This is a genomic window from Mesorhizobium sp., from assembly GCF_005063415.1.
Taxonomy (GTDB): Bacteria; Pseudomonadota; Alphaproteobacteria; order Rhizobiales; family Rhizobiaceae; genus Mesorhizobium.
This window is the reverse complement of record NZ_SUEG01000010.1, coordinates 9,132-53,492: the sequence shown is the minus strand read 5'-3', so window position 1 is coordinate 53,492 and position 44,361 is coordinate 9,132. Positions and strand designations below refer to the sequence as shown.

The 44,361-nt window shown below is 62.0% G+C and carries 40 protein-coding genes and 1 pseudogene; 22 read left to right on the top strand and 19 right to left on the bottom strand.

All coding sequences use genetic code 11. The annotated features are described in order from the left end of the window. Window positions 1-203, bottom strand: a pseudogene (locus E5W70_RS05215) (MFS transporter); the annotation flags it as partial. Window positions 204-411: 208 nt separating this feature from the next. Between E5W70_RS05215 and E5W70_RS05210 the strand changes: the two are divergent. The 4 genes from E5W70_RS05210 (at window position 412) to E5W70_RS05195 (ending at window position 7,748) form a co-directional block, all read left to right on the top strand. After that, window positions 412-1,989, top strand: a complete 1,578-nt coding sequence (locus E5W70_RS05210; RefSeq protein ID WP_292654791.1) for a trimethylamine methyltransferase family protein — start codon at window positions 412-414, stop codon at window positions 1,987-1,989. Window positions 1,990-2,157: 168 nt separating this feature from the next. Next, window positions 2,158-4,743, top strand: a complete 2,586-nt coding sequence (locus E5W70_RS05205) for an FAD-dependent oxidoreductase (protein WP_292654789.1) — start codon at window positions 2,158-2,160, stop codon at window positions 4,741-4,743. Between the two features lie 88 nt (window positions 4,744-4,831). Next, a complete protein-coding gene (locus E5W70_RS05200) occupies window positions 4,832-6,409 on the top strand; it encodes a glycosyltransferase family 39 protein (protein WP_292654787.1) in 1,578 nt (525 codons plus the stop codon). 25 nt (window positions 6,410-6,434) lie between these two features. Then, entirely contained in the window at window positions 6,435-7,748 is a 1,314-nt protein-coding gene (locus E5W70_RS05195) for a Xaa-Pro peptidase family protein (RefSeq protein ID WP_292654850.1), read from the top strand. 134 nt (window positions 7,749-7,882) lie between these two features. On the opposite strand, the gene E5W70_RS05190 is transcribed toward E5W70_RS05195, so the two are convergent. Next, the gene (locus E5W70_RS05190; RefSeq protein ID WP_292654784.1) at window positions 7,883-8,683 is read right to left on the bottom strand and encodes a PhnD/SsuA/transferrin family substrate-binding protein; all 801 of its coding nucleotides are present in this window, start codon (window positions 8,681-8,683) and stop codon (window positions 7,883-7,885) included. Window positions 8,684-8,765: 82 nt separating this feature from the next. Continuing rightward, the gene (locus E5W70_RS05185; protein WP_292654782.1) at window positions 8,766-9,776 is read right to left on the bottom strand and encodes a fatty acid desaturase; all 1,011 of its coding nucleotides are present in this window, start codon (window positions 9,774-9,776) and stop codon (window positions 8,766-8,768) included. Window positions 9,777-10,004: 228 nt separating this feature from the next. On the opposite strand from E5W70_RS05185, the gene E5W70_RS05180 reads away from it, so the two are divergent. Then, entirely contained in the window at window positions 10,005-10,847 is an 843-nt protein-coding gene (locus E5W70_RS05180; RefSeq protein ID WP_292654779.1) for a helix-turn-helix transcriptional regulator, read from the top strand. Window positions 10,848-10,935: 88 nt separating this feature from the next. Continuing rightward, complete coding sequence (gene bmt, locus E5W70_RS05175; RefSeq protein WP_292654777.1) at window positions 10,936-11,952, top strand: betaine--homocysteine S-methyltransferase; 1,017 nt, start codon at window positions 10,936-10,938, stop codon at window positions 11,950-11,952. Window positions 11,953-12,102: 150 nt separating this feature from the next. Here bmt and E5W70_RS05170 read toward each other — a convergent pair whose 3' ends face one another. The 5 genes from E5W70_RS05170 to E5W70_RS05150 all read right to left on the bottom strand — a co-directional run bounded on the left by E5W70_RS05170 (window position 12,103) and on the right by E5W70_RS05150 (window position 18,067). Then, window positions 12,103-14,223 carry a VWA domain-containing protein gene (locus E5W70_RS05170; RefSeq protein ID WP_292654774.1) on the bottom strand — a complete coding sequence of 707 codons (2,121 nt, stop codon included), beginning with the start codon at window positions 14,221-14,223 and terminating at the stop codon, window positions 12,103-12,105. Between the two features lie 2 nt (window positions 14,224-14,225). Next, on the bottom strand, window positions 14,226-14,786 hold the full coding sequence (locus E5W70_RS05165; RefSeq protein ID WP_292654771.1) for an RNA polymerase sigma factor: 561 nt from the start codon (window positions 14,784-14,786) through the stop codon (window positions 14,226-14,228). A gap of 68 nt (window positions 14,787-14,854) precedes the next feature. Then, window positions 14,855-15,610, bottom strand: coding sequence for a dienelactone hydrolase family protein (locus E5W70_RS05160; protein WP_292654768.1), 756 nt, complete (start codon window positions 15,608-15,610; stop codon window positions 14,855-14,857). A gap of 104 nt (window positions 15,611-15,714) precedes the next feature. Then, window positions 15,715-16,386, bottom strand: a complete 672-nt coding sequence (locus tag E5W70_RS05155) for a hypothetical protein (RefSeq protein ID WP_292654765.1) — start codon at window positions 16,384-16,386, stop codon at window positions 15,715-15,717. A 106-nt stretch (window positions 16,387-16,492) separates the two neighbouring features. Further along, a complete protein-coding gene (locus E5W70_RS05150) occupies window positions 16,493-18,067 on the bottom strand; it encodes a trimethylamine methyltransferase family protein (RefSeq protein WP_292654762.1) in 1,575 nt (524 codons plus the stop codon). Between the two features lie 308 nt (window positions 18,068-18,375). On the opposite strand from E5W70_RS05150, the gene E5W70_RS05145 reads away from it, so the two are divergent. After that, window positions 18,376-19,074: a B12-binding domain-containing protein gene (locus E5W70_RS05145; RefSeq protein WP_023676506.1), complete on the top strand. Its 699-nt coding sequence runs from the start codon at window positions 18,376-18,378 to the stop codon at window positions 19,072-19,074. An 83-nt stretch (window positions 19,075-19,157) separates the two neighbouring features. Here E5W70_RS05145 and E5W70_RS05140 read toward each other — a convergent pair whose 3' ends face one another. Continuing rightward, on the bottom strand, window positions 19,158-19,298 hold the full coding sequence (locus E5W70_RS05140) for an EncA/B family entericidin (RefSeq protein WP_292654758.1): 141 nt from the start codon (window positions 19,296-19,298) through the stop codon (window positions 19,158-19,160). A gap of 64 nt (window positions 19,299-19,362) precedes the next feature. On the opposite strand from E5W70_RS05140, the gene E5W70_RS05135 reads away from it, so the two are divergent. Then, window positions 19,363-19,992, top strand: a complete 630-nt coding sequence (locus E5W70_RS05135) for a DUF1638 domain-containing protein (RefSeq protein ID WP_292654756.1) — start codon at window positions 19,363-19,365, stop codon at window positions 19,990-19,992. A 59-nt stretch (window positions 19,993-20,051) separates the two neighbouring features. Here E5W70_RS05135 and E5W70_RS05130 read toward each other — a convergent pair whose 3' ends face one another. Continuing rightward, entirely contained in the window at window positions 20,052-20,567 is a 516-nt protein-coding gene (locus E5W70_RS05130) for a hypothetical protein (RefSeq protein WP_292654753.1), read from the bottom strand. After that, window positions 20,568-21,515, bottom strand: a complete 948-nt coding sequence (locus E5W70_RS05125; protein ID WP_292654751.1) for an NAD(P)-dependent oxidoreductase — start codon at window positions 21,513-21,515, stop codon at window positions 20,568-20,570. A gap of 122 nt (window positions 21,516-21,637) precedes the next feature. Between E5W70_RS05125 and E5W70_RS05120 the strand changes: the two genes are divergently transcribed. From E5W70_RS05120 to E5W70_RS05075, 10 genes are all read left to right on the top strand, one after another. Beyond that, window positions 21,638-22,213: a DUF4893 domain-containing protein gene (locus tag E5W70_RS05120; RefSeq protein WP_292654748.1), complete on the top strand. Its 576-nt coding sequence runs from the start codon at window positions 21,638-21,640 to the stop codon at window positions 22,211-22,213. Between the two features lie 74 nt (window positions 22,214-22,287). Then, on the top strand, window positions 22,288-23,070 hold the full coding sequence (locus E5W70_RS05115) for a formyl transferase (protein ID WP_292654745.1): 783 nt from the start codon (window positions 22,288-22,290) through the stop codon (window positions 23,068-23,070). A 43-nt stretch (window positions 23,071-23,113) separates the two neighbouring features. Further along, window positions 23,114-24,025: a fatty acid desaturase gene (locus tag E5W70_RS05110; RefSeq protein ID WP_292654742.1), complete on the top strand. Its 912-nt coding sequence runs from the start codon at window positions 23,114-23,116 to the stop codon at window positions 24,023-24,025. Between the two features lie 236 nt (window positions 24,026-24,261). Further along, window positions 24,262-24,564: a virulence factor gene (locus E5W70_RS05105; RefSeq protein ID WP_292654739.1), complete on the top strand. Its 303-nt coding sequence runs from the start codon at window positions 24,262-24,264 to the stop codon at window positions 24,562-24,564. Beyond that, window positions 24,557-25,180 (top strand): methylenetetrahydrofolate reductase C-terminal domain-containing protein, encoded by a 624-nt coding sequence (locus E5W70_RS05100; protein ID WP_292654737.1) that lies wholly within the window; start codon window positions 24,557-24,559, stop codon window positions 25,178-25,180. Before E5W70_RS05105 ends, E5W70_RS05100 begins: the two co-directional genes overlap by 8 nt. Further along, the gene (locus E5W70_RS05095; RefSeq protein ID WP_292654734.1) at window positions 25,177-26,268 is read left to right on the top strand and encodes a methylenetetrahydrofolate reductase; all 1,092 of its coding nucleotides are present in this window, start codon (window positions 25,177-25,179) and stop codon (window positions 26,266-26,268) included. Before E5W70_RS05100 ends, E5W70_RS05095 begins: the two co-directional genes overlap by 4 nt. 80 nt (window positions 26,269-26,348) lie before the next feature. Next, on the top strand, window positions 26,349-27,323 hold the full coding sequence (locus tag E5W70_RS05090) for a methyltetrahydrofolate cobalamin methyltransferase (protein WP_292654731.1): 975 nt from the start codon (window positions 26,349-26,351) through the stop codon (window positions 27,321-27,323). Window positions 27,324-27,436: 113 nt separating this feature from the next. After that, window positions 27,437-29,506, top strand: a complete 2,070-nt coding sequence (locus E5W70_RS05085) for an ASKHA domain-containing protein (protein ID WP_292654728.1) — start codon at window positions 27,437-27,439, stop codon at window positions 29,504-29,506. A gap of 188 nt (window positions 29,507-29,694) precedes the next feature. Next, window positions 29,695-29,877, top strand: coding sequence for a hypothetical protein (locus tag E5W70_RS05080; RefSeq protein ID WP_292654725.1), 183 nt, complete (start codon window positions 29,695-29,697; stop codon window positions 29,875-29,877). 268 nt (window positions 29,878-30,145) lie between these two features. Beyond that, entirely contained in the window at window positions 30,146-31,129 is a 984-nt protein-coding gene (locus tag E5W70_RS05075) for an alpha/beta hydrolase (protein ID WP_292654722.1), read from the top strand. A 6-nt stretch (window positions 31,130-31,135) separates the two neighbouring features. Here E5W70_RS05075 and E5W70_RS05070 read toward each other — a convergent pair whose 3' ends face one another. Beyond that, a complete protein-coding gene (locus tag E5W70_RS05070) occupies window positions 31,136-32,035 on the bottom strand; it encodes a LysR substrate-binding domain-containing protein (protein ID WP_023676521.1) in 900 nt (299 codons plus the stop codon). A gap of 230 nt (window positions 32,036-32,265) precedes the next feature. Between E5W70_RS05070 and E5W70_RS05065 the strand changes: the two genes are divergently transcribed. The 3 genes from E5W70_RS05065 to E5W70_RS05055 all read left to right on the top strand — a co-directional run bounded on the left by E5W70_RS05065 (window position 32,266) and on the right by E5W70_RS05055 (window position 34,209). Continuing rightward, a complete protein-coding gene (locus E5W70_RS05065; protein ID WP_292654847.1) occupies window positions 32,266-32,451 on the top strand; it encodes a hypothetical protein in 186 nt (61 codons plus the stop codon). Window positions 32,452-32,786: 335 nt separating this feature from the next. Further along, complete coding sequence (locus tag E5W70_RS05060; protein ID WP_013894968.1) at window positions 32,787-32,921, top strand: hypothetical protein; 135 nt, start codon at window positions 32,787-32,789, stop codon at window positions 32,919-32,921. A 349-nt stretch (window positions 32,922-33,270) separates the two neighbouring features. After that, on the top strand, window positions 33,271-34,209 hold the full coding sequence (locus tag E5W70_RS05055) for a GlxA family transcriptional regulator (RefSeq protein ID WP_366509664.1): 939 nt from the start codon (window positions 33,271-33,273) through the stop codon (window positions 34,207-34,209). 31 nt (window positions 34,210-34,240) lie between these two features. Here E5W70_RS05055 and E5W70_RS05050 read toward each other — a convergent pair whose 3' ends face one another. From E5W70_RS05050 to E5W70_RS05020, 7 genes are all read right to left on the bottom strand, one after another. Beyond that, window positions 34,241-35,026 carry an ABC transporter ATP-binding protein gene (locus tag E5W70_RS05050; RefSeq protein WP_292654715.1) on the bottom strand — a complete coding sequence of 262 codons (786 nt, stop codon included), beginning with the start codon at window positions 35,024-35,026 and terminating at the stop codon, window positions 34,241-34,243. Continuing rightward, window positions 35,023-35,799 (bottom strand): ABC transporter permease, encoded by a 777-nt coding sequence (locus tag E5W70_RS05045; protein WP_292654712.1) that lies wholly within the window; start codon window positions 35,797-35,799, stop codon window positions 35,023-35,025. Before E5W70_RS05045 ends, E5W70_RS05050 begins: the two co-directional genes overlap by 4 nt. 72 nt (window positions 35,800-35,871) lie before the next feature. Beyond that, window positions 35,872-36,822: an ABC transporter substrate-binding protein gene (locus E5W70_RS05040; RefSeq protein ID WP_292654709.1), complete on the bottom strand. Its 951-nt coding sequence runs from the start codon at window positions 36,820-36,822 to the stop codon at window positions 35,872-35,874. Window positions 36,823-36,937: 115 nt separating this feature from the next. Further along, entirely contained in the window at window positions 36,938-37,786 is an 849-nt protein-coding gene (locus E5W70_RS05035) for a DUF1194 domain-containing protein (RefSeq protein WP_292654706.1), read from the bottom strand. A gap of 96 nt (window positions 37,787-37,882) precedes the next feature. Then, on the bottom strand, window positions 37,883-40,444 hold the full coding sequence (locus E5W70_RS05030) for an FAD-dependent oxidoreductase (protein WP_292654704.1): 2,562 nt from the start codon (window positions 40,442-40,444) through the stop codon (window positions 37,883-37,885). 267 nt (window positions 40,445-40,711) lie between these two features. Next, a complete protein-coding gene (locus E5W70_RS05025) occupies window positions 40,712-40,975 on the bottom strand; it encodes a hypothetical protein (RefSeq protein WP_292654701.1) in 264 nt (87 codons plus the stop codon). A 155-nt stretch (window positions 40,976-41,130) separates the two neighbouring features. Beyond that, complete coding sequence (locus E5W70_RS05020; protein ID WP_292654699.1) at window positions 41,131-43,620, bottom strand: mechanosensitive ion channel family protein; 2,490 nt, start codon at window positions 43,618-43,620, stop codon at window positions 41,131-41,133. Window positions 43,621-43,843: 223 nt separating this feature from the next. On the opposite strand from E5W70_RS05020, the gene E5W70_RS05015 reads away from it, so the two are divergent. After that, the coding region (locus E5W70_RS05015) for an FAD-dependent oxidoreductase (protein WP_292654696.1) at window positions 43,844-44,361 on the top strand (518 nt) is incomplete at its 3' end.

The window sequence follows — 44,361 nt, the reverse complement described above, 5'->3', positions numbered from 1 at the left end:
GGCGACGAGACGATGAAGCCGATCGGCGTCATTGCCGCCGACAGGCCGATCATGGCCGGCGAGACGCCCTGGCGCTGCAGGATGAAGCTCAACAGCGGATAGCTCAGCCCTTGCGCGATGGCGAACACCGAGACGGTGGCGATCACGCCGGTGATCGCCGCCCATTGCACTATCTCGCCGCTGCTCTGTTCCGCCCGGTCCATGATGCAGGACTAGCGTTTCGCTTTCATCGCGGTAAGCACCGGCAACGAAAACCGCTTGCGCCAGCCGGAAGAGATAAGAGCCTGACGATCCCGCCGGCTGCCCCCAGGGCATGTCGCTTCCCTCGTCCTAGTGGTCGCCGCCTCCGCAATGGCCGGCCAGCCGGCAGTCCATTATGCCGCTGCATTGCCGCAGCGTACGAGGATTATCATGACCGCCGCCCTTCAGCCCGCCGAACCGGCATTGGCAAACGATCGCGCCCGTCGCGGCGGCCGCGCGGGAAAGCGTGCCGGCGGATCGGCGGCGTTCGAACAGCCGCCGTTTCGGCAGTTGAAGAACCCGCTGGCGCCGACGCGGCTGGTTTCCGACGACGAGCTGGAATCCATCCACCTCGCCTCTCTGCGCGTGCTGCGGGAAATCGGCGTCGACGTGCTGCATGACGAAGCCCGGCGCATTATGAAGGCGCATGGCGCCGATGTCCGCGAAGGCAGCGAGCGGGTGCGCTTCGACAGCGACATGATCCTGGAACTGGTTGCGCACTGCCCGCCGGAATTCACCATCCACGCCCGCAACCCGGCGCACGATGTGCGCTTCGGCGGCGATAATCTGATCATCTCGATGATGGCGTCGGCACCCAATTGCTCCGACGTCGACCGCGGCCGTCGGCCGGGCAACCAGCAGGATTACCGCAACTTCCTCAAGCTTGCGCAGATGCACAACATATTGAATTGCACGGGCGGTTATCCGGTCGAGCCGATCGACATCCACCCGTCCGTCCGCCACCTCGAATGCATCCGTGACCTCGCCACGCTGACCGACAAGATGTTCCACATCTATTCGCTCGGCAAGGAACGCAATGTCGACGGCATAGAGATCACCAGGATCGCACGCGGCATCAGTCATGAGCAGCTGCTCGCAGAGCCGTCGGTGTTCACCATCATTAACACCAATTCGCCGCTCAAGCTCGACGTGCCGATGATGGAAGGCATTATCCAGATGTCGAGCAAGGGTCAGGTGGTCATCGTGACGCCGTTCACCCTGTCCGGCGCCATGGCGCCGGTGACGATTGCCGGCGCGTTGGTGCAACAAAATGCCGAGGCGCTGTCCGGTATCGCCTTCGCGCAGATGGTGCGCAAGGGCGCGCCGGTCGGCTACGGGGGCTTCACCTCGAATGTCGACATGAAGTCCGGCGCGCCGGCCTTCGGCACGCCGGAATATATGAAGGCGCAGCTGGTGGGCGGACAGCTCGCCCGCCGCTACAACATCCCCTACCGCACCTCCAACACCTGCGCCGCCAACACGGTCGACGCGCAGGCCGCCTATGAAAGCGTGTTCTCGCTGTGGGGCGCCATCCAGGGCGGCGGCAATCTGATGATGCATGCCGCCGGCTGGCTCGAAGGCGGCCTGCGCTGCTCCTATGAGAAGACCATCCTCGATATAGACCTGTTGCAGATGGTCGCCGAGTTCCTGACGCCGCTGGATCTTTCCGAGGAAGCGCTCGGTTTCGACGCCATCCAGTCGGTCGGCCCCGGCGGCCATTTCTTCGGCACCCAGCACACGCAGGACCGCTACAAGACCGCCTTTTATGCGCCTATCATTTCCGACTGGCGCAATTTCGAGAGTTGGGCGGAGGCCGGATCGCCGACGGCGCTCGAAAAGGCCAATCGCGTCTGGAAGGAACGGCTGGCGTCCTATGAAGAGCCCTACATGGATCCGGCAATCCGCGAGGAGCTCAACGCTTTCGTCGACAAGCGCCGGGCCGAAGGCGGCGCGCCGACCGATTTTTGATCATCTGATGAGTAGTCGACCCCCACTCCGTCGAGCTTCGCTCGACACCGCTCCCCCGATCGACGGGGTAGAGCAAGGGCGTGAGATTATTCCAGCCGGCGCCCTTCTCCGCTTTGTTTTCGCGCCCCGCTCACTCGATTCAATCTCTTCAAAAACGGAACTATCTTCATGAAATCTCATGCAAAAGCGGTTGTTATCGGCGGCGGCGTCGTTGGCTGCTCGGTGCTCTATCATCTGGCCAAGGCCGGCTGGACCGACATCATGCTGATCGAGCGTTCGGAGCTCACTTCCGGCTCGTCCTGGCATGCGGCGGGCGGCTTCCATACGCTGAACGGCGATCCCAACGTCGCCAAGCTGCAGGCCTATACGGTGCAGCTCTACAAAGAGATCGAGGAGATTTCCGGCCAATCCTGCTCGTTGCACCTGACCGGCGGCGTGATGATGGCCGACACGCCCGAGCGCATGGACTTCCTTCGGCTCGCCCACGCCAAGGGCCGCTATCTCGGCATGGACACAGAACTGATCACGCCGTCCGAAGCCAAGGCAATGTTCCCGCTGATGGACGAGACGAATTTCGTCGGTGCCATGTGGGATCCAGTCGAGGGCCATCTCGACCCTTCCGGCACCACCCATGCCTATGCCAAGGCCGCCAGGAAGCTAGGCGCCGAGATCGTACTGCGCAACCGCGTCGTGGAACTGACGCAGGAGGTCGACGGCACGTGGAACGTCGTCACTGAGCAAGGCACAGTCAAAGCCGAGCATGTGGTCAACTGCGGCGGCCTGTGGGCGCGCGAGATCGGCCGCATGGTCGGGGTCGAACTGCCGGTGCTGGCCATGGAGCACATGTACCTTTTGACCGAGCCGATGCCGGAGGTCGAGGAATTCAACAAGTCGACCGGCCGCGAGATGATCGGCGTGCTCGACTTCAAGGGCGAGATTTATACCCGCCAGGAGCGCAACGGCATCCTCCTCGGCACTTATGAAAAGGCCTGCAAGCCGTGGTCGCCGGTCAACACGCCGTGGGATTTCGGCCACGAACTGCTGCAGCCCGACATCGACCGCATCGCGCCATCGCTCGAGATCGGCTTCAAGCATTTTCCCGGCATCGAGAAAGCCGGCATCAAGCAGATCATCAACGGCCCCTTCACCTTCGCGCTGGACGGCAACCCGCTGGTCGGCCCGGTGCAGGGCCTGACCAATTTCTGGTGCGCCTGCGCCGTCATGGCCGGCTTCAGCCAGGGCGGCGGCGTCGGCCTGGCGCTGTCCAACTGGATGGTCCATGGCGACCCCGGCTTCGACGTCTGGGGCATGGACGTTGCGCGCTTCGGCGAATGGGCAACGCTGCGTTATACCAACGCAAAGGTGCGCGAAAATTATTCGCGCCGGTTCTCCATCCGCTTTCCCAACGAGGAATTGCCGGCGGCAAGACCAGCGCAGACGACTCCGCTTTACGACACGATGATCGCCAATAATGCCGTCATGGGCGATAGCTGGGGCCTCGAGACCCCGCTCTGGTTCGCGCCGAAAGGCTCGGAGCCGAAGGACATAGTGTCCTTCCACCGCTCCAATGATTTCGGTCCGATCGGCGAGGAGGTGCGCGCCACCCGCGAGAGGGTCGGCGTCACCGAGATCGCCAACTTCGCCAAATACGAAGTCTCCGGACCAGGGGCTGAGGACTTCCTCAACCGGCTGATGACCAATCGCATGCCAAAGACCGGCCGCATCGTGCTGACGCCGATGCTGAACGAGTTCGGCAGACTGATCGGCGACTTCACCATCGCCAAGGCGGGCCCAAGGGCTGGGGAAGACCGCTTCATGATCTGGGGTTCTTCGGCAGCGCAAAAATACCACATGCGCTGGTTCGAGAAGCATCTGCCAAAGGATGGAAGCATCCGCATCCACCGCTTCGACCAGACGCTGGTCGGTCTCTCCATCGCAGGGCCGAAATCCCGCGACCTGCTGCAGAAGCTGGTCGATGTCGACATCTCGACCAAGGCCTTCCGCTTCATGGATTTCCGCGAAATGGCGGTCGGCGGCGCGCCCTGCATGGTCAACCGCATCACCTACACCGGCGACCTCGGCTATGAAATCTGGATGGCGCCCGCCTACCAGCGCCTGGTCTACAAGGCGATCAAGGAGGCTGGCGAAGCGTTCGGCATCGTCGATTTCGGCATGCGCGCTTTGCTTTCGATGCGGCTTGAGAAGAACTTCCCGACCTGGTTCCGCGAGTTACGGCCGATCTACGGACCCTTCGAAGGCTCGATGGACCGCTTCATCAAGCTCGAGAAGAACGACTTCATCGGCCGGGAAGCAGCAGCCAGGGAACAGGCAGAAGGGCCGAAACTGCGCCGTGTCTCCTTCATCGTCGATGCCGCGGATGCAGACGTCATGGGCGATGAGCCGATCTGGGCCAAGGTCGGCGGCAAGGATTACGGCACCGTGGAAAAGCCGCATGGCTATGGCGCGCCGCGCTTCGATGCGGGTGGTAACGAAGTGCGCGGCTCGAACGCCGCCGAAGGCGCGTCTGCCGTGCGCGGCATTGTCGACGGCGACTGGCGCGTGGTCGGCTGGGTCACCTCCGGCGGCTATGCGCATTATGTCGAGAAGTCGATGGCGCAAGGCTATGTACCGGCAGCGCTTGCCGAGAACGAGAGCGCCGGGCTGTTCGAAGTCGAAATCCTTGGACACCGGCGGCCGGCACGCATCAATGTCGAGCCGCCCTTCGACCCGAGCGGCGAAAAGATGAGGACGTAGGCGCAGCCAGCCGGTCGCATTGTGCGGAGCATACTCTTCATGCTAGCGCAGCCGGCAACACTCTGCTGGCAAGGGCGATGAGATTTCATTGAAGTACAATCTGAGATGGGCCGACTGGCTGGCCGAGGGACGGATCGGCCCGTTCCCGGCGGCGATCGTCATGGTCGCGGCTTACTTTGCCTTACAGACCATCATACTGTCGCTGTTGAGCTCTTGGGCGGGAACCGGCGTCGGCATCGATGATGCGGAGCAGCTGATCTATGTTCCGTATCTCTGGGCTGGATATGGCGGCTCGCAACCACCCCTGTACACCTGGATCAACTGGCTGGCCGCGCATGTTTTCGGCACCAGTATCTTCACGCTGAAGCTCGTCAAATACTCCGTGCTGTTCCTTGCCGCCTGTAGCGTGTTCGCCGCCATGCGGCGGTTCGGCTACACCAAAGCGACAGCGGCGGCGGCCATGTTCGGCCTGTTTACGATCCCGCAGATCGTCTGGGAATCGCAGCGCGCCTTGTCGCATTCCGTCGCCGTCGTCGGCTTCTGCTCGCTGCTCCTGCTCGCCATGGCCTATCTTCTCGAGCGGCGAAGCATGATCGCCTATGCGGCGTTTGGCCTGGCCACGGCGGCGGCAATTCTTGCCAAATATAATGATGTCTTCCTCGTGGTGGCCCTTGTTGCGGCCGTGCTGTCGCTGCGCGAATGGCGCAGCGCGATCCTTGATCCGAAGTTCGCCATCAGCATAGCGGTCGCGGTATTGGTGCTGGCGCCAACCACCTATTGGAGCCTCATGCATCCCGCCGATTTATTGTCGAGAGGCGAGAAGTTCGGAATTGACTCGCAACAAGAGCGCATGGCGGCGGCCTTTGTCGGCGCCGGCAAGTTTGTCATGGGGACCTTCAATTTCGCGGTCTTGCCGGTGCTCGTTTCCGCCCTGGCCTTCTGGCTGGCGAAGTTCCGTTTCTCCGAGCGACATCCGAAAGGTTCGGCCAGGGAAATTCTGTTGTGGCGTACCTTGGCGCTCGGCTTGGTCATGCTGGCAATACTTGTACTGGCTACCGGCGTGACGGTGGTCAAGGACCGCTGGCTGCTGCCCGTCCTGTTCCTGTTGCCGCTGGCCATCGTCGCCACCATGGAACGGCTGGCGCCGCGCGGCAGGAATGCGCAGCTCCTGGTGATCTCGGCTGGAGCGATCATCGCCGTGCTGCTCGCCCCCGCCACCTGGTACGTCCAGATAAACGGGACCAGTGGACTGTCGCGCATGATCCGCGTGGATTACCCCGCCCTCTATCGCCAATTGACTGCGGACGGACCGGTCAAAACCGCAATATCTGATGGTGCATGGGTCGGAAATCTGCGGTTGGTCGACCAAAAACTGGTCGCACTTGACCAGGAAGTGCCTAATTTCGAAACGCTGATGCAGGAGCCGGCCGTACTCGTCTGGCTTGACCGCGACGATCCGCGGCCGGTCATTTTGGAGCAGCTCAAAGCGGCCGGCTATGAGCCGGACGGCCAGCCACGGCAAATGATGGTTCCGCTGTTGCGTGGCACCGACAAGTCCGCCCGGCCTGGCGCCTATGTAAGATTGAAGAGAATGGCGGTGGGAGGAGCCACGGCGCCCAAGGAAGGCGTTAGCGGAGGAGCCGAGGGTGGACAGGAACCCGACTGACCGGCCCCGTCATCACCGCAAGATCATGCCGTTCGAACCGGACGGCTCGAACGATGTGCTGCGCAAGAAATCGCGGCTGAAGGCCGCTGAACTCAACCAGCATGCGCTGGGCTATGGAGCGCTGGCGGAAGCCGAATGGCAGGCGGCGGGCATTGCTGCTCCTGACCTGCCCGCCATGCGCCGATACCGGCTCGAGCGCATCCGCGCCGAGCTGAAGCGCCGCGACTATGCGGGAGCCCTACTCTACGATCCGGTCAATATCCGCTACGCGACTGACGCGACCAACATGCAGCTCTGGGTCGCACACAATCGGACCAGGCATTGTTTCGTCGCCACCGATGGGCCGGTGGTGCTGTTCGACTATTTCTCGTGCGAGCACCTTTCCGATCATTCCGGCGTCGTCGACGAGGTGCGGCCGGCGGTGTCGTGGGCTTACCTCTACAGCGGCGAGCTGACCGGTCAAAAAGTCCGCCGCTGGGCAGCCGGCATCGCCGAGCTGGTATTGGAACATGGCGGCGGCAATCGCCGTATCGCCGTCGATCACATCAATCCCGAGGGCATCGAAGAGCTCGCCCGTCTCGGCATCTCGACCGGCAATGGCGAGGCGGTGTTGGAAAATGCGCGGCTGATCAAATCGCCCGACGAGATCCTTGCCATGCGCCGGGCGATCGTCGCTTGCGAGGCAGCGATGGGTGAGATGGAGCAGGCGCTGAGGCCGGGGATTTCCGAGAACGAATTGTGGGCCGAACTCCACCGCGGAAACATCGCGCGCGGCGGCGAATGGATCGAAACCCGGCTCTTGTCGTCGGGTCCGCGCACCAATCCCTGGTTCCAGGAGTGTTCGTCGCGGACGATCGAGGCCGGCGATCTCGTCGCCTTCGACACCGACCTGATCGGTCCTTACGGCTTCTGCGCCGACCTTTCGCGCACCTGGCTTTGCGGTGACGCGCCGCCGTCGCAGGAGCAGCGCGGCCTGTTCCGGATCGCAGCCGACCAGATCGCCCACAACACGGAGCTGATGCGGCCGGGCATATCGTTCCGCGACCTCGTCGAGGGCTCGTCAGTGCCACCGGGAGACTGCTTCCCGGCCCGTTACGGGGTGCTCTATCACGGCGTCGGCCTTGCCGACGAATACCCGACTTTGCCGCATGCTAGCGACTGGACCGACGACACACCGGACGGCGTTCTCGAACCGGGCATGGTGCTGTGCGTCGAGAGCTATATCGGCCGGCTTGGCGGCTACGAAGGCGTCAAGATCGAGGAACAGATCCTGATCACCGAGACCGGCAACGAGAAGCTTTCGACCTACCCGCTCGACAATCGGCTGCTTGGCGGCTGAGCGAAGCTAATGCATGTCGCGCAAAAGCATGCCCTCGGGCTTGACCCGAGGGTGTGCAGCGGTTTTGCGATAACGACATGCATGAAACAAGAATCTAAAGCGCGTCACATGAGGCCGACCGAACGCGATGCGCTTTACGTGAGCGCCGCGATCGTCTCGCGCATCGCAGCGACGATCGTTTCCGGCGTTGTCTTGGCCGTGATGAACGGCAAGCCTTTGCGCCGCCTTGTCCAGCCGACGACCGTCACCTTCTGCGCCGCTGGCTCGAAACGCTGCGCCAGCGCCCAGCTCTCGCAATCGATCGCCGCCACGTCCGCCCTGCCCTCGGCAACGGCAACGATCGAAGCACGGTGCCCACAGCTTTCGCTCAGCGCGGAAAAGATATCCAGACTCTCGCCCAATGCTTGCAGGTCGCGGGCTGGCGCGACGATGCCCGACATGGAATCGAGGCTGTTGAAGGTGAAACGCTTGCCGCGTAGCAGATCGAGCGGAATGACGGCGCCGCCGTCGGCCGGCGACCTTGCCGGCGATGCCTCGCCAGCCCTCATGACGATGGCGCTCGAATAGAGTTCGCCCTGTCCACCCTCGAAGGCGTCGTAACGCGGCTGACCGACGAGCTGGACACGCTGCGACAGGCCGAGTTCCATCGGTCCCCAACAGGTTTGCGCAAAGAGCAGCGCCGGGTGCAGCCAGAGCCGGTGAAAATCCAGCTCGTCCGGCGGCAATGTCACCGGATCTGGCGCGACGGGTTTTCCCTGATCGTCGCGGATACCGCCAGGCACTGGAGGCAAATCGCCATTGCGGCGGATGATCGTCTCCGGCGCGTCGATGCCTTTTTGTCTGAAAAGATCACGCAGCCGCGCCCATTGAGCGTCGACCTCGTCCCGCGCTTCCGGCCAGTCGTACATCGGCAAAGCCGCAATGAATTCGCTCATGCCGGGATTTGACCGTTATGCCGGAAATTGACAAGTTCAGAAAAGCGTCGTCCGCGCGGAACCGCCTGCAACAACGCAAGAATCATTCTTTCGGCGGCTCGGCGGGTACCGGTGCGCTGCCAAGTCCATTGAGGCTGCGTGCCCTGACGCGCGGCTTGAATGCACGGCCCGGTTCCGGCATGCGCCGCAGCACGGGATGGACGATCGGCTCCTTCGCCTTGAAGGCATAGGCCTTGAGCAGCGCGAAATAGTTCGGATAGGCGTAGCCATTGTTCATCCGCAGCCACTCGTCGCGGCGGTCGCGAAACAGTTTCGGCAGCCTGTACCAGGCCACCGTCGGGCTCTTGTGATGGACGAAATGCAAATTGTTGTTGAGGAACAGGAGGGACAGCGGCGAGCGCTCGACGATGATCGTGCGGCCTTCCGGATGTTCCGACCATTGGTGCTCGGCGTAGGTGCGGATCGAAATCAGCGACTGCCCCAGCCATACCGGCACCAGTATGTAGAGCCACAACGGCATGCCGAAGCCGAACTGCACGACAGGCAGCACCACGACGAGGCCGATCGCGTGCAGCAGCCATGCCTTGCGTATGGAATTGTCGCCCGCGGCAACCTGTCTGGCGTCGTCAATGAAAAAGCCGATGCAGGAAAGCCAGGGACCGAGCACCAAACGCCCGATCATCGTGTTGTTGACCTTCAGCAGGAATTTCATCGCCGACGGCAGCTCCTCGTGCTGCCAGAGCGCCTTGTAATAGCTTTCGGGATCGTCGAGCGGATCGGTCAGGCGCTCGTCTGCATGGTGGCGCAGATGAATGGTCTTGAATCGGCGAAACGGCCAGACAAGGCCAATCGGCAGGAAAACAAGGGCTTCATTGAGCCGCGCATTCCGGGTTGGGTGGCCGTGCAGGACCTCGTGCATCAGCGAGGATTGCAGCGCCGCAATCAGGGTCAGAAAGGCGAGTGCCAGCAGCGGGTAGGATGGCCAGAGCAGAAAGCCGGTAGCGAGCCAGCCGCCGTAGCAGAGAAGTGCGAGAAATACGGTCGGCCATTCGATGGCCGCTGCGCCGTGTCGCCTATTGCCCATGCTCGTCATGCTATCGACCACTGCCTTCCAGTCGCCGGAACCCGTTTGATTCCTGACAACACTGTGTCAGGAGCGTTGCGTCGCCGCAACGCGATAAAGCGCACAAACTGTTGCGATTGCGCATTTTCAGCTGCAGATGTTATCTATCGTAAACAAGCCCGTAGATTCATTTGCGCTCGAAACGCCATGTAGACCGCTTCGGCGCAAATTTTTGCTCACGTCAGGGAGAGTAGAGATTTGGACAAGCGCGACCTGTCGACGATCTTTCGCGAGCGCCTGAAAATGCTCTTGACAAGGTCCGATTTGAACCAATCAGCCTTCGCCGCCGCGGTTGGCATCGACCGTTCGGCACTGTCGCAGCTGCTCTCCGGCGCCTCGACCCGCCTTCCCCGCGCCGAAACGCTGCTCAACATCGCCGCCGAATTCAAAGTCTCGCTCGACTGGCTGCTCGGCCTCAGCCACGACGAGGGCGTCACCGGTGAAATCCGCGAGAGCCTTGAGATCGAGGAGGCGCCGGACGGCTTCGACCGCACGCTGCTGGCTCGCTGGCATGCCGAGGCGGCGGGAACGAAAATTCGCTACGTGCCGGCCGGCATTCCCGATCTTCTGCGCACCGAGGCGCTTGTCGACTACGAAGCCGTCATCGCCAACAAGAGCCGCGAAGCACAGGCCGGCGAAACGCAGTACCGCATCGACTACAACCGACGGCCCGAAACCGACATGGAAGTCTGTATGCCGCGCCACACGCTGGAGATCTTCGCGCGCGCGCTGGGCGTGTGGGACCGCTTTCCGGAGGCCGACCGCCACCAGCAACTCCTGCACATGGCGACACTGCTCGACGACCTCTATCCCACCTTCCGCCTGTTTCTCTATGACGGGCGGATGCGCTATTCGATCCCCTACACCATCTTTGGGCCTTATCGCGCCGCCATTTACGTCGGCGACATGTATCTGGTGCTGAACGCCACGCAGCCGATCCGCACCCTGACCAGCCATTTCGACAATTTGATACGCGCCGCGGACGTCAACGCGCATGAAGCGGCCAGCTTCACACGAAAGCTGGCGGAGATGCGATTTTGACCGGTTGCTCTCCGCGCCAACATTGACGGCACATAAAGAATTCTTTATATCCTTATCTCAGTTATTCTTCCGGGAAGGCGTATTTCACATGACCAATCCGATCGACGCTCTGCTTGCCGAAAAGGGCGTCCTGCTCGCCGATGGCGCCACCGGCACTAATCTGTTCGCCATGGGTCTTGAGGCCGGCGAGGCTCCCGAGCTCTTGAACGAGACCGCGCCCGACACAATCACCAGCCTGCACCAGAACTTTGTCGATGCCGGCGCCGACATCATCCTGACCAACTCTTTTGGCGGCACCCGCCATCGGTTGAAGCTGCACCATGCGCAGGACCGGGTTTACGCGCTGAACAAGCGCGCCGCCGAGATCGCGAGCGCCGTTGCAAAAAAGGCTGGCCGCAAGGTGATCGTGGCCGGCTCCGTCGGCCCGACCGGCGAGCTTCTGGTGCCGCTCGGCGCCATGACCTATGACGAGGCGGTCGAGGCCTTTGCCGAGCAGATCGAGGGGCTGAAGGCCGGCGGCGCCGAAGTCGCCTGGATCGAAACCATGTCGGCGCCGGACGAGATCCGTGCCGCCGCCGAAGCCGCCATCCGCGTCGGCTTGCCCTATACCTATACCGGCTCCTTCGACACCGCCGGCCGCACCATGATGGGGCTGCTGCCGAAGGACATCCACGGCGTCGTTGATGGCCTGTCGCAGACACCGCTCGGTGTCGGCGCCAATTGCGGTGTCGGCGCCTCCGACATTCTCGCCTCGCTGCTCGACATGACCGAGGCGAAGCCGGAAGCAACGGTGATCGTAAAGGGCAATTGCGGCATTCCCGAATTTCGCGGTGCCGAGATCTACTATTCCGGCACACCCGAGCTGATGGCCGACTATGTGCGCCTCGCCGTCGATGCCGGCGCCAAAATCGTCGGCGGCTGCTGCGGCACCTCGTTCCAGCACCTTGCCGCCATGCGTAAGGCGCTCGATGCGCACACCAAGTCGGATCGCCCGACCGTCGAGCAGATCGTCGAACGCATCGGCCCGATGCGCAACAAGCAGGCGACGGTCAACGTCGCCGAGACCAGCGAAGCCCGCCGCGAGCGGCGCCGCGGACGCGCCTGACGCTTTCGTTTGTGACGCGCTCCGCGCGAAGCAGTGCAGCCGCGAAAAAAAGGCCGGCAAGGTTTCCCTCGCCGGCCTGCCTCACCCGCCCGTAGGCCGGCTCCCCCTATCAGAACGATCCCATCTGAAAGAAACCGGCCATCATTGCCACTACCGGTTGCCGCCGAGCGCCGGGGCAAGGCGCACAAGCGAGAGGAACTCGGACCGGTACCCAAACGGGTCGGCTCCTCTGGCGGCGGTGGCAATCTCCATGATCTTGTCGTAGCCGAACTTCGCGGTCGCGTCCTCGTCGCGTAGCTTCTGGCCGAAGGCAGCGACCGCAACGGAGAAACGCTGGTCGGTGCTGGCCTGGTCGAACGACGCCACCTCGTTGGCTGACGTCACCGGCGTGGTGATCAGCTTCGAAGTGTCCTCGTTCGGCAGCTTGTAGCGGATCTTGACGAAAGCATATTCGTCGGCATTGGCGACACCGCCATTGTTCACCGAGGCCTGGCCATAGCGCAGCTGATCAATCTGTTCGCCGCCGCTGCCCTTAGGCGTGATCTCGTAGATCGCGGTGACCGAATGGCCTGAGCCAATCTCGCCGGCATCGACTCGGTCATTGTTGAAATCCTCGCGGTTCAAGGCGCGGGTTTCGTAGCCGATCAGCCGGTACTCCGAGACCTTGTTCGGGTTGAACTCGACCTGGATCTTCACGTCCTTGGCGATGGTGAACAGTGTCGAGGAGGCATCCTCGACCAGCACCTTCTCGGCCTCCGCCAACGTATCGATGTAGGCAGCGGTGCCATTGCCGTTCTGGGCGATGGTCTGCATCATCTGGTCGTTCAGATTGTCGCGGCCGAAGCCGAACACCGACAGGAACACGCCTGTCTTGCGCTCCTTTTCGATCAGCCGCTTCAGATCGTCATCGTCGGTCTGGCCGACATTGAAATCACCATCGGTAGCGAGCATCACCCGGTTGATGCCGTCCTTGACGAAGGATTTCTGCGCCAGCCTGTAGGCTTCCTTGATGCCGGCCTCACCTGCCGTCGAGCCGCCGGATGTCAGATTGTCAATGGCAGCGAGGATCTTGTCCTTTTCCGAAGCTTTGGTGGGCTCCAGCACGGTACCGGCATCGCCCGCATAGGTGACGATCGAGACGGTGTCGTCAGGTCTCAGCTTGTTGACCAGCAGCCGGAAGGCCGACTGCAGGAGCGGCAGCTTGTCCTGCTCGTTCATCGAGCCCGACACATCGATCAGGAAGACCAGATTGGCCTTGGGCTGCTCGGCCGGCTTCACGTCGAACCCCTTGATGGCGACATGCATCAGCCTGGTGTGCTCGTTCCACGGCGTCGGCATGACGCTGACGGTCGAATTGAACGGCGTCGAGGCGGAGTCCGGGCCTTTCCAGTCATAGGGGAAGTAGTTGACCATCTCCTCGACGCGCACCATATCGGCCTGCGGAATAAAACCTTCCTTCAGCGAGCGCCGGACGAAGGAATAGGAAGCGGTGTCGACATCGATCGAGAAGGTCGAGACCGGGTCTTCAAGTGCGGCATGCACCGGGTTGGTCTTGAAATTCTCGACGCGGTCGCGGTTTTCCTCTTGCGGCAGCATCTGGTCGGCCGGCGCAGCGGCAGGCTGTTGTGCCATCAGCTTGGAATCGGCAACCGTGCCAGGCATGCGTCCGACCCGCGCGCCGCCGTCGGCGGCCGGAGCCGCGGAGCTTGCACCGCCGTTCAATGCAAGCTCGCTGCTCTGCGCCGGTTCGGGAGCATTGCGGCTGAGCACATCCTGCTGCGTCAACCCGCCGACTGCGGTCGATTCCGCTTTCGGCGGCGATGTCGGCGCCACAAGCGCCTCGCCGGTGTCGCGGCTTTCACCGTCGGCGTCCGCCTTCTTCTGCTTGTCCGCTTCGGCAACGACCGACGGTTTGACGGTCGCCGGCTTGTCAGCCAGCGTTTCGGTGATCTTATCGTCCCCACCGAATTCGGGGCCGCCGAATTTGGATTCTCCCAGCATATAGATGGTAGCGTATCCGGCGATCGGCAGGGCAACGAGCCCGGCAATGGCCGGCGTGGCGAAGAGTTTCTTTTGCATGATTTCGCTCCAGAGCCTTTGTGCTCGCTCTGTGAGACGAAGCCCGCCTGCCGATCCTTGGGCGGCCGGTAAAGTTTTTTCTTCCATGTCATAGGCGCGCAGCGCGGCCTGGAGGGCACGCGCCTTTGCATCCGCGTCGGGCGCCGGTGCTGCGATATCGCGCAGCCTGTTCAGTTGATTGTCGTCGACCATGGTCACACTTCCCCGGCTGAACGCATCAGCGTCTTCAACCGTTTCTTCGCCTCATGGATGTGCCAGGAAACCGTCGTCTCCGAGATCGCCATCGCCTCGGCGGCGGCGGCGTGGCTCAGCCCTTCGCCATAAACCAGCAGCACCGCATCGCGCTGCTTGTCCGGAAGCTTGCGCACCGCTGCCCAGAGCGCCTCGGTCGGGTCTTCCGCCTCGGACGACGCCTCTCCTGAAATCAGTGCATAAGCGCCATAAGCCTCGGTCTTTATCGTCTCGCGGGCGGTCTTGCGCATCATGTCGCGCGCCGCATTCAGCGTCATGGTGTAGAGCCACGTCGTGAAGGCACCGCTGCCGTGATAGTCGCGGATCGCCCGGCCGAGCCGAACGCACACTTCCTGGGCGATATCCTCGGCGTCGGCCTTTTTCCCGCACCAGCGATAGGCGGCGCGATAGACGAAACCGTAGTGCCTTTCGAGCAACTTGCCGAAAGCACCCCGGTCTCCGCCTTTCGCCCGCCCGATCAGTTCGGCGTCGGAGGCTTCGCTTTCGTCCAGCATCATCGCCATCATTTGCCTGTTGGACGAAGGCTAATGGCGGTTCCTTGGGGCGATGGAAAGAATTTTTTGGCGGGCTGTCACGTCGTAATGGTTGGCGTGCCTTGGCCGAGCGTCTCCGCAAACAGCGTCGTCAGCCGCTTCCAGTGGCGTTCGGCGCCGGCTGCATCGAAGGCACTATGGTCCGGCATGCACCAGCCATGCGCCATACCGGCATAGTTCTCGATGACATGGTCGACTTCGGCGGCGCGCAGTGCTTCTGCCAGCCGCGCCGATTGCTCAGGCGGAAAGCTGCGGTCCACACCGGCAGTGCCGATATAGACCCTTGCTTTGAGCGAGGCGGCCTTCCGGTGCGGACTGTCGGCCGCGTCACCAGCCAGATTGCCGCCATGGAAACTGGCTGCGGCAACGATGCGATCGGGATAGCTGGCCGCGGCGTTCAGCGCCCGCGCTCCGCCCATGCAGTAGCCGACAATGCCGACCGGCCCGGTTAGGCCCTGGGCAGCGAGCACATCGAGGAAAGCGCCACTGTCGCGGATCGTCATCTCCTGGGTCGTGCCGCCGAGGAGACCTGTGATGGCGGCCTTGCTCCTCTCGTCGCCGAACGCAGTCTTGGGATCGAACGGACCGTAGGGCGCATTGCGGTAAAAGAGGTCCGGCACAAGCACCGCATAGCCCTCGCCCGTAAGCCGCTCCGCCATCTGATCGAGCGCCGGTCGCGGACCGAAAACGTCCATGTAGAGGATGATCGCTGCCTTGGCTGGGGCCGCCGAACGGAACAGCCGGGCCTTGGCAATGCCGTCGCTTGTCTTGATCTGCATCGCTTGCGTGGCCATCATCCGCTCCGTTGATCAGTCGTGCGATAGATATCTGCGGTGACCGTCGCGGCAAGCTGTAATGAGGCGATCTCCTTCAAGATTTCGTGCGGCATTCGGCGACGCTAAAGACGCGCGAATGCTGCCATGTGAAAGGCCTGAACCTCGGCCGGATAGCGATAATCGGCACCGTAAGGACAGGCGTTGCGATCGAGGCAGCCGCCGGTTCGGCAAGGCGCGCCGTTTTGCCCGCGCACATGGGCAAGACAGGTTTCATGCGCAAACCCATCCGCAGAATAAGCCTCGACCGGACAGGATCTCAGGCAAGGTTTTTCCAAACATGTATCGCAAAGGTGAATCACGTCGCGGGGCTCTTGGAGCGCGATTTCGTCGTCGAACAGCAGCGCGCCGCGATAGGCATGCCAGAGCCCGTATTGCGGATGCATGAGAATGCCGAGCGGTGACGGCTTCAGCCCCTCCGCACGCATCGCCCATTGCTGGAATGGCAGATAAGGCCTGTCGGACGGCGACACCGCGCGTGCCCCGAATCTTTCGGCCACGGCGCCGATCACTTCGCGCGACCATCTGTCGAGCGGATCGGCGATTGGCTGTGACTGTTTCTCCAGCCAGCGCAGGAAGTGCGGCCAAGGTGCGGCACTCGCCTGCCCCACCAGCAGGGCGGATCTGGCGGCAGCGCCGGAGAGACCGGAAGGTGTCTCCTCAGCGCCTGCAAAATTGAAGCCGCCGCGAAGCACGAGGCCGTGGGCGGAAAGCGCAGCCGCGATTGTTTCAGTCATGCCGCGCTCGGGATCATCCCTTCTTGTCCGGGTCGGAGAAGGCACTCCGCCAGACTTCCTTGTGGATGATGTTGGCGACTTTAGCCCCGCCTGATTCGGGCTCCTTTCAGGTGAAGGCGTCGGCCATCGACGCCTTCTTCCTGGCAATAAAGTCCTTCAGTCCGTCGTCGATGCCCGGGTCGAGATACGGCGCCTCGTAGCTTTCCAGCCAGCGGCGGGCGAGCTCGTTGGCGCGCTGCGGCGCGGTTTTTTCGCCTTCGGCCAGCCACTGCTCGTAGGAATTGTTATCGGCGATGTTGGAGCGGTAGAACGCGGTCTGGAAATTCGCCTGGGTATGGTCGCAGCCGAGGTAGTGGCTGCCCGGGCCGACCTGGCGGATGGCATCCATCGCCTGACCGTTTTCCGACAGGTCGACGCCTTCGGAGAACTTCTGCGTCATGCCGAGCTGGTCGATATCCATCATGAACTTTTCGTAGCAGGAGGCGAGACCACCCTCGAGCCAGCCGGCCGAATGCAGCACGAAGTTGGTGCCGGCGAGGATCGTCGAGTTCAGCGTGTTGGCGCTCTCATAGGCGGCCTGCGCATCGGGGATTTTTGAGGCACAGAGCGAGCCGCCGGTGCGGAACGGCAGGCCTAGCCGGCGGGCGAGCTGCGCGGCGCCATAAGAAACCAGCGACGGCTCCGGCGTGCCGAAGGTCGGCGCGCCCGACTGCATCGAGATCGACGAGGCGAAGGTGCCGAACAGCACCGGCGCACCCGGCCGGATCAGCTGGGTGAACGACGCCCCGGCCAGAACCTCGGCCAAAACCTGGGTCAGCGTGCCGGCGACCGTCACCGGGCTCATCGCACCGGCAAGGATGAACGGCGTGACGATGCAGGCCTGGTTATGGCGCGAGTAAACTTTCAGCGCCCCCAGCATGGTCTCGTCGAACACCATTGGCGAGTTGGCGTTGATCAGGCTGGTCAGCACCGTGTTGTTCTCGACGAAATCGTCACCAAACACGATCTTGGCCATTGCCACCGTATCTTCGGCGCGCTCGGGCGCGGTCACCGAACCCATGAACGGCTTGTCCGAATATTTGATATGGCTGTAGACCATGTCGAGATGGCGCTTGTTGACCGGCACGTCGACCGGCTCGCAAACCGTGCCGCCCGAATGGTGGATCGACGGCGCCATATAGGCGAGTTTCACGAAATTCCGGAAATCCTCGATCGTGGCATAGCGCCTGACGCCGTCGAGATCGCGCACGAAGGGCGGTCCATAGACCGGCGCGAACACGGTCGCGTTGCCGCCGATCTGCACCGAGCGCTCGCCGTTGCGGGCGTGCTGGGTGTAGACCGACGGCGCGGTCTTCAACAGCGAGCGGCAGAGGCCCTTGGGGAAATGCACACGCTCGCCCTTGACGTCGGCGCCCGCCTCTTTCCAAAGCTGCAGTGCCTCGGCGTCGTCGCGGAAGATGATGCCGATCTCTTCGAGCACCGTGTCGGTGTTCTTTTCGATCAGCGCCAGCCCTTCCTCGTCCAGCACTTCATAGACGTTGATCTTGCGCTTGATATAGGTGAGCTGTGTGCCGGGGCCGCCGCCCGAACGCGCAGCCCGTCGGGCTGCGGCGCCACCGCTGGCAGCGCGCCCGCGCCGTGCGTTTGACGCTTCCTGATCGACCGGCGCGTTCTCACTCATAATCGTTCTTCCCTGGCTTTCGTTCTGGCCTGATTTACTCCGGCCGGGCTCTTGTACCGGCCTGAAATCCGTTTGCGGCCGCATATTGCGGTCTCTGGCCGGATCGTAGCCATGCACCCTATTCGAAACGGCCCGCCAGCGCCAACGCCTGTCGCAAAATCGACAAGAATTCCAAGAGATTTACGGTCGCTTTCGTTTTGCGGGAAGTCGCAAATCAGCTATGGACAACCGGCCCGTGCGGGTTAGGTATTGACGCGATATTTTTAAGCTGCCGCGATAGTTGTAGCCGGCAAGGAGCCTGAGAAAAAATGGCCGACGACGAGATCATCCTTTCGGAACTCTCCGATGACGAGTTGGTGCAGCAGATGCACGACGATCTTTATGACGGGTTGAAGGAAGAAATCGAGGAAGGCACCAATATCCTTCTCGAGCGCGGCTGGGCGCCTTACAAGGTGCTAACCGAGGCTCTGGTCGAAGGCATGCGCATCGTCGGCGAGGATTTCCGCGACGGCATCCTGTTCGTTCCCGAAGTGCTGCTATCGGCCAACGCGATGAAGGCCGGCATGTTCATCCTGCGTCCGCTGCTTGTCGCCACCGGCGCGCCGAAGCAGGGCAAGATGGTGATCGGCACAGTCAAGGGCGACATCCACGACATCGGCAAGAACCTGGTCGGCATGATGATGGAAGGCGCCGGCTTCGATGTCATCGACCTGGGCATCAACAATGCGGTCGAAAAATATCTCGATGCTATCGAAAAGCACCAGCCCGACATCATCGGCATGTCGGCGCTGCTGACGACGACCATGCCTTACATGAAGGTCGTAATCGATACGATGAAGGAAAAGGGCATTCGCGATGATTATGTCGTGCTGGTCGGCGGCGCGCCGCTCAACGAGGAATTCGGCAAAGCCGTCGGCGCCGACGCCTATTGTCGCGACGCCGCGGTGGCGGTCGAGACCGCCAAGGACTTCATGAAGCGCAAGCACAACGTCCGCGCTTCGGCCTGAGAGTCAATAAATTCGCCGCTGACGAGAAAAGCCGCGCCTTGCAGTGCGGCTTTTTTATTCCCAAATGTTTGAAATCGTGCAGATCAGGGTTTCTTGACGGTATCGTCAACCGCCTTCGCAGTGGATTTGAGATCCTTGCCGACGCCGCGCACCGTGTTGGCACAGGCCGAAACAGCCAAGGCGCAGGCGAGAATAGCGATTGGCGCGACGCGGAACAATTTCATGAATGGTGTCTCCCTCAGCATATAAATTCGCTGGACAGCAACGAAGATGGATTAGACTGGTTCCATGACTACCGCGCGAAAACAACAATCCGATCAAGGCGACAGGCTGCTCGTCATTGCCTGCGGGATGATTGCGCGCGAGGTTTTGGCGGTCAAGGAGCAGCTCGGGCTCGACCATCTCGACCTGACCTGCCTGCCGGCGGAGTTCCATTTCTATCCGGACCGCATCGCGCCGGCCATGGACAAGGCAATCGCCAAGGCCAGGGCGGATGGCTACAGACACATCTTCGTCGGCTATGCCGATTGCGGCACGGGTGGCCTGCTCGATCGGATCTGCGAGAAGCACGGCGTCGAGCGCATGGCCGGGCCGCATTGCTTTGCCTTCTACCAGGGCATGGATGCCTATGCGAAAGTTGCCGATGACGACATGATGTCGTTCTACATGACCGATTTCCTCTGCCGGCAATTCGATGCCTTCTTCATGAAGCCGCTCGGCCTCGACAAGCACCCGGAGCTGATCAAGGACTATTTCGGCAACTACGAGAAGCTGATCTATATCGCTCAGACCAACGACCCGGAACTCGACAAGGTCGCCGAAAAGGCGGCGAAAATGCTCGGCCTCGCCTATGAGCGGCGCTCGACCGGCTATGGTGACCTGACGAAGGAACTGGCCAGCGCGTCAGCACATTCGTAAAAAGAAATAGCGTCCTCTAAGCGTTTGCCGGAGGCTGCCGGTCATTTTCGCCCACCGCCTCACCGATCCGATGTGACATCGATGATGCGCCCGGTTTCAAGGCGGATCGGCCCCCGCGCGGTTGGATCTTTAAGCAATATTTCGGCAAGCATTGCATCGACATTGTCGAAATTACCTTGCAGAATTGACGGATCACTTCGCTCCCAATACTCCCCTTCATCGACGACATAGAGACTGGAGAACAAGCGAGTAATTTCGCGAAGAAACCTGATGATCTCGATATGAGCGCCTGAACCTGCAAACTGAGTTTTACAATATTGTTGAACGAAGAGGTGCTTGTCGAACTCAAGCCGCAGCGGTTCCGAATTGGGATGCGGTTGAAGCTCTATTCCAAACACAGGGCCAATATAGTCCGCGTTTCGTTCATCAATGACTCGATTGAGCGTCTTCTCGCGCTCATCGATCTCGCGCACCGGCCAGTCTCGCGCAGTGGCGAACGCCTTGGCTTCGTGCAGCAAAGCAGCATATTGCTCGTGACCCCGTAACTGTCCTTCAAAGTGGATTGTTACTCCCAACTACCTCTCCCAGTGACGCGCAGTCCTGACGAATACCTGCGCTCTTATTCCGCCACAAGCCCGGCGAGCACATCGGCAAAGCTCGTCTTGCAGACGAAACCCAGCCGGTCCCCTCGCCCGCAACGCGTCGTAGACCCGATCGATTGACGAAAACATCGTCCAGCCTTTCTTCGTGTAGACTGCCGGATAATCCGGAAAATAGCGCGCAACGACCGACGGTGCGTCGGCGATCAATGCCGCGCAATCGTCGGGCTGGAACGGTGTCGGCGCCGAAATGATGAAGATGTCGAAGCCCAATTGCGGCGCTTTCTCCAGAGCAGCGATGTGGGCGTCGGCCGCATCCTCTACCGTCAGCCGGCGGAACAACAGCTCATTGGCCTTGGTGTTGGCGTCAGACTGTTCGATCACATGCGCCATGTCATCCGCCTCGGGAAAAAACCGGGCGGTGCGCAACACGATCACCGGCAGGCCGAACTGCAAATGATAGAGCCGGCAGAGGTGTTCGGCTGAAAGCTTGGTGACGCCGTAGATGTTGCGCGGTTCAGGCGACATGTCTTCCGTCAGCCACGCCGCCATGCGCGCCCCGCCGGCGCGAATGGTTTGGGAAATCATCAGCGATGTCGTCGAGGTGAAGATGAAGCGCTGAACGCCGAATGCAGAGGCCGCATCGAGCAGGTTGAGCGTGCCGCGCACATTCGTCTCGACGAAATCCTCCTTGCGACGATGTTCGATGTCAGGCTTGTGCAGCGCGCCGCTATGGATGATGGCCTCGATGCGGTTCTCCTCGACCGCCCTCATGACCAGGTCGCGATCGGCGACTGAGCCGACGATTCGCGTTTCGGCGGACGGAACGGGATCGAGGCCGGTGACGTCATGGTCAAGAACCCGCAGGCGCGGTGACAAGGCGCTGCCGAGCCAACCCGACGATCCCGTCAGCAAGATCCGCATTCTTTCCACCTCGTTTCTGCTGTCGATGCTCAGGCACGGATGACAGAACGCGGCGAAACATTAAGGTATGCGCCAGACAAGAAAACAGGCTGCTCCAGCCATCAAAAGGGAAAACGCCACCAATGATCGCTCGCCTCATGTTTGCCGCAGTAACTGTCCTCTGCTTGACTATGCCCGCGTTCGCCGATGGCGAGGTGCAGAAGCTGATAACGGCTGCCGACAAGGCGCGGCTCGACAAATATGGCGAGACGCGCAAGGCAGCGCTTGACGAGGCGAAGGCCGGCGATCCCGCCGAGGTCAAGCAGCTCGACGCCTTGCTGGCAAAGCCGCTGGTTTCGTTCTCCGACAAGGACCTGACCGGCAATTGGCAATGCCGCACCATCAAGGCCGGCGGATTGAGCCCGCTCGTCATCTATGGCTGGTTCAAATGCAAGGTGAGCGACGACGGTTCCGGCTGGAGGCTGGAAAAGATCACCGGCTCGCAGCGCACCAAGGGCCGCTTCTTCGATGATGGCGAGAAACGCGCGATCTATCTCGGTTCCTTCTACGTCAACGACGATCCGGCAAAGCCCTACGGCAGCGGCCCGGAAAGCGATCAGGTCGGCTATGCCTTCCGCAACAGCGCCAGCGAATGGCGTATCGAGTTCCCGGCGCCCCACTACGAATCGAAGCTCGACATCCTCGAATTCAAGCGCTGAGCCCTATCACCAACGGTTGACCCGCTCAGCCTAGCATTCGCGCGCAGAGAACAGGTCTTGTTGGGTCGCGAAATATGGCACGGTCGAAACCAAACCAACGGCCGATCGTCGTCATCACCGAAGGCGGCCCGCATATCTGGGCGATCGTCAACGCCATCGCCGACCACCTCGCGCCTGTCAGCGTCATCCTCGAAGCTCCTGAATCCAAAAAGCAATTGCTTCTCGGGCGGGCGCGGCGGCAAGGCTGGACCTCGGCCGTCGGTCAACTCGGCACGATGATGCTGACCCGGCTCGGCAAGCACTTCTTCGCCGGCCACGCAGCACGGCTCGCCGCCGAGCAGAAGCTGCAAACCGAACCGAAGCCTGGGCAAAAGATCATCCATGTCTCGTCGGCCAACGCGCCGGAGTGCCTGCAGGCGATCGAGGAAATCCAGCCGGGTGTCGTGCTGCTCGCCGGCTGCCGCTTGCTGTCGCGGCAGACGCTGGCGAAAATCCCTTGCCCGGTCCTCAACTACCATGCCGGCATCGCCCCGAAATATCGTGGCATGAACGGCGGCTACTGGGCGCTGGCTTCAGGCGATGCGGAAAACTTCGGCACCACCGTGCATCTGGTCGACGCCGGCGTCGACACTGGCGGCGTGCTGCGGCAGACGCGTGGCAAACCGCAGCCGGGCGACACAATTTCAAGCTACGCGTTGCGGCAGGCAGCGTTCTCGCGCGACATCTGCGTCGAAGCGGTCAGGGATGCGCTGGCCGGCAAGCTCGGCACGGTGGATCCCGGCCTGCCTTCGAAACAATGGTATCATCCGACGGTCTGGTTTTATCTCTGGACCGGGATAAGGAACGGCGTCTGGTGACGCGCCGATTTACCGGACAGCCACCCGCCACTAACATTGCATCATGAGCGACATCAACCACCGCACCATCATCGCCGGCCTTTCGGTCGAGGACCGTCGCGACCTCACCGCCCGGCTCGACGGGCCAGGCATTGTCCGGCTGGTCGTCCATGGCGGGCTGGTTGTCGTGCTGGGCGCACTGATCGCCGCCCGCATCCCGTTCTGGCCGCTTCTCGTCTTGCCGCAGGGGATCCTGATCGTCTTCTTCTTCACGCCGTTGCACGAGACCATCCATGAAACGGCGTTCAGAACGGCGTGGCTCAATCGCGCTGTTGCCGCCGTGGCCGGCTTCCTGATCCTGCTGCCACCCGCATGGTTCCGCTATTTCCATTTCGCCCATCACCGCCACACCCACGACCCGGACAACGACCCCGAACTGATGGCCCCGAAGCCGGAGACCATCGGCCAATATCTGCGCTATCTGTCCGGCGGCCCCTATTGGATAGCTATGGCTCGTGTGATCGCAACCAATGCGGCTGGTCGCAACCGCGACGAATTCGTACCGGAAAAGGGTCGCGGCAAGGTGGTTGCCGAAGCACGGCTGTTCCTGATCGGCTATGCGGCGTTGCTGGCCGCAATTCTCGCCATGCAGTCGGCGCTGCTGTTGTGGGTCTGGATCGTGCCGGTGCTGGTAGGACAGCCGTTTTTGCGCGCCTACCTGCTGGCCGAGCACGCGTTGTGCCCGCATGTCGCCAACATGCTCGAGAACACCCGCACCACCTTCACCACAAGGCTGGTGCGCTTCGTGGCTTGGAACATGCCATACCATTCGGAGCACCATTCCTATCCGGCCGTTCCCTTCCACAGCCTGCCGCGCTTCCATGAGATCGTCGCGGAGCATCTACGCACGACCGAACGAGGTTACATGCGCTTCCACAGGAAGCTGGTCGGCAGCTTCGATGGCCGCGCCGGCTGACCAGCGCTGGAAGAAACTCCACTTTCAACCGCGGCCGTTGATTGCGTCGCTTTTGAAGGCCCCCGCGTCGTCCCATAACAAGCAGCCCAACAGCGCTTCCGGCAATGCTCGAAACCACTGCATCGGCCCAAGAGATCGGAATCGATCTTCGCAGGGCACGATGCAGCGGAGTTAGGTGGTAGAGCATCGTTTGTGCGTTCGATTGGACGCGCGGCGCCCTACAGGAGCAGGAATTCATGGCCGATCTGATCGTCGTCTTCTGGCGCGACATCCCCGCCCAGGTCATCGTCAAGAAGGGCCGGCAGAACGCCAAGCGCGAACTGCCGTTGCGCTTCACCGAGGCGATCGACATGTGCGCCATGCGCACTGGCGCCGGCGGCACCGACGACTATCTTGCCGAATGGCGCAAGGCAGAGCCCGTCCCAGTCAGTGACGATCTTGAAGCCGAGGCCGAGAAGGCTCTTCGGGAGCTCGATGCGAAATACGACCGTGAGCGGTTGGTCGCTCTGGTCAAGGCGGGCGGCAAAGAAAATGTCTGATCCCCAATCAATGCCGGTGACGACGGCTCAAGCCGGCGTGACCCAGGCGACCATCGTCAAGAAGGCGGCGCCGAAATCCGACTACAAGCCGGCCGACGTGTCGCCGCAGCGGCGAGTGCAGCGCTCTTTCGCGGTACGCCTTTGGTCTGTGCGGCATTCGCGGCTGCTCGAATGGTTCTACGGCAAATTCGCCGACATGTTCCTGCTCCTCCATCCGCTGTGGAAGGGCATCGGCTACAGCCGTGTCGAAGGGCCCGTGAAATTCGTCGAAAAGCGCGTCAAGGGATTCATGTTCGACTGCCGCATGTGCGGCCAGTGCATTCTTTCCTCGACCGGCATGTCGTGCCCGATGAACTGCCCCAAGCAATTGCGCAACGGCCCTTGCGGCGGTGTCCGCGCCAACGGCAATTGCGAGGTCGAGCCCGACATGCCTTGCGTCTGGGTCAAGGCCTGGGAAGGCTCGCAGAATATGGTGCATCGCGACAAGATTTTTGACGTGCAGAAGCCGGTGGATCAGTCCTTGCGCGAAACCTCCGCCTGGCTGCGGGTGACCGCGCAGGCCGCGGCCGCCCGCAATGCGGCCCAGAACACTACCAGCACCGGAACGTCGGCATGATCGGCCGCCAGCCAGACGAGAATCCGGCCGGCATCCATTTGCCGCTCGATCCCCTGCCCGGCCACACCTCGCGTGGCCGGCTGGAACGCGTCCTCAGGCGCGGCGAGTTCGCAGTGACGACCGAACTCAATCCGCCCGACAGCGCCGATCCGGAAGACGTCTACAACCGCGCCAGGATTTTCGACGGCTGGGTCGACGCCATCAATGCCGTCGACGCTTCAGGGGCCAACTGCCACATGTCGTCGGTCGGCATCTGCGCGCTGCTGACCCGCATGGGCTATGCCCCGATCATGCAGATCGCCTGCCGCGACAGGAACCGCATTTCCATCCAGGGCGACGTGCTTGGGGGTGCTGCGATGGGCGTCGCCAATATGCTGTGCCTGACTGGGGACGGCGTGCAGGCCGGCGACCAGCCTGGTGCCAAGCCGGTGTTCGATCTCGACTGCATGTCGCTGCTCGAAACCTGCCGTATCATGCGCGATAACGGCAAATTCCTGTCCGGCCGCAAACTCACGACGCCGCCGCAGCTTTTCCTTGGCGCTGCGATCAACCCGTTCGCGCCGCCGATCGATTTCCGTCCCTATCGGCTGGGCAAGAAGATCGCCGCCGGCGCGCAGTTCGTGCAGAGCCAGTACTGCTTCGACGTGCCGATGTTCCGCGCCTACATGCAGAAGGTCCGCGATCTCGGCTATACCGAGAAATGCTTCATCCTGTGCGGCGTCGGGCCGCTGGCCTCGGCCAAGACGGCCAAATGGATCCGCTCAAACGTGCCGGGCATTCACATTCCCGATCAGATCGTCAAGCGCCTGGAAGGCGCTCAGGATCAGAAGAAGGAAGGCAAGCAGCTCTGCATCGACATCATCAATGAGGTGAAGGAAATTCCAGGTGTGTCCGGCGTCCATGTGATGGCCTATCGCCAGGAAGAGTATGTCGCCGAGATCGTCGACGAGTCCGGCGTGCTGAAGGGCCGCCGGCCGTGGAAGCGCGAAATCCGCCGCGACGACCAGCTCGTTGCCGACCGGCTCGACCACATACTGCATGACGACCTCACCGAAACCCAGGTCGACATGGTCAAGACCGCGCATTGACAGCACGAATCGTCAGCATTCGCTTGATCAGAAACAGATAACGATATAAAGAACTCTTTATATCACGATGGAGAGATTTCATGACCCGGACCATCGTCGCCTCGGCGACACGAGAAATCATCATCGGCTTCGATCAGCCCTTCTGCGTGATCGGTGAGCGCATCAACCCGACCGGCCGTAAGAAACTGGCCGCCGAAATGATCGCCGGCAATTTTGAGACCGTCATCAAGGATGCGCTGGAGCAGGCCGCCTGCGGCGCAACCATGCTCGACGTCAATGCCGGCGTCACCTCTGTCAATCCGAACGAGACCGAACCCGGCCTGCTGGTGCAGACGCTGGAGATCGTGCAGGGCCTGGTCGACCTGCCGCTGTCGATCGACTCCTCGGTGACTGCGGCAATCGAAGCGGCGCTGAAGGTCGCCAAGGGCCGGCCTCTGGTCAATTCCGTCACCGGCGAGGAGGAAAAGCTCGAGGCCATCCTGCCTCTGATCAAGAAATACAACGTTCCGGTCGTCGCCATTTCCAACGACGAGACCGGTATTTCGATGGACCCCGATGTGCGCTTTGCCGTCGCCAAGAAGATCGTCCAGCGCTGCGCCGACTTCGGGATTCCGGCGCATGATGTGGTCGTCGACCCGCTGGTCATGCCGATCGGCGCGCTGGGCGATGCCGGCCGCCAGGTATTTGCCCTGCTACGCCGGCTGCGCGAGGAGCTCAAGGTCAACACCACCTGCGGCCTCTCCAACATCTCGTTCGGCCTGCCGCACCGTCACGGCATCAACGCCGCCTTCATCCCGATGGTGATCGGCGCCGGCATGACCTCGGCGATCATGAACCCGGTGCGGCCGCAGGAAATGGAAGCGGTGCGCGGCGCCAACGTGCTGAACGGCACCGACGAGAACTGCACCAACTGGATCAGGACCTACAAGGACTACAAGCTTGCCGAAGGCGGCCAGGCCGTTGCCGCCCGGACGCAGGTCAACGCGCCGGGCGATGGCAATGGCAATGGCGGACGCAGGCGCGGCGGCCGCGAAGCGCGGATGGCCCGGGGTTGAGCCATGGCTTGGCCGACACGATATGGGGCCTAGGACTGGGGAGGAACCGAAACACAGGGGCATCGCTGCCGTGGCCAAGACCCGAGCAGCGTAGAAAGTAAAGTCTGGAACGTATGAACTCTCCCGTCAACATCACCGATCCGCTCGTGCTGTTCATGCCGTCTGGCAAGCGCGGGCGGTTTCCGGTCGGCACGCCGGTGCTGGATGCCGCGCGCCAGCTCGGTGTCTATGTCGAGAGCGTGTGCGGCGGGCGTGCCACTTGCGGGCGTTGCCAGATCGAGGTGCAGGAAGGCAATTTCGCCAAGCACAAGATCGTTTCCTCCAACGACCACATCTCGCCCAAGGGCGCAAAGGAAGAGCGCTACGAGCGCGTGCGTGGGCTGCCCGAACGCCGCCGCCTGTCCTGCTCGGCGCAGATCCTCGGCGATCTCGTCGTCGACGTGCCGCAGGACACCGTCATCAACGCGCAGACCATCCGCAAGGATGCCGACACCAGGGTCATCGCCCGCGATGCATCAATCCGCATGTGCTATGTCGAGATCGAAGAACCCGACATGCACAAGCCGCTCGGCGACCTCGACCGCCTGAAAATCGCGCTGATGAAAGACTGGGGCCTCAAGAGCCTCGATTTCGATTTCCATCTGTTGCCGCAGGTGCAAGGCATTTTGCGCAAGGGCAACTGGACCGCGACCGCCGCCATCCACAAGGACACCGACAGCGAGACCGCGCGGGTTATCGCTTTGTGGCCCGGCCTCAAGAACGAGGCGTACGGGCTTGCCTGCGATATCGGCTCGACCACGATCGCCATGCATCTGGTGTCGTTGCTGTCGGGCCGCGTCGCCGCCTCGTCGGGTACATCCAATCCGCAGATCCGCTTCGGCGAGGATCTGATGAGCCGCGTCTCTTACGTGATGATGAACCCGGACGGCCGCGAAGGCATGACGGTCGCCGTGCGCGAGGCCATTTCGGGCCTCGTCGACAAGGTCTGCGCCGAAGGCAACGTCCAGCGCAACGACATCCTGGATTCCGTGTTTGTCGGTAATCCGATAATGCACCATCTGTTCCTCGGCATCGATCCGACCGAGCTCGGCGGCGCCCCCTTCGCGCTAGCCATCTCGGGCGCCGTGCACATCAAGGCATCGGATATCGGCTTGAAGCTCAACCAAGGCGCCAGGCTCTATATGCTTCCTTGCATTGCCGGCCATGTCGGCGCGGACGCTGCTGCAGTGACGCTGTCGGAAGGCCCGCACCGCCAGGACGAGATGATGCTGATCGTCGATGTCGGCACCAATGCCGAAATCGTGCTCGGCAATCGCCAGCGGGTCGTGGCGGCCTCCTCGCCAACTGGCCCGGCCTTCGAAGGTGCGGAAATCTCCGGTGGCCAGCGTGCCGCACCGGGTGCCATCGAGCGCGTCCGTATCGATCCCGAAACGCTGGAGCCTAAATACCGCGTCATCGGCTCGGAACTCTGGTCCGACGAGGCGGGCTTCCTCGACAGCGTGCAGGCGACCGGCGTCACCGGCATTTGCGGTTCCGGCATCATCGAAGTGGTCGCCGAGATGTATCTCGCCGGCATCATCTCCGAGGACGGCGTCATCGATGGCGGGCTTTCCGCCCGCTCGCCGCGCGTTGTCGCCAACGGCCGCACCTTCTCCTATGTGCTGAAGGAAGGCGAGCCCAAGATCACCATCACCCAAACTGATGTGCGCGCTATCCAGCTTGCCAAGGCCGCCCTTTATGCCGGCACCAAGCTTTTGATGGAAAAGCAGCACACCGATCACGTCGACCGCATCCACTTCGCCGGCGCATTCGGCTCGTTCATCGACCCGAAATACGCAATGGTGCTGGGCCTGATCCCGGATTGCGACCTCGACAAGATCTCGGCCGTTGGCAATGCGGCCGGCGCCGGCGCACGTATGGCGCTGTTGAACCGCGGCTATCGCCGCGAGATCGAGGAAACCGTCAGCCAGATCGAGAAGATCGAGACGGCGCTGGAGCCGAAATTCCAGGAACATTTCGTCTACGCCATGGCGCTGCCGAACAAGATCGACCCGTTCCCCAAGCTGTCGGCGGCGGTGAAACTGCCGCCACGCAAGACGGTGAGCGAAGACGGCATCGCCGGCGACGCTGCCCCGCGGCGGCGTTCGCGCGAAGGCCACGCCGCGCGGCGCGGGCGGGGATGACTCGCCTTCGCTAGGCTGTCAGACCCTTCCATTTTCATTTGTATGCAAATGTTTCCAGATCGCGCCGATCTGGAAACGAAAATGCGTTTTCGTGAAATCCGCCAGATACATATGCGGCGCATTTAACCGGCATCGATGGCCGGTAGAGAACATCTCTTGTCCCGCCGCAACACTCAAAGGAGAGCACGATGTCGATGTTCGAAAGCCTCGGCCGCTATGGTGCGGCCATCAAGAAAACACGCGAAACGCGCAAGTCGCTGCGCATCCTGAACAGCTTGCCGCCTGAGATCCAAAAGGACATTGGCTGGCCGGTGTCGCCGCGTTCGAGCGAAAAGCAGCTTTCGGTCGGCTGGGGCATGCAGCGCGGATGAAATTCATCGACAAATGCAAGCTGCTCGGTATTCGCCGGGGCCGCAATGCGGCTCCGGCTGCACCCAGCAATTGGCTGCGCGCCGCATTACTGCCCCGGCGTTGAGCTGCGCCGCTGGGCCAGCGACTTCATGGCCGGACGCTTTGTCGCCAGCCGGGATCAAACCACCTTGTTGAGATCGCATAAATCTTGACTTTTTTGGTGGCGACACAATCTTCGAAATAGTCGGGGGTTCTCTTAGTCGGCTCAGCCGAAGTCCGTGTATCTGCATGCCCAGCCTCAAAAGCCACGTCGTGTCGTTCGTCCTCAGGTACAGTCGCAAGAAGGCGTTTTCCAGCCCGGAGAACCTGCAGCGCTGGATCGCCTATGCGCGGAAGACTGAAAACCACCAGCCGCCTGCGTCGCTTCAGTCGCGCCTGGAGATCACAACCCGCACGATCAGCGGCTTCCCCGTCTACGAGATCGCTCCCCAGGCTGGCGAGCGGAGGCGGATTCTCTACCTGCACGGCGGCGCTTACGTCTTTGAAATTACACCCTATCATTGGCGGCTGATCGCCGACATGGCCGACCGTCTCGGGTTCGGCATCACCGTGCCGATCTATCCCATTGCTCCCGAACACGATTTCCACGCCATGTTCGGCATGGTCGGCGCCGTCTACCGCCAGATGTTCGGCGAAACCAGGGCAAATGACATCATCTTCATGGGCGATTCCGCCGGAGGAAACATGGCCGTCGTGCTGACCATGATGGCTGCGCAAGACGGCCTGCCCTTGCCGTCACGCCACGTGCTGATTTCGCCCGGCCTCGACGTGTCGCTCGCCAACCCAGAAATGTATGAGGCTGAACGCAACGATCCGTGGCTAGGCATTGCTGGCGGCCGCGAGGCGATCCGGCTTTACAGCGCCGGCATAGATCCCACCGACTGGCGCATCAGCCCGGTTTACGGCGACCTTTCGGTGCTGCCCAAAACGCTGCTGCTGACCGGTTCACGCGATCTGCTCACCCCCGACAATCTGATCTTCGCGGAAAAGGCACGCGCGGCCGGCGTCGAAATTGAGGTCGTCCACGAGCAAGGCATGTTCCATGTCTGGCCGTTGATCGACATGCCGGAGGCGCGACGCGCGCGGGACAGTATAGTGGCCTTCTTGACCAACGAAACTGACAGTTACCATGCCACGGCAGGCGAGTTGTCGCTGCAAAGGACAGACCGCGACGGAACCCCTCGCGATCTGGTTGCGCCGCTCAGGTCGTAGTTTGGGTCAGAACTTCCCAGTTTCCCTGAACATCTCAAACGTCGCGCGGATATGGTCGGCGACTGCCTTCACCGGCGCGCTGGCGTCTGGCGTCACCACCATGGCGAGATTGTAGGTGCCGATGTCAGGCATGCCGTCCTTCGGGCACAGCTCGACCATGTCACTGCCGAGGAACGATTTCGGCAGCGGCGCGACTGCAAGATCCGCCATGATCGCGGCGCGCTGGCCGGCCGTGTGTGCGCTCATATAGGCGATGCGGTAGTTGCGGCCCTCGCGGCCAAGCGCCTCCAATGCCCCTGCCCGCCAGGCACAGCCCTCTTCCCACAATGAGACCGGCAGTGGCTCGCGCAGATGCGCGCAACCGCCCTTGGCACCGGCCCAGACGATCGGCTCTGTGAGCAGCACTTCGGCGCCGATCGCGCTGGTCTTGTAGGAGTTGGTTAGCAGCGTGATGTCGAGCGCCCGGTCGTCCATGCGCCGGCGCAAATTGACGCTCTGGTCGATGGTGACGTCGACCGCGATTGATGGATGCGATTGTGCGAACCGCTTCAGCACATGCGGCAGCACACGTTCGCCGTAATCGTCCGGCGAGCCGAGCCGCACCACCCCGACAATGTCTGGAATGATGAACTTCGACACCACCTCGCGATTGATCGACAGCAGCCGGCGCGCATAGCCGAGCAGCATCTCGCCATCGGTGGTCAGCGTCACCGAACGGGCGTCGCGCGCGAACACCGAGCGGCCGAGTATGTCCTCCAGCTTCTTGATCTGCATGGAGACGGCCGACGGCGTGCGGAAGACCGCATTGGCCGCAGTGGTGAAGCTGCCGGTCTCGGCGATTGCGACGAAAGTGCGCAGAACATCGAGATCGAGCAGCGGCAGCGGATGATTGAGTGGGGCGTTCATGGGAATCGACCTTCAATTTTTCTGATGCAAACCATCATTCCATTTCGTTTGATTGAACATCAGTTTGGGAGGATAGTCAACTCCATCGAAGGCAGGACGCATAGAAGTGGCCCCGAAACAACCATGACACGGACCTGCAATCGACACCAAATGAAGCTGAAACAAACCCGGTGTACCGCCTGACGCTGCAAGCGCCGGGAAAATCCCGGCCCAACGCGAAGGAGAATGAGATGTCTATCCTGTCATCCATCGGTCGGATCGCGACCGAATTCAGTGAGGCCCGCGCCCGCTACCAGACGGAACGCGCCATCCGCGCGCTGCCGATTGAACTGCAGAAGGATATCGGCTGGCCCGACGCTGCCGATGCCAAGACCGGCACTCGCCATGGTGTGGGATCTTGGGCTGGAGCAAAGTAAACCGTGTGTATCAACAGCTGAAGGCCTGCCGCGTAGATCAGCCCGGCAGGCCTTTTTGTTTGTATTCAAATGATTTTCCCGAGCCATGTCGCCGTCGCATGCCGCATATGAGCAAGTCGCATAGCAGCCCGCACTGACAACCAACGCATTGTAAATAATCGAAAATCCTGGGCAGAATGCCCAAATTTGTCGCATTCCGTGTCGCTTTTCATATCAAGTGCTTCGCTTTTGCGATTTAGTTTCCCCTCACGTAAGCCTATATCATCATCAACAAACGAGCTGCCCCACTCCATCAAGCGAAGGCGACCCGTCTGAGCAACCGAATGGAGATGATCATGAAGCTTTTTGCCCGCCTCTTTGCCCGCCGCGAAATGAACCTGACGACCGCGCTCGAGCGCCAGCGCCTGGCCAACACCATGCCTGGCCAGACCGGCGCCATGGCTGCCGCGCGCCTCGGCTTTGTCGCCTGAGACAGCAAATCTTGGCGGAAGCAGCCTATCGCTGCTTCGACGTCGATCCAGCGCCGCTTCGGCTTTGCCGAGGCGGCGTTTTCGTGTGCGCAGACTGCGTCGGCTCGTTTGGTCGATCCGGCGGCACATTGTGCCCTTCGCCGCATAGCGATTGCCCATTTGCGACCCATGTCGCAAATAAAGTCTTTCCGTTGCCATCTAGCCAATTGACAGGAAACGTTTTTCCTGATGTCGCTATGCTGATCGCGACATCCTGTTCGCGCCATTGCAGCGTGAGGATCTACCCGTGAACGTCGTAAAGCACCCGATCCGGCGATCGTTTGTATTTTTCCTGGTCCCCGATTTCACCATGATCGCCTTCGCGACGGCGCTCGATCCGTTGCGTTCGGCCAACCGCATGCTCGGCTACGAAGCCTATCGCTGGCGGCTCGCCAGCATCGACGGCAAGCCGGTGCGCGCCTCGAACGGCGTCGAATGCGCCGTCAACACCTCGCTGGAGGAAGAGCGCAAGAAAATGTCCGGACCGGACCGGCCGAACATGGCCATCGTCTGCAGCGGCATCAATGTCGAGCGCTATCAGAACAAATCGACCTTTGCCTGGCTGCGCGAGGAGTACAATCGCGGCGTTGCCGTCGGCGGCCTGTGCACCGGCGCGCATATCCTGGCCGCCGCGGGCCTGCTGTCCAACAAGCGCTGCGCCATCCATTGGGAGAACCTGCCGGGCTTTTCCGAGGCGTTCCCCAAGGCCAATGTCTTCGCCGACCTCTTCGAGATCGACCAGAACATCTACACCTGCGCCGGCGGCACCGCCGCGCTAGACATGATGCTGAAGCTGATAGGCGACGATTTCGACGAGAGCCTCGTCAACCGCGTCTGCGAGCAGGTGCTGACCGATCGCGTGCGCAGCCCGACCGACCGCCAGCGCCTGCCGCTGCGCGCCCGCCTTGGCGTGCAGAATTCCAAGGTTCTGACCATTATCGAGCTGATGGAGGCCAATCTCTCCGAGCCGCTCTCGCTGATCGAGATCGCTGACCATGTCGACCTGTCGCGCCGGCAGATTGAGCGCCTGTTCCGCACAGAGATGGGGCGCTCCCCTGCCCGTTACTATCTGGAGATCCGCCTCGACCGCGCCCGGCACCTGCTGATCCAGTCGTCGTTGCCGGTGGTCGAAGTGGCGGTCGCCTGCGGCTTTGTTTCCGCCTCGCATTTCTCCAAATGTTATCGCGAGTTGTACGCCCGCTCGCCGCAACAAGAACGCGTCGACCGCAAACAGCTTCTGGCGGCCTGATCGGACCATCGGCTGAACGAAGCCCGCCGAGTCAATGCACTTCGGCCGTGCGCATCGCCTCGACGCGGATGTCTTCCGTCAGCCGCGCCTTCAGTGCCGAAAATTCCGGGCTGGTCTTCAGCGTATAATGGCGCGGATGCGGCAGGTCGACGGCAACATCCGACTTGATGCGGCCCGGCCGCGCCGTCATCACGACCACGCGCGACGCCATGAAGATCGCCTCCTCTATATCGTGGGTGACGAACAGCACCGTCTTCTGCCGGCGCTCCCAGATGCCGAGGAGCAGTTCCTGCATCAGTCCGCGGGTCTGGTTATCGAGCGCGCCGAACGGCTCGTCGAGCAGCAGGATCTCCGGATCGTTGGCCAGTGCCCTGGCGATCGCCGTGCGTTGCTGCATGCCGCCGGAAAGCTGCTTCGGCCAATGGTTCTCGAAGCCTCTCAGCCCGACGAGATCGACGTAGGAAGCGACGATTTCGCTGCGCTCGTGCTCGGCCATTCCACGTTCGCGCAGGCCAAAGGCGATGTTGTCGGCGACCGTCAGCCACGGGAACAGCGTGTACGACTGGAAGACCATGCCGCGATCCGGGCCTGGTCGGCTCACTGCCCTGCCGTCGAGCAACACGCGGCCCTCACTTGGCGCTTCGAGGCCGGCGACGATCCTGAGCAGCGTCGACTTACCACAGCCGGACGGGCCAAGGATGGTGATGAAATCGTTGGCGGCGACCGCCAGATCGACCGGCATCAGTGCCTGGACCGGCTGCCCGCCGCCGACACCGGCGAAGGTGCGCGAGACGCCTTCGATGAGCAGCTTGCTCACGCCAGGCTCCACGGAAACAGCCAGCGGTTGAGCGCCTTGAAGGCGAAATCAGACAGCAGCCCGATCAGGCCGATGACGATGATGCCGAAGATGATCTGCCCCGTCGCCAACCGCGACTGGCTGTTGATGATCATGTAGCCGATGCCCGACGACGAGCCGATCAGCTCGGCGACGATGACATAGGTCCAGGCCCAGCCGAGCACCAGGCGCAGGGTTTCGGCGATCTCGGGCGCATTGGCCGGCATGATCACGCGCCGCACGATGCCGTTGTCGGACGAGCCAAGCGTATAGGCGGCCTCGACCAGGTCGCGCCGTGTGCCGCCGACCTTGACCGCGATGATCAGGATGATCTGGAACACCGAGCCGACGAAGATCACCAGCAGTTTTTCGAGCTCGCCGACGCCGGCCCACAGGATGAGCAGCGGGATGAAGGCCGATGCCGGCAGGTAGCGGGCGAAGGAGACGAACGGCTCCAGGAACGCCTCCACGGGCTTCCAGGCGCCCATCACGATGCCGAGCGGGACGGCAACGATGGCCGCCATCAGAAACCCGCCGAAGACGCGCCAGATGGTGATGAGGATGTCGAGCCAGAAGCGGTCCTCGACCAGCAGCCGCCAGCCGTCTCTCACCATCGACAGCGGATCGGCAAGGAAAATGCGATTGACGTGGCCGCCAAGCGTGATCCACGCCCAGAACGCCACGAACAGCACGAAGAACGAGATGCCGAGCACGGTTCGAGTGCCCGGCGAGACCGGATGCAAGGGGCGCGGCATCTTCGACCGTCCTTTGGATCTGAATGAAAAAGCGGCGGCGCACGCGCCGCCGCCGGGCGACAATCCTGCCGGTTAGTCGGCGACGGCGCTGGTGTCGGCCAATGTCGAGACGTCGGGCGCTTCCTTGATCAAGCCCATCTGCAGCAGAAGCTCGCCGGCGGTCTTGGAAAAGTCCTGGAATTCCTTGGTGAAGAACTGCTTGTTTTCGGCCTTGTCGGCCCATTTCAGGTATTTGGCCGACTCTTCGAACTCCTTGGCCGACTGCTTCACGTCGGCGCCCATACTCTCATAGGATTTCGCGGGATCGCTCTTGATCAGGTCGAGTGCCTCGAAATAGCTGTCGGCGAGCGCCTTGGCCGCATCCGGGTTGGCCTTGAGGAACTCCGGCGTGCAGCCGACCGTATCGAGCACCATCGGATAGTCGAGAGTGGTCACAAGGATATGGCCCTGGTCGGATTTTTCGCGCACCGCCGAGATAAACGGCTCATAGGTGACTGCCGCATCGTTCTGTCCGGCAAGAAACGCCTGCGCCGCCGCATCCGGCTCCAGGTTGACGACCGTCACGTCCTTGGTCGACATGCCGTTCTTGTTGAGAACCCAGGCCAGCATGAAATAGGGCGACGTGCCCGGCGCCGAGGACGCGACCGACTTACCTTTGAGATCGGCGACGGTCTTGATGTCGTTGCGGGCGACAATGCCGTCGGCGCCGTAGGACTTGTCGAGCTGGAATATCTGCTTGGTCGTCACACCATTGGCGTTCCAGACCAGCCAGGTCTCGACCGTGGTGGCGGCGCATTGCAGGTCGCCGCTGGCGATGGCGAGCGGCCGGCTGGCTTGTGGCACCTTCTTCAAGGTGACGTCGAGGCCGTGCTTTTCGAAGATGCCGGCCTGCTTGGCGAGCGTCAGCGGCGCAAAGCCCGTCCATCCACTGATGCCGATGCTGACCGATGTGGCGGCCGTGGCCGGCGCGGACAATCCGACGGCAAGCGTCAAGCCTGCGGCAAGAATTCCGATCCTGTTCATCTCGGTTCCCCTTTTTATGTGTTCGAATGGGGAATTGTGTCACAGACGCCTACAGGCTTGTCAATGAAGCAGATGCTGCACTGCGGTATGTCACCACCGGCAGTAAACTTCGCCATTAGCGGGTGTTGTACATCCAGCTGCGATCGCGCCACATTTTTTCGCCGACCAGGCAGTCGGTGTCGGGGATGTTTTGTGCCAGCACCAATGGCGGATGGGCCGCCTCTTCCGCTGCTCGCTGCGGCGAGGCCGGACCGGCAAGCTCCAGCACCAGCTTGCGGCGGATTGCCTCCGGAAACTGTGTCCAGTCATTGACCGGGATCATGAAGGAGCCCGGCCCGCCGATGACGCAGTCGCTGTAGTAACGGTCGAGATTGTTGACATCATAGGCGCTGCTGAGCCCGCCCCTGGTCATCAGCGGCAGGCCGTTGACGGTGATGCCCTGCTTGATCACGGCGTCGCGGGTGATATCGACGGGTGCGCCCTGGTTGTTGGGGCCGTCACCTGAAATGTCGATCACCCGCTTGACGCCCTGGAAGCCGCTTTCGGCAAAGAGATCGCTGGCGAATTCTAAGGCGCCGGAGATCGAGGTGCGCCTGGCACTGGCCGGCGGATGAGCGGAAAGCTGCGCTGCCAGCCGCTCGGCGTCGGCACGATTGGCGATCACCGTCCACGGCACGACGACCTGCTGCCAGGTCGCGCCAGCCCATTCGACATAGGTGACGGCAATCTTGCCATGAGCGCCTTCGCCGATTGCCTGCAGGACATCGTCGTGCGTCAGCGCCGCCGCATAGCCATGACGCTGGATTTCGAGCTCGTCGGGCGACATGGACAAGGATACGTCGACTGCCAGCACCAGTTGGACATCAACCGGCTCGGCGGCGCGGGAGTTTGCAGTCAGCCACAGCGCCGACGCCAGCGCGGCGGCGCCCGAGACGAGATGTCTTGCACGGGCAAAAGCAGACATGCCGCACGGTAAGCGAAAATCGCCGATCGACAAAGAGAAAAGCCCGGCCAAGAGCGCGGCTGTTCCAGTCACGTTTTTGCGAGCGCGTCTCTAAGTTCAGCTGCGCGGATTGAGGTTCTCCGGGTCGTAGAGCGGTCTGTAGCCGACGGCGGCCACTTCGGCCGGGTATTTCTCGCCGAAATATTCGACGCTCAGCTTGCGGCCCTCCTGGCAATAAGCCCAGGGCAGGTAGGCGAGCGCGATGTTCTTGCCGAGGGTCGGACCATAGGCCACCGAGGTCGTGAACGACCGACGGCCGAGCTCGTCGACCAGCGTCTCACCGGTTTGCGGGTCCATCACCGGCATCGTGCCGACCGGATAGCGGGGAACGCCGTTGGAATCGGTATTGTCGGTCATGATAAGCGTGCAAAGCATGGCCGGCTGATGCGCCCGGGCGCGATATTCCAGATGCTTTGCCTTGCCGCAGAAATCGGCCTCCTTGACCTTCGGGCGGGCAAGGTCGGCTTCCAGCAGATTGTATTCGGTCAACAGATCCGCGTTCTGCAGGCGCAGGCTCTTCTCCATACGGCGGCTGTTGGCATAGGTCTCGACGCCAAAGGCCATCACGCCGGTCGACCGCAGAGCGTCCCAGACGGCCAGGCCGTCCTCGTAGCGCATGTGCAGTTCCCAGCCTTGCTCGCCGACGTAGGAGATGCGGAAGGCGGTAACGTCCTTGCCGGCGATCCTGACGGGCTTGATCGCGGCAAAGGGAAAATTCTCCGGCGTCAGCCCGTCGGGGTTTTCCACGCACTTGCTCAATGTCGCCCGCGCGTTCGGACCCCAGATGCCGACGGTCACGTACTTCTCGGTCACGTCGGTGACGGTAACGTCGAAGCCTTTGTCTTCTGCCGTCCGGCGCATGTACTGGAAGTCGCGCGGTCCGGCATCGGCGCCGTCGATGACGCGGCAGCGGTCGGCCATGCGGATGACGGTCAGGTCGGCGCGCACCATGCCTTCCTCGTCGAGGAAATGGGTATAGATGCCCTTGCCGATATTGCCGTCACCGCCGATCTTTGCCGCGCACAGCCATTCCATCAGCGCGACATGATCGGGACCTTCCACGTCGTACATGGCGAAATGCGAGAGATTGACGATGCCGCAGTCCTCGCTCATGGCGAGATGCTCGGCATTCGAGACGCGCCAGAAATGGCGGTTGTCCCATTCGTTTTGGCGCACCGGCACCCGGTTGCCGTATTTCTCGAGCAAATGCTCGTTGGCGGCGTAGCCGTGGGCGCGCTCCCAGCCGCCGAGCTCCATGAAATAGCCGCCGAGTTCCTTCTCGCGCTCCCAGAAGGGCGAGCGGCGGACATTGCGGGCCTTGGAGAAGGGCTCGCGCGGATGCACCGCCGGGTTGTAGACCTTCATCGCGGTTTCGGTGCAGCGGTCCCAGATGAACTGCTCTTTGGTCTGGTGCGGATAGAAACGCGAATAGTCGATGGCGTGGTGGTCGATCGCCGTGCGGCCGTCCGTCATCCAGTCGGCGATGAGCTTGCCCATGCCGGGGCCGTCCTTGACCCAGATGGCAACGGCATACCAGAGCCCCCTGACCTTCTGACTTTCGCCCATCGAGGGGCCGCCGTCCGCCGTCACCTGCAGCAGGCCGTTGAAGGAATGGCTCTCATTGTAGCCCAGCTCGCCCAGGATCGGCGTCAGTTCCATGGCGCGCTCGAGCGGCGCCAGGATCTGCTCCATGTCGAGATCGCGTTGCGACGGCGAAAGCCGTGCCTCATTTTTCTCGAGAATATCGCGCGGATGGCAAAGGCGCGGATTGGTCTCTTCGTAATAACCCCATTCGATCTGCCCGCCTTCGGCGGTCTTGGGATCGCCGGTATCGCGCATGTAGGCCGAATTGCCCTGGTCGCGCAGTAGCGGCCAGCCGATCTCCTTGCCAGTGCCGGTGAACTCGGTGTACGGCCCGAAGAAGGTGAGCGGGTGGTCGATCGGCATGACCGGCAGGTCCTCGCCCGCCATTTCCGCAATCAGCCGTCCCCAGATGCCCGTGCAGACCACGACATAGTCGGCCTCGATGGTGCCGCGGTCGGTCACCACGCCCTTGATGCGGCCGTTCTCGATGACGAGCGACCTGGCCGAGGTGTTGGCAAACGCCTTGAGTTTGCCGGAGGCTTCCGCCTGGTCGACAAGCTTGCCGGCGACGGTCTGCGAGCGCGGGATGACGAGGCCGGCGTCGGGATCCCACAGGCCGCCCTGTACGATCTGTTCTTCGATCAGCGGGAATTTTTCCTTGATCTCGGCGGGATCGATCAGGCGGGCGCGTGTGCCGAAGGCCTTCGCCGAGGCGATCTTGCGCTTGATCTCCGCCATGCGGGCGTCGTCGCCGACGCGGGCGACCTCGAGGCCGCCGATGCGCGCGTAATGACCCATCTTTTCGTAGAAATCGATGGAATAGAGCGTCGTCCAGCACGACAGGAAATCATGGCTGGTCGTGTAGCAGAAGTCGGAGGCGTGCGCCGTCGAGCCGATATCGGTCGGGATGCCCGATTTGTCGATGCCGACAATATCGTCCCATCCTCGCTCGATCAGGTGATGGGCGACCGATGCGCCGACGATTCCGCCCAGCCCGACGATGACGACCTTCGCCTTTTCCGGAAACCCTGCCATTGCCCGCGACTCCAAGATGCTATTGCGGCAGACTATAGGGCGGCGCGGCGGCGCGCTTGCAGCCTGTTTGCGACATCGCCAAAAAAGCCCGCGCCACCAGCTCGTCGAATGCAGTTAGACCTACGCCGTCGCCCTGCTCAGTACGAAGGCGCTGCCAGAGGCCGTTCTGCGCAGCTTCGAAGAAAAGTGCATACCTTCATCGTCGATTACCGGAAGCAAGCAAAAGGCCGGGCGTTTGCCCGGCCTTCAAAAATCATGGCGTCGACCTTACTTGATGCGCGCGACGCCGCCCGAGATCTCGATGGTTTCCGAACCGGTCAGCGCCTCGAGGTCGCCATTCGGCAAGGTAACGAAACAGCCGCTCGGGCAAAATTCCACGGTTTCGCCGCCGGCCAGCGCCAGCTCGGTCTTGCCGCCGCCTTCCGTCACGATCAGCGTGCGGGTCTCGGCGTCCTTGTTGACCGCGCTGGCGGCATGGGCCGAACCGCCCACGGCCAGAAAAACGATGGCGGCGACGAGAAACTTCCACATTTTGCAATATCGGTGTTGCCACCGCCCCTGTTGCATTTCGCAAGGCATTCTCGCCGTTTGCAGGTGAGCTTATATGCAATACAAGCTGAACGGCAACTGAATGCCGCATTCATGCCGCAATTGGTTTCCGAAGCTTGAAGGCAGGCTCCAAACAGCTAGTCAGGATCGGGCTTCCGCACCTTGCGTCCCGACTTGGCGAGACGTTTCGCCTCGACCGCCGCCAGTGCTTTTGCTTGTTCCCGCTCGGCGAATTCGACTTCGATCTTGTCGTCGTCGATCGGCCACGCCTCGTGCTTTTTGGCCTCGACGACGGCGCGCGGCGCCGACGGAATTTCGATATGCTGGTCGGCGAACACATCGAAGATAGTAAAGCGGATGTCGTTCTGGACGATATTGCCACTAAGAACGTCTGCCAGGAACACGCGAATCTCGAATTCGAGTGCGGCCGGGCCGAAATTGGAAAACAGCACGAAGGGTTCCGGATTTTTCAGCACCAACGGATGACTGCGCGCAATCTCCAAGAGGACGCCATGCACGTGCTTGACGTCGCTGCCATAGGCGACGCCGACCTTGATGTCGACGCGGCCGAGCTTGTTGCGGTGCGTCCAGTTGCCGACCGCATTGTTGATCAGGTTTGAATTGGGCAGGATCACCGATTGCCGCTGGAACGTCTCGATCTCGGTGGCGCGTACGCTGATCTTCTTGACCGTGCCGCTGATGTCGCCGGCGACGATCCAGTCGCCGACCTTGAACGGCCGCTCGGCCAACAGGATCAGACCCGACACGAAATTCGAGACGACATTCTGCAGGCCGAAACCGATGCCGAGGGACAGGGCGCCGGCGACCAGCGCGAGATTGGAGAGGTCGATACCGGCCGCCGAGATGCCGACCAGTGCCGCGACCGCGACGCCGGCATAGCCTACCGCCAGCCGAATCGAATTGCGCACGCCGGTGTCGACCCGGCCGCGCGCCATCACTGAACCGTCGAGCCAGCCCTGGAACCAGCGCGTCAGGAAATAGCCGATGATGAAGACGACGACGCCAGTGAGGATGCCGGTGACCGAGATCGTCACCGAGCCGATGGTGAGGCCGGTCGCCAGCTTGTAGGCCCACGCCTGGATGTCGCCGGGCTGGAAGCCCCACATCAACAGGATCAGCGGCAGGAACACCAGCACGATCATGATGTTGATGGCGGCGCTGACGACAAGCCCGAGCTGGTCGAGCGCGGTCGCTTCGTAACTTGAATTGGCCGATAGCCAGCGCCCGATCGAAGTGTTGGCGAAACCACCTTCCTCGCCGATCGCCCGCGCCGACAGGAAGCCGATATAGGCAGTGACCAGGATGGTGCCGGTGACCACGACCTGCACCGAGACGAAAATGGCAAGGCCGATAAAGCCGAGCAGCGCCGACGCGATGGTGAATAGCCCCAGCGCGACGGCGGTGTAGCGCAGCCATGCTGGCCACGGACGCCAGCTCCCGTCGGCAGCCTTGAACGGCTTCAGCAGGCCCATCAGGATCAGGATGACGCCGACGCTGATGGTGGCGACAAAGCTTCTGGCGATGGTCAGCGATAGCGGCGAGCCCATCTTGTCGTTGACGACCGACAGGAAATAATTGATGCCGATGGCGACGGCCATGGCAGTGGTCAGCCGCACTAGCCAGCGCGCCGGGCCGGTTTCGACAGGGATCAGACGCCAGTTCGGCAGTCGCGGCTCCAGCGCCGCATTGGTCAGCCGGTTGACGCAGAACACCACCGCGATAACGGCAACCAGCGCATTCAGGAAGATGCCGATGTCGCCGCGCAACACGTTATAGTAATTGAAGAAGAAAATGGTCGAGACAAGGAAGACGCCAACCGCCAGCGTCGGCAGCAATGTCGACCAGAACGCCACCGACAAGCGGCTGAGATAGGAGGGATCCTCGACGGAAGGATCGGCTTCGAAGACGCGGCCGAACAGGCGCCGCCCGCCGACGAAAAGCACGGCAGCCAGCGCGAGCGCCATCAAGGTCGCGGCAAGAATGGCCTGGAATTTGAACTTGAAGGCGAAACTCAGCCAGGACGACACTGCCTTGTAGAAACTGGTAAATTCGCCATTCGCATCGGAAATGACCTCCGGGCTTAATGCATCGGACAGCACGTAGCGCTTGGTGAGCTGATTGCGGAACAGCTCGCTGCGCATATTGCCGATCTTCTCGATCAGCCCGCTGATGCGGATCGACAGGGTTTGAGCCGTGGCGATGACGGCATTGATTTCGGCTTTTTCGGAGGCCAGCGCCTGGCGTTCGCCGGTCACGATATCGGGCTCGGCCGGCTGGCCCGCGGCCGGCCGCGGGCCCAGCTGCTCGAGCCGGCTGTTGATCTCGCTCAGCCGCGGCCGGAAAGCAAGCGCGCTGTTCAGCGACGCACGCGACATTTCTTCCAGTTGCAGCCGAATATCGACAAGGCTGGCGTCGTCGTCGCCGTCCTGCTGGATCTTCTTTTCGAGATTGTCGGTCTTCGTCGTCAGGTCCTGGAGGATTTTCTGCTGATCGCTGACCAGTCCCGCAGGCGCCTGGCCAAGCCCTTGCGCCACCGCTCGCAACGATGGCGGCGCCGTGGCGACAAGCGCCAGGACCAGAACGAAACGGAGCAGTCGGAAAAGCATGATTGTCTGGCGACTCACGGGCGATAAGGCGTTCTAAAGGCCCGCTCTTGATAAAGACCGACATATCTTGGGGCAAGCCGTCCCTGACGGCCCGCTTTAGAAGTCGGCCAATCGAAGTCGCCAATCGAAGTCGGGGAGTCGAAAAGCGATGGCGCAATCTTGGCTTTGCATTGGCGGCCTGCTCTATAGTCTGCCGCAAAGCCTGAAATGGATGACAATAAGAATGGCGGAATATTCGGCCTTTTCGCTTCTCAAGAACGCGCTGACCGGAAACAAGGACTGGAAGCCGGCCTGGCGCAAGCCCGACCCGAAGGCGTCCTACGACGTGATCGTCATCGGCGGCGGCGGCCATGGCCTGTCGACCGCTTACTATCTAGCCAAGGAGCACGGCATCACCAATGTCGCGGTGCTGGAGAAGGGCTGGCTCGGCTCCGGCAATGTCGGCCGCAACACCACTGCGGTCCGTTCCAACTATCTCCTGCCGGCCAACACGCGCTTTTACGAGCATTCGATGAAGCTGTGGGAGAACCTGGCCCATGACCTCAACTACAACGTCATGTTCTCGCAGCGCGGCTGCCTGAACCTCGCCCACACACCTGCCCAGCTCGACGACTATGCCCGGCGCGGAAACGCCATGCGCCATCTCGGCGTCGACGCCGAACTGATGACCACGGCCGAGATCGCGCGCCTGGTGCCGGCGCTCGACGTCTCAGCCACCGCGCGTTTCCCGATCGTCGGTGG

What these genes read in the sequence shown, in the direction of transcription:
- E5W70_RS05210 (WP_292654791.1), top strand. Translation starts at nt 412, where the DNA reads ATGACCGCCGCCCTTCAGCCCGCCGAACCGGCATTGGCAAACGATCGC.
- E5W70_RS05205 (WP_292654789.1), top strand. Translation starts at nt 2,158, where the DNA reads ATGAAATCTCATGCAAAAGCGGTTGTTATCGGCGGCGGCGTCGTTGGC.
- E5W70_RS05195 (WP_292654850.1), top strand. Translation starts at nt 6,435, where the DNA reads ATGCCGTTCGAACCGGACGGCTCGAACGATGTGCTGCGCAAGAAATCG.
- E5W70_RS05190 (WP_292654784.1), bottom strand. Translation starts at nt 8,683, where the DNA reads ATGAGCGAATTCATTGCGGCTTTGCCGATGTACGACTGGCCGGAAGCG.
- E5W70_RS05185 (WP_292654782.1), bottom strand. Translation starts at nt 9,776, where the DNA reads ATGACGAGCATGGGCAATAGGCGACACGGCGCAGCGGCCATCGAATGG.
- bmt (WP_292654777.1), top strand. Translation starts at nt 10,936, where the DNA reads ATGACCAATCCGATCGACGCTCTGCTTGCCGAAAAGGGCGTCCTGCTC.
- E5W70_RS05170 (WP_292654774.1), bottom strand. Translation starts at nt 14,223, where the DNA reads ATGGTCGACGACAATCAACTGAACAGGCTGCGCGATATCGCAGCACCG.
- E5W70_RS05165 (WP_292654771.1), bottom strand. Translation starts at nt 14,786, where the DNA reads ATGGCGATGATGCTGGACGAAAGCGAAGCCTCCGACGCCGAACTGATC.
- E5W70_RS05160 (WP_292654768.1), bottom strand. Translation starts at nt 15,610, where the DNA reads ATGGCCACGCAAGCGATGCAGATCAAGACAAGCGACGGCATTGCCAAG.
- E5W70_RS05155 (WP_292654765.1), bottom strand. Translation starts at nt 16,386, where the DNA reads ATGACTGAAACAATCGCGGCTGCGCTTTCCGCCCACGGCCTCGTGCTT.
- E5W70_RS05150 (WP_292654762.1), bottom strand. Translation starts at nt 18,067, where the DNA reads ATGAGTGAGAACGCGCCGGTCGATCAGGAAGCGTCAAACGCACGGCGC.
- E5W70_RS05145 (WP_023676506.1), top strand. Translation starts at nt 18,376, where the DNA reads ATGGCCGACGACGAGATCATCCTTTCGGAACTCTCCGATGACGAGTTG.
- E5W70_RS05140 (WP_292654758.1), bottom strand. Translation starts at nt 19,298, where the DNA reads ATGAAATTGTTCCGCGTCGCGCCAATCGCTATTCTCGCCTGCGCCTTG.
- E5W70_RS05135 (WP_292654756.1), top strand. Translation starts at nt 19,363, where the DNA reads ATGACTACCGCGCGAAAACAACAATCCGATCAAGGCGACAGGCTGCTC.
- E5W70_RS05125 (WP_292654751.1), bottom strand. Translation starts at nt 21,515, where the DNA reads ATGCGGATCTTGCTGACGGGATCGTCGGGTTGGCTCGGCAGCGCCTTG.
- E5W70_RS05120 (WP_292654748.1), top strand. Translation starts at nt 21,638, where the DNA reads ATGATCGCTCGCCTCATGTTTGCCGCAGTAACTGTCCTCTGCTTGACT.
- E5W70_RS05115 (WP_292654745.1), top strand. Translation starts at nt 22,288, where the DNA reads ATGGCACGGTCGAAACCAAACCAACGGCCGATCGTCGTCATCACCGAA.
- E5W70_RS05110 (WP_292654742.1), top strand. Translation starts at nt 23,114, where the DNA reads ATGAGCGACATCAACCACCGCACCATCATCGCCGGCCTTTCGGTCGAG.
- E5W70_RS05105 (WP_292654739.1), top strand. Translation starts at nt 24,262, where the DNA reads ATGGCCGATCTGATCGTCGTCTTCTGGCGCGACATCCCCGCCCAGGTC.
- E5W70_RS05100 (WP_292654737.1), top strand. Translation starts at nt 24,557, where the DNA reads ATGTCTGATCCCCAATCAATGCCGGTGACGACGGCTCAAGCCGGCGTG.
- E5W70_RS05095 (WP_292654734.1), top strand. Translation starts at nt 25,177, where the DNA reads ATGATCGGCCGCCAGCCAGACGAGAATCCGGCCGGCATCCATTTGCCG.
- E5W70_RS05090 (WP_292654731.1), top strand. Translation starts at nt 26,349, where the DNA reads ATGACCCGGACCATCGTCGCCTCGGCGACACGAGAAATCATCATCGGC.
- E5W70_RS05085 (WP_292654728.1), top strand. Translation starts at nt 27,437, where the DNA reads ATGAACTCTCCCGTCAACATCACCGATCCGCTCGTGCTGTTCATGCCG.
- E5W70_RS05080 (WP_292654725.1), top strand. Translation starts at nt 29,695, where the DNA reads ATGTCGATGTTCGAAAGCCTCGGCCGCTATGGTGCGGCCATCAAGAAA.
- E5W70_RS05075 (WP_292654722.1), top strand. Translation starts at nt 30,146, where the DNA reads ATGCCCAGCCTCAAAAGCCACGTCGTGTCGTTCGTCCTCAGGTACAGT.
- E5W70_RS05070 (WP_023676521.1), bottom strand. Translation starts at nt 32,035, where the DNA reads ATGAACGCCCCACTCAATCATCCGCTGCCGCTGCTCGATCTCGATGTT.
- E5W70_RS05065 (WP_292654847.1), top strand. Translation starts at nt 32,266, where the DNA reads ATGTCTATCCTGTCATCCATCGGTCGGATCGCGACCGAATTCAGTGAG.
- E5W70_RS05060 (WP_013894968.1), top strand. Translation starts at nt 32,787, where the DNA reads ATGAAGCTTTTTGCCCGCCTCTTTGCCCGCCGCGAAATGAACCTGACG.
- E5W70_RS05055 (WP_366509664.1), top strand. Translation starts at nt 33,271, where the DNA reads ATGATCGCCTTCGCGACGGCGCTCGATCCGTTGCGTTCGGCCAACCGC.
- E5W70_RS05045 (WP_292654712.1), bottom strand. Translation starts at nt 35,799, where the DNA reads ATGCCGCGCCCCTTGCATCCGGTCTCGCCGGGCACTCGAACCGTGCTC.
- E5W70_RS05040 (WP_292654709.1), bottom strand. Translation starts at nt 36,822, where the DNA reads ATGAACAGGATCGGAATTCTTGCCGCAGGCTTGACGCTTGCCGTCGGA.
- E5W70_RS05035 (WP_292654706.1), bottom strand. Translation starts at nt 37,786, where the DNA reads ATGTCTGCTTTTGCCCGTGCAAGACATCTCGTCTCGGGCGCCGCCGCG.
- E5W70_RS05030 (WP_292654704.1), bottom strand. Translation starts at nt 40,444, where the DNA reads ATGGCAGGGTTTCCGGAAAAGGCGAAGGTCGTCATCGTCGGGCTGGGC.
- E5W70_RS05025 (WP_292654701.1), bottom strand. Translation starts at nt 40,975, where the DNA reads ATGTGGAAGTTTCTCGTCGCCGCCATCGTTTTTCTGGCCGTGGGCGGT.
- E5W70_RS05020 (WP_292654699.1), bottom strand. Translation starts at nt 43,620, where the DNA reads ATGCTTTTCCGACTGCTCCGTTTCGTTCTGGTCCTGGCGCTTGTCGCC.